Below are 55813 nucleotides of genomic sequence, written 5' to 3'. Positions count from 1 at the left end.
CGGACACGCTGAGCACGCCGATCATCGACGACTACAACGGCGAGTCCCAAGAAGGGTTGTCGCTGTTCCAGCAGAGCACCCGCGGTGGCGTGCGCTACAGCGCGGCCCGCGGCTACCTGACCGACCGGCCCCATCTGCCGCAACTGCATATCGAGACCGGAGTCCACGTCGCGCGCGTCGTGATCGACAAAGGCCGCGCGGTCGGCGTGGAAGTGCTGGACGGCAAGAGAACCCGACTCATCCGGGCCGACGCCGAGGTGGTGCTGTCCGCCGGTGTGATCGGTTCGGCGCAGCTGCTCATGCTGTCCGGAATCGGCCCGGCCGCGCACCTGCGTGAGCACGGCATCGACGTGATCGCCGATCTGCCGGTCGGCGACAACCTGCAGGACCATCTGTTCGTGCCGCTGACCTTCGTCATGAAGACCTCCCCGCATCGAGGCACGCTCGGCCACTTCCTGAATGGCCTCGCTGCCGAGACCCGGCGTCCGGGCTCGGGTTGGTTCGGCCGCACCTTCCTCGAAGGAGTCGGATTCGTGCGGACTTCCCGAGCCGACACGATCCCGGATCTACAGCTGCACACGCTGCCATGGAGCTACGTCGCGCCCAATCAGGACCGTGACGTCTTGCACCGGGTGGACTCCCGGCCTGCGTTCACCGTCATGCCGACCATGATCTATCCCCGCAGTCGGGGCACCGTACGACTCGCCTCCGCAGACCCTCTCGAAGCTCCCCTCATCGACCCCGCGTACCTGTCGCATCCTGCCGATACGGAAGTACTGCTGGAGGGAATCTCCATGGTCCGGGAAATCATGCGGCACCGGGAGTTCGAGCACGACTGCCTCGGTGAACTGCATCCCGGCTCCGATTTCGCCGATCCCGCGGCGATGCGCCGCGAGCTGCCCCACCGCATCCATTCGGTCTATCACCCGGTCGGCACCTGCCGTATGGGAGTCGACGAACGTGCCGTGGTCGACCCCCGGCTGCGGGTCCGCGGCATCGAGGGCCTACGGGTCGCCGACGCCTCGATCATGCCGAGCATCACCGGCGGCAATACCAACGCCCCGAGTCATCTCATCGGCGAAATGTGCGCGTCGTTCATGTAAGGGAATCCATTCGCACACCCGCATCACCGTCAGCCGATCGTCCGACCACGGGATACGTGTCATCTCGCGGCAGCGGTTCTGGTGCCGCGGCGGCGCGAGAGCCATACCAGGCTCGCCCATGAGCCGATCACGCACAGCGCCACCAGGATTCGCACCAGATCGAGGGCGTCGCGCGGGTAGAGGACGCCGGTGATGTAGTGATCGATGAAGCCGGTGGAGGGTAGGCCGGCGTCGCCAGCCCTATGCCTGGCCCAGTTCTCCAAATCGGTGAGCGGGCAGTCGAATCCGAACAGGATGGTACTGAATCCCCAGGCCACGGCGGCGAGATGCAGCCAGACGGTGCGCGGCCAGCGCCACGCTATGAACCCGCCGACCACCACGTAGGCGACGAACAGAAAGTGCACGACCGCGGTGACGTCGGCCAGCAGCCGATACAGCATGCCCCCAGCATAGGGCCGGTATCGGGGGAGGGGAGCGGGAGTTTGCCGCATATCAACACGTCGATATGCGCATCAACGCATGTGAGGTCGGGGGAGTCGTGTACCCCGGAAGGCGGTGGGGAAGTGACCTTTTCGGTCAAGGCCAAGAGGTCGGAGTGGGGTAAGCGGGCTGCCGTCTTCATTAAGGCCCAGGTCAGCACCTCCGGTCCATTTACATACCTATACGGCACTATGCGCATCTACGCATGTATTCACTCTCTTTATTCAGTTGCGGTAGTCGACAAGCCATAAGGAAAAAAGATCTGCCCATGAAAGAGGGGCCGAACTGGTCGGCCCCTCTTTCGATTTGGTGTCGGTTACCAGGCGGAGGACTCGTAGTCCTTGAGGAAGACGCCGTGTACATCGTCGCCGGCTTCGCCGCGGACGATGGGGTCGTAGACGCGGGCCGCGCCGTCGACCAGGTCGAGGGGAGCGTGGAAGCCCTCTTCGGCGAGGCGGATCTTGGTGTAGTGCGGGCGTTCGTCGGTGATCCAGCCGGTGTCGACGGCGGTCATGAGAATGCCGTCGGCTTCGAACATTTCGCGCGCGCTGGTGCGGGTGAGCATGTTCAGCGCGGCCTTGGCCATATTGGTGTGCGGGTGGCCCGCGCCCTTGTATGCCCGGCCGAAGACGCCTTCCATGGCGGAGACGTTCACGACGTACTTGCGGCGGGCGGCCGCGGCGGCCATGGCGGGGCGCAGGCGCGAGATGAGAATGAACGGCGCGGTCGAATTGCACAGCTGCACTTCGAGGAGTTCGGTCGCGTCGACTTCGCCGACGGTCTGCACCCAGCTGTTGGTGTGCGCGAGGTCGGGCACCAGACCGCCGGCGTCGATGGCGACGCCCTGCGAAATGCGTTCGGGCGTAGCCGAACCCGCGATGAGTGCGAGGTCGGTGATATCGGCCGCGGTGAGGCTGGGTGTCAGTGACGCGGTGAGCGCGGTCGGGTGCGCCTGCATGGTTTTGCCGAAGGTGACCACGTCGGGGAGTTCGCCCGCGGGCAGCGGTCCGGATTCGGCTTCGATGAGCGCGCTGTAAGAGCCGGGGGAGCGTCGCACGGTTTGGGCCGCATTGTTGATGAGGATGTCCAGGGGCCCTTGTGCGGCAACATCATCGGCGAGTGCGAGGACCTGGGCCGGATCGCGCAGATCGATGCCGACGATGCGCAGGCGGTGCAGCCAGTCGGCGCTGTCGGGCTGAGCGGCGAAGCGGCGGATGGCGTCGTTGGGGAACCGCGTGGTGACGGTGGTGTGCGCGCCGTCTCGGAGCAGGCGCAGCGCGATGTACATGCCGATTTTGGCGCGGCCGCCGGTGAGGAGTGCGCGTTTGCCGGTGAGGTCGGTGCGGGCATCGCGTTTGGCGTGGCTGCGCGCTGCGCATTCGGGGCAGAGCTGGTGGTAGAACGCGTCGACCTGCGTGTATTTCTGCTTGCAGATGTAGCAGGGGCGGGCGCGCAGCAGGGTGCCCGCGGTGGCGACGCCGGTGGTGCTGGAGCTGATGGGGATGCCCGCGGTTTCGTCGTCGATGCGATTGGGTGAGCCGGTGGCGGTGGCCGCGATGACGGCTTTATCGGCTTCGGAGATGGTGTCGCGGGCTTCGATGCGCCGGCGCTGCTTGAGTTTTTTGAACATGTGCCCGACCGCGTGCTGGACGGTCACCGAGTCGGGGTGGTCCTTGTCCAGCTGTGCTGCCTGTTCGAGGACCCGCAGGCAGATCGCGAGTTCGTCGGCGTCGATGGCCGTGGTCTCGGTGTCGTGCGCTGGTGCGGTGTTGGTGGCCATCGGTGGGAGTTGCTGCCTTCGTGCGGTGGGCGGGTGGGCGTCGTCCATTGTCGCATCGGTGGCGGGGTGGGTTCGCCACGGCCACGTGCGGATATGGCGCGCGGCACAGTGGGATACGCCGGTGCCCCGCCGCGGTGTCGCGGCGGGGCACGGGTGAGGTGTGGCTATTCGGTTGTGGCGCCGAGGGGTTCGAGTTCGGCGGCGTCGTGGTCGCGGCCGAGTTCGCGGGCACGTTCGGCGAGCTGGGTCAGGAGTCCGGTGGGGATTTCGGCGCGGACTTCGATGAGGGCGTGCCAGACGATCTCGGGTGTTTCGGCGGTGAGGGCGGCGAGGAATTCTTCGAGGTCGTCCATGCCGTCGATGATTTCCAGGATGCGGGCGCGGCCCTGCTGGTCTTGGGCGAGGGCGATATCGACGAGGGTGTGGATGTTGTCCCCGCGCGAGGCGGTGAGTACGGCGGCGAGGAGTTGTTCGCGGTCGAGGTCGCCGATGCAGGTGGCGAGGATGGGTTTGACGGTGTCGGGGAGTGCGTCGACCAGTGGCAGGGCCTGTGCCCAGAGGTCGTGTTCGGCGGTGCTGGTGATGACGGCGCGCAGGACGTCGGGTTCGGACATGACGGGCAGTGCTGCCATGCGGCGGCGGTTGTCGTCGGTCATGGCCAGGGCGATGGGGATGAGGGCGTCCCAGAGTCCGGCGGTGTCGGCTTCGCGGACGAGTTCGCCGAGGCGGGTGTCGGTTTCGGCGGCGACGCGGGCGGCGATGAATTCGATTTGGGCGCTGGGCAAATGGGCGGCGAGGGGGAGCAGGTTGAGCCATTGGCCGCCGTCGAGGGCGGTGTCCATGATGGCGGCGAGGATGGGTTCGGCGTGGACGGCGGGGCGTTCGGCGAACAGTCGCAGGCTGTCGTGGTTCATGGCGCTGGTGATGGGCAGCAGGGTGGTCCAGGCGTCGAGTTCGTAGACGGCGTTGATGAGGGCGTCGAGGACGTCGTCGCCGAGGCTGGCGGTGATGTTGCCGATCCAGGCGCGGTTGTGCGGTGCGATGGAGTCGAGCAGGTCGATGCCTTCGGCCCACATGGATTGTGCTGCGGCGGCGCGGATTACGCCGGGTACGCGGTCGGCGACGATGTGCAGGACGTTGTCGATGGCGGTTTTGTCTTCGAGTAGGAAGCCGATGCGCAGTAGGTCGGTGTCGCTCATGACGGGTGCGGCGGCGCGCAGTGCGGGTTCGGGGACGACGTGGACGAAGCGGCCCATGGTGATGTGGTCGCCGTGTGCGAGGAGTTCGCGGGCGACGTCGACGACGAGTTTGGCGGGGACGGCGGCGATGATGGCGGCGGTGCGGCGGGGGTCGAGTTGGACGGCGCAGTCGGCGAGGAAGGGTGCGGGCAGGGATTTGGCGATGTCGATGGCGCGGTGGGGTTCGACGGCGCTGGCGACGGCGGCGCAGAGGGTGGGTCCGAAGGCGCGTTCGGCGACTTTGGCGCTGATGGTGACGGGGACGAGTTTGGCTCCGGCGGCGACGCCTTTGAGGCGTTTGGTGTCGCGGTCGAAGAGCAGGTCGGTGGCGCGTTCGCGGAATTCGCGGATGGCGGCGGGTGGCAGGTCGACGAGGAAGTCGAGTTCGGTGGGGTCGGTGATGCCGAGCAGGCGCGCGAGTTTGGTGGTTTCGGCGACGGCGACGAGGTGTTCGCTCATAGTCCCAGTGCTTTCTTGACGGCGGGGCGCATGAGGCGCGGGACGAAGTCGAGCGAGCTGGCGATGGCGGCGTCGAGGTTGTCGCCGCGGCGGGTGAGGGCGGCGCGCAGGAGTCGGTCGAGTTCGGTGAGGTCGGTCTCGGGGAGCCGGTCGAAGTCCGCGGGCAGGGATGCGCGCAGGGTGTCGGCGAGTTGGCGTGCTGCGTGGGACATCGGGTGTCTTTCCGGGTCGATCGTACTGCCGGTACGGGATTCGATACTGGCAGTACGTTCTGGGTGAAAGCAATGCCGGTGGGCTGACCTGGGTTGTGGCTTCGATCACTTGACTACCCGGTAACAAGCGCGGTTAACGGCGCAGATTTCACCGCGAGCCATCGTACCGCCGGTACGTGTACACTGCCCGCGTGGCTCGAATCAGCGCCGGATCCGCCCCGCAGGTGACCCGTGACGACATCGTGGATGCGGCGGTGCGGGTGATCGATCGTGACGGTCCGCGACCCAGCATGGATGACATCGCCCGCGAGGCCGGGATCACCAAACCGCGGCTGTACCGCCAGTTCGCGGATAAGGGTGATCTGTTCACCGAGATCGCGGATCGCATGACGCGGCGCGCTTTTTCGGCCACGGGTTCGGATATGACGCTCATGCTCGCGCCCCCGCGTGCGGCGCTGCAGCGTGTGTTCACCGATTACGCGAATGGAATCCTGGAGCATCCCAACGTTTTTCGTTTCCTGGGCCAGTCGCCCGCGCAGCAGTCGGGTTCGGGTGTGCTGCAACTGGATCTGGGCCGCGAGGCGGCGGGCAAGCTGACCAAGATGGCGCGTTCGGTGGCCGAGGCGGTGCCGCTGGAAACCTCGGGGCTGGAATATCTTTCGCGCGCGCTGGTGGGTGCGGTGGTGGCGATCACCGATCTGTGGCTCTCGGATTCGGATCGCCCGTCCGCGCAGCAGACGGCCGAATTCGTCGATCAGGCGACGGAATTGGTGTGGGGTCTGATCGATGGTTTCCTGCGTCGCCAGGGCATCGCCGCTGATCCGGACACGCCGATTTTCGCGACTTTCGCCGAGGTCAATCAGGCGCGTTCGGCCGACTCCTGACACATTGTTGACACTTTGCCAATAGCCGTGCACCCTTGGTCTCGAGGCGCGCGTGAGTGCGCGCAGGACAAGCGAAGGAACGACGATGGCACGCCCCGCATGGAGCGACGACGAGGTCGAAGCGGTACGAGGACTGGCGAGCACCTTCTTCGAGAAGGAGGTGATCCCGCACGAGGAGAAGTTCATCGAACAGGGCCATCCCGACCGCGCCCTGTACAACCGGGCCGGTGAACTCGGCCTGCTGTGCGCGGCGATCCCGGCCGAATACGGTGGTGGCGGCGGCACATTCGCGCACGAGGCCGCCATCATCGAGGCGCAGGCGCACCTGGGTGATGGAGCCCTGGGCATGTCGGTGCACTCCTCGATCATCGCGCCCTACATCCACCAGTTCGGCTCGGAAGAGCTCAAGCGGCGGGTGCTGCCCAAGGCCGCCAGCGGTGAGATGCTGCTGTCCATCGGTATGACCGAACCCGGTACCGGCTCGGATCTGCAGAACATCAAGACCCGCGCGGTGCGCGAGGGTGATGAGTACATCATCACCGGGTCCAAGATCTTCATCTCCAACGGCTGGCTGTGCGACGGCATCATCCTGGCGGTGAAAACCGATCCCACCCAGGGCGCGGCGGGCGTCTCGCTGATCTTCGCCGAGGTCGGGGACGACACCCCGGGCTTCACCCGCGGTCGCATCCTGTCCAAGATCGGCGGTAAGGGGCAGGACACCGCCGAGCTGTTCTTCGATGGCCTGCGCGTGCCCGCCTCGAATCTGCTGGGCCAGGCCGAGGGCCAGGGCTTCTATCAGATGATGCAGATGCTGGCCCAGGAACGCCTGGTCACCGCGATTCTGGCGGTGGCGATGACGGAGAAGGCGGTCGAGCTGACCGTCGAATACACCAAGGGCCGTGAGGCTTTCGGCAAACCGCTGTTCGCCATGCAGAACACCAAATTCGAGCTCGCCGAATGCGCCACCATCGCCAGGGTGGGCCGGGTGTTCCTCGATGACTGCATCGCCAAACACCTGCGCGGGGAGTTGGACATTCCCACCGCTGCCATGTCGAAGTACTGGTTGACCGACCAACTCGGTAATGTGGTGGATCGCTGCCTGCAGTTCTTCGGCGGCTATGGCTACATGACCGAATATCCGATTGCCCAGCTGTACACCGGCGCCCGGATCCTGCGGATCCTCGCGGGCGCCAACGAGGTGATGAAGGACCTCATTGCCCGCTCACTCTAGTACCCCAGCACCGTCGAAGACCGGCGGTAACACCGACTCCAGGCCGGTACCCGCCGAGGACACCACGTCCCGGCGGCGCCGACTGGAGCCCGACGAGCGCCGCGCGCAGATCCTGTCCTGCGCCATCGACATGTTCGGCGAACGTCCGTACGCCGCTGTCTCCACCGCGGAGTTGGCGCAGCGCGCCGGGGTGGCGCGCGGGCTGATCAATCACTACTTCGGCAATAAGCGCGATCTGTATCTGGCGGTCGTGCGCCGCATGGTGACGCTGCCGCGCCCGGATTACATGGTCGCCCCCGAGGGGACCATTCGGGAGCGGGTGGAGGCGAGCGTGGCATGGCTGCTGGACACCATCGGTGAGCACGGCACCACGTGGGTCAAGGTCACCGGACTGGAAGGCATCGGCGACGATCCGGACGTACAGCGCATTCTGGACGAGGCCGATAACGCCGCGGCCGAACGCGTCGTACAGATGGTGGGCCTGAGCGATTCGCTGCACAGTGCCGAATTGCGTGCCCTGGTGCGCTGTTACGGCGGACTGGTCAAGGCCGCGGGCCGCGAGTGGATCGTGCGCGGCACCCTGGATCGCCCGCAGGTGCACGACCTGCTGGCCGATACCCTCACCACGCTGATTACCCAATCGTTCCCGAAGGTCAACGGCGAGATCTGATTTCGGTCTCGGTGAGCCGTCGGCATATCGACGGCGCACCGGGACCGATCGCCGGTCAGTCGGTGAGCACCGGCGGGAATCCGAATATCGGCACCAGTGCGGGATTTTCGAAGGCGATCACGCGGGCAACACCGGTGTCGGTCGCCGCGAGCACCACGATGCCGTTGGCGCGCAATTCACCGCCGGAGTGCCGACGGTAGACCGCGGCGGCGGGCCGGCCATTTGCGGTGGTGGGGAGCAGTCGCCACTGACCCGGTGCGCCGAATACGAACGCGGCGAGGAGTTGGATGCACAGGGTGCGCCCGGCCCGCCATTCGCGGAAGGGTGTCGCTTCCAGGGTGGCGTCGGCGCGCAGCACCTGTTCCAGCAGTGCGGCATCGGCGTGCTCGAAGGCCGCGATATAGCCGTCGAGGAGTGCGCGGGCACGCTCATCGGCAGGTTCGAGCAGGCCCGCGGGTTCGGGCGGGGATTCGTCGAGTTTCGCGCGGGCGCGTTGCAGACCGCTCTTTACCGCGGCGACGGTGGTATCGAGGATGTCGGCGGTATCGCTCGCGGAGAACGCCAGCACCTCGCGCAGTAGCAGGATCGCGCGCTGGCGTGCGGGCAGTCGCTGCAAACTCGCGATGAGCGCCAAACGCACCGACTCGCGCGCGATCACCACGGCCGCCGGATCATCGACATCCGGGGTGAGCCAGCGGTCCGGCAGCGGTTCCAGCCATGAAACCTCGCCGGATGCAACGGGAGTCGGTATCCGGTCCGGGTCCTCGCAGGGACCGCCCAGTCCCGAGGGCAGGACCCGTATCGGTCGCGGGCGTACCGCGCTCAGGCAGACATTGGTGGCGATCGTGTACAGCCAGGTGCGAATCGAGGCGCGACCGTCGAACCCGTCGTAATGCCGCCACGCCCGCAGATAGGTTTCCTGCACCAGATCCTCGGCATCGTGTGCCGAGCCGACCATGCGGTAGCAGTGCGCGAGCAGTTCGCGCCGAAACCGTGCGGTCTCGGCGGCGAACGCGTCTCGATCCGGTGCGGTGCGCACCCGCGAGGTCATAGCGTGAGCCTAGGCGCACCGGTTCGCACGGGAATGCCGATGTTCAGGGCAGTAGTGCGAGTTTGCCGATGGTGGCCCGGGTTTCCAACTCCGCGAGCGCTTTCGGCCCATCGGCCAGGTCGTAGGTGGTTGGTTCAGCGGGGACGAGCACGCCCGCGGCGATGAGGCCGAACAGTTCGGTCAGCACCGTGCCGAAGATATCGGGCGCGGTCTGCGCCAGCACCCCGATATTGAGGCCGATGAGGTGAATCTGGTGCCGATACACCAGATCCCAATTGGTGAGCGCGGCCGCACCGCCCGCCACCCCGTAGACCACGACCCGGCCGGTCACCCGTTTGGCGGCGGCCAGACTCGCGTCGAAACCGGCCCCGCCCGCGCATTCGAGCACCAGATCAGCGCCCAGGCCGTCGGTCAGGCGCAATACCTGCGCGGTGAGATCGCCGCCGAGCGAATCCAGTACAGCGTCTGCGCCCAGTGCCCGCACCGTGTCGTGTTTGCTCGCTGCGGCGGTGGCGATGACCGTGGCCCCATAGTGTTTGGCGATGCGCACCGCGGCTTGACCGGTCGCGCCCGCCGCCGCCGGAATCACCACGGTCTGCCCGGCGGTGAGCTCGCCCAGCGGTTTCAACGCGGCCAGCGCGGTCGGCCAGTTCACCATCACCCCCAATGCCTGCGCCGACGTCCACCCCGATGGCACCGGAATCATCGCGGCCGCACGCAGCACCGCGTACTCGGCGAACACGCCGTCCCCGATACCGGCCACCCGGGTTCCCGGCTGATGCCCGCTCACCTCCGCACCCACCGCGACGATCTCCCCGGCCGCCTCGAAACCCGCGATATACGGTGGCCGCGGACCATTTCCGAAGGTCCCGTGCGCCCGCGAGACATCGGCGAAATTGACCCCGGCCGCCTCCACCCGGATCAACACCTCGCCCGGACCTGGGGACGGAACCGGCGCATCGGTGATCAAGCGCATATCCTGCGGGCCGTCGCCGGAGGTCTGCTCCAGCGCGCGCATCGTCACGGGGATAGTCATCATCGGTCCCATTCCTGCTCGAGGTCATGATCGAGAACGGTTCGGTAACCGCTCCGCTCAGGTAGACCCGAGTCGCGGCGCAAAGGAATCGCGGACATCGGAGAACTCGTGCCGGAGAGTCGGCGGCCGCTAGGTCAGCGCGCCGGTGCCCCGGGTCGCCAGTTGCCGGAAGTCCGCGGCCAAACGCGCCGGGTCGGCCCGGAAATCGTCATCGATCCACCACGCCAGCACGCCGACCGTGGCCGCGGCATAGAACTGGGCGATCACCTCATTGGATGGCCCGTCACCGAATACGTTCGGCGGCAAGCGATCCCGCAATAGTTCCACGATCACCTGATGCAGGTGCCGGTGGACGAGGTTGCCGCCGGGACGCCCGCACATGGCCCGGTACACGCGCTGATTGCGATGCGCGTGTTCGAAGATCAGCGCCGCGGGCCGGTCCACCTCGATCGGCCGGTGCGCGGAACTCATCCGATCGAATTCGGTCTCCAGCTGTGCGCGCATATCGTCGAAAGTCGTTGTCAGCAGTGCTTCCTTATCGCGGTAGTGCGCGTAGAAGGTGGAGCGGCCGATATCGGCGCGATCGAGAATGTCTTGCACGGTGGTCTGCTCATACCCCTGTTCGAGCACCAGTGACAGGAACGCCTCGTGCAGTGTTCTGCGGGTGCGCCGCACTCGCCGGTCCTGGTCGCCCATAGCCGCCTCCTCGCTGTTTCCGGACAATTCGCGCGAGGTGTCCGGAACCGTACAGGTACCCGGATTTGGTTGTTGACCTGCACCGGAGCCCCTCGAGCATAATCGAACACAGAGTTCGGAAACAGATTCGCTGTTCGAAATATCTCGTAGGAAACGAGGGCGGCATGTACCCCTTCCCAACTGTCGTATGGCTGATCGTGATCGCCGGCGTTCTCGGCCTGGCGCTGCTGCTGTTCGAGGGCTTCCGGCGCGCCGGGAACTTGCGGCTCGGCATTGCCGCCGGATTCGGTTGGGCCGCATGGGCTCTGGTGAGCGCAATGCTCGCCAACGCGGGCGCGTACCGATTGACCCCGGACACTCCCAACCCGCTGATCGGCGTCGCCGCCCTGGCTGCCACCGCGATCGCGGTGGCCTGCACCAGAATTCCCGCGATCACCCGCATCCTCACCGATCCGGTCGCGCCGTGGCGACTGACCGCGCCGCATATTCTGCGCGTCACCGGCGGCACCGTTTTCCTGACCGCGTTCGCGCTGGGCTCGCTCCCGGCGATCTTCGCCCTCCCCGCCGGCATCGGTGATCTGGGCATCGGCCTCGAGGCGATCGTTCTGACGCGCATGCTGCGCCGCGGCACGGTCGGGCGGCGCGCACTGCTCTGGTTCAACATCCTGGGACTGATGGACCTGGTCATCGCGATGACGCTGGGTTTCCTGGCCGCTCCCGGTCCCACCCGCATCATCACCGTGACGCCGACGACCGCCGCCAACGGTCTGCTGCCGCTGGTACTGATCCCGACGGTCATCGTCCCGATCATGCTGACCCTGCACATCGTGTCGCTGGCGAAAATGCGTGCGGCCGTGCGGGATTCGCGTCCTGCAGCGGCCGCCGCCCTGGCCTAGGGCAGCAACACCAGCCGCCCGCGCACCCCGCCCTTCTCGAAGCGGGCGTGCGCGGCGGCAGCCTGTTCGAGCGGGAAGGTCTCGGCCACCCGCAGCGTCAGGGTTGCGGCGTCCACCAGGTCCGCGAGCGCCGCCAGCCGCGCACCGTCCGGAGCCTGCTGCACGGTGTGCACCGTGATACCGCGTTCGGAATCCGGTGCGCCGGTGGGCAAGAGCGCCACGAACCGGCCGCCATCGCGCAGCGCGCCGATCACTTCCGGTCCGCGGACCGCGGCATCGATGATCGCATCGGGGTCCAGTGCGCGCAGCGAATCGATCGTCGCTCGTTCGCGATCCACGAAATCCGTTGCGCCCAAAGAACGTACGAGTTCGGCATCGCCCGCACCGGCCACCGCGATCACGCGCGCACCACGTGCGGCCGCCAGCTGGGTCACATAACCGCCCACCCCACCGGCCGCACCGGTGACCAGGACGGCCTGCCCCGCCGACACATCGGCCGCCGCGACCGCCAGATCCGCGGTGATCCCGTTCAACGGCAATGTGGACGCCGCGATCGGATCGGCCGAACTCGGCGCGGCCGCCAGCGCATTCGCCGCGATCACCACGTATTCGGCTGCCGCGCCGACCGGATCGGTCAGCCACGGCAGCAACCCGATCACCGCCTGCCCCACCTCGAATCCGGTGACCCCCGCACCCAGCGCGGCCACCGCACCGGAGAACTCGATCCCCGGCACATACACCTCCCGCGCGGGCAGGATCGCGGCCAGATATCCGGCCCGCGATGCCGTATCGATCGGATTCACCGGGGCCGCAACAACTTTCACCAGCACCTGTCCCGCTCGGGGTTGCGGTTCGGGCAGGTCGAGAATGTTCACCACATCCGGCCCGCCGAATTCACGGAATGCCACAGCACGCATCGGAATGCTCCTGAGTATGAGAAGGGTTGGACTATCCACCGGTGGAACGCGATCCGCCGGATCCTGACCGGCGGGGCGTATCACCAACGTAGATCCGGCCCCATCCCGTGAGAAGAAGGCACCGGGAAGTGCCTAGCCCACCGAGGAGTTCCGATGCCCACCCGCACCGTCGCCCAGCAGCGCGAAGAACGCAAAACCGCGTACAACGCGTTCATCGCCGCCTGTCCCACCAATAAACTCCTGGACACCCTCAGCGATAAATGGACCGGGCTGCTGCTGGCGAGCCTGTCCGACGGACCCCGCCGCTACGGTGAGATCGCCGCGATCGTCGCGGGTATCAGCAATAAGATGCTCACCCAAACCCTGCGCACCCTCGAACGCGACGGCCTGCTGGACCGGCAGGTGACCCCGCAGGTGCCGGTGCGCGTGGACTATTCACTCACCCCGCTCGGGGTCAGTCTGCTGCCGATCCTGGCCATGCTCAAGGAATGGGCCGAAGCCAACATGGACGAGGTGTTCGCCGCCCGTGCCAGCTTCGACACCGTCAACTAGCCGCGTATCGGATTTACGGGATCAGTTCCGGACTGTAGATGCGGGCCACGCCCTGGCCATTATGGGTGATCTCGGCGTAGCTGACGTAGTGGTGACCCGCGACCACCGCCGCGGTGTTCGTCGCCAGCGGCGGGGAGGGATAGCTGCCGTTGAAACACGGCATATCCCTGCTGACCGCGACTTCCTCGTTCGACTGCGTGCGGTATGCGTCCTTGTCGATGATCTTCACGACCATCGTGCAATTATCGATCGTCGAACCGCCGGTTTTGGAGGTCAGGCTGCCGTACGCCTTGAGCACACCCTCGTACTGGTAGACGCAGGACTGCACCTCGGCCGCACCGTCGGTGGTCAGGTACACCCCCGAGCAACTCTTGGCGACCTCCCATTCGGGCGGATCGGCCTGCGCGGCCGGAGTGAACGCGATAAGTGCTGCGGCACCGGCGAAACCACAGATCAGAACACGCGACAAAGAACTGAAGGACATGTCGTACCCTCTCGATTGCCGAACTCGTGGAACTGCTGATATCGATCCCGGCTCACTCTAGGGACGCTTCCGTTCGGAAACATGACGGCAATAGTCGGGGCTGGGCCGGGGAATGCGATCCGAATCGAGGCTGTTGCCCGCAGGTATGGCGAATGATCAACTCGGGAAGTTCGGTGTGTGGCGGCCATATTCGATGGTGACCCCCGAAAAGGTGCGTGAGCTGGAGGAACTCGGGTACGGCGCGGTCTGGCTGGGCAGTTCGCCGCCCGCGGACTGGGACGGCTACGAGGCGTTGCTGGCCGGATCGGACACGATCACTATCGGAACCAGCATCGTGAACGTGTGGGCATCCCCGGCGGCACAGGCCGCCGAAACCTTCCACCGCCTCGACGCCCGGTTCCCGGGGCGATTCCTGCTCGGAATCGGGGCCGGACATCGCGAACACACCGGCGAATACACCAAACCCTATGACGCGCTGGTGCAGTACCTCGACGAACTCGATGCCGCCGGGGTACCCAAGGAGCGGCGTGCGCTCGCCGCGCTCGGCCCCAAGGTCGCCGAACTCGCGCGCGACCGCACCGCCGGAGCGCTGCCGTACCTGTCCACCCCCGCGCACACCGCATCCCTGCGTAAGCTGCTCGGCCCGGACACCCTCATCGCGCCCGAACACAAGGTCGTACTCGACACCGACATTGATCGGGCACGCGAACTCGGCCGCAACTCCACCAGCTTCTACCTGTCACTGAGCAATTACGTGAACAACCTGCGCCGCTCCGGTTTCCACGACGCCGACCTCACCCCGCCCGGCAGCGATCGCCTCGTCGACGCGCTGGTCCTGCACGGCACCGCCGAGCAGATCGCCGACGCCGCCACCGAACACCTGCGCGCGGGCGCGGATCACGTAGCGCTGCAAGTACTCGGCGACGATTACGTGCGCGACCTGCGCGCCCTCGCGCCGATACTGACCGCACGCGTCTGACCGCAACCGCCTCGGTATGCGCCGCACGGTGAGATGCCGTGCGGTGCTGTGAGGTTCGTATCGGCGATGGCGTGCTCAGCGTACGAGTGCGCCGGTGAGGAAGTCGACCATCTCACCGATCGCGCGCTCGGCCTCCGGGATCGGGAACAACGGCCACGCGTGCAGCATGCCCGGATATTCGTGCCACTCCAGTTCGACACCGAATTCGGCTGCGCGCGAACGGAATCGGTGCGCGTCGACATTGAGGATATCGCGGGTGCCGGTGAACAGCGCGATCGGCGGCACCCCGGTCAACTCCGCGAACAGTGGACTGATCAGCGGATCGGAGACCGCGCGCTCCCCGGCGTAGAGTCGCGCGAGCTCGGCGACCCCGTGCACCGGCAGAATCGGATCGCGGGGTTCGATCTCGGCCAGCCGCGGATCACTGAGCGTGGCATCCAGACACGGCGAGACCAGCACCAGCGCCGAGGGCACCGTCAATCCGTCGGCAATGGCCTGAATTGTCAGTGACAGCGCAAGATTCGCGCCCGCCGAATCACCCAGCAGCACCGGCGCGTCCCCTCCGGCGATATCGGCGTAGAACGGCAGCAGCCAGGCGAAAACCTCATCGGCGGTGCATTCGGGAGCCAGCGGATACATCGGCACCACGATCGGCCGATCCAGCCGCCGCACCAACGCCTCGATCAACTCCCAATGCGGATCCGCGATCGGCTCCACCCATCCACCCCCGTGCAGATAGATCGCGGCCGGACCCGAAACCGCCGTGCGCGGACTCAACACGAAGACCCTGCGCCCGCGAAAATCCATCTCTCGCACCGAGACCCGCCCCCGAGTCTTCGCCGACGGCACCGCCGGACCCTTCGCCCGATCCGCCGCGATTGTCGCCCGAATCCGTTGCGGTCCATCATATTTGCGCCGCACCCGCAGCGCGCGCACGACTACGGTCAACAGTTCGGCTCGAATGCTCGCCATGGGCGCTCCTGATATGTAAGTGCGACTTCGATGCGACCGATCGGCGCAGCAGCTGACGATCACCCACCGCGAATCGACCTCGAACCCATCGTGGGCCGCTGTGCTTACTGTCCTCTTGCGCCCGCTGGCACCCCACTTGCACGCGACCCCGACAGCGTCGTCACGCATCGACCCGTCACCGCGTGCGATTGCCGACATGTCGTGTCAGAGCCCGGATGGCGCTCCGGCCGCCCGATCACAGCGACCCGGTCCGACAATCGGCAATTCTGCGGCTGGAACAAATCCTCGCGGTACGGGGACGAGCCACGCGCCCGGCTAGAGGCGCGGATCGAAGACCAGCTGGAATCCGGACAGGCGGGTGGTGCCGTCGGGTTGTCGTTCGGCGTAGGCCCAGAATTCGCGGCCGGGCAGCTCATTGGCGGGCAGTCCGGCCTGGGTCGCTATCTCCTTGGCCGCCCACGACATCGGCGATCGCGCCGGATGCCAGGGTGTTTCGAGGTAGGCGACCGCGGAATCGGCGTCCCCGAACACCAAAACGCAGCGCACCTGGATCCGTTCGCTTCCCACCCTGCCATCATCACCCCTGCGGGCGGCCGCGCGCACCGATCATGCCGGGTCGTGCTCAACCCTCGCCCGGATCGTTCTCCTTACGTGCGCGCGAGGGTTGCACGCGCGGGGGTTCGTTCGGCATTTTCGGATATTGCGGCGGCCACGGGGCATCCAGCAATCCCGAGGCGAGGTCTTTGTCCGACATCTCCAGCAGGGGAGTCAGCGATTGTGGGATGCGGTTCGCCCACGCGTCACCGTGTTCGGCCACCCACGCCGGGACCGTCGCGATGGTCATCTGATCGTTGGTGACCGTGTCCAGTACGTCCCAGTCGATGGGGGTGGAGACCTGTGCGCCGACCTTGGGGCGTACGCACCATGCGCCGAAAACCGTTTTGTGCGGGGCGTTCTGGTTGAAGTCGACGAAGACGCGCGAGCCGCGTTCCTCTTTCCACCAGGCCGCGGTGATGGTGTCGGGGTGGCGGCGTTCGAGTTCGCGCGCCAATGCCACCGCCGCGGCCCGCACCTGATAGCCGTCCCACTTCGGCTCGAGCAGCGCGTACAGGTGCAGGCCGCGTGAGCCGGAGGTTTTCACGCGCACGTCGATACCGAGTTCGGTGCACAAATCCCTTGTGCGCCTTGCGGCTTCGCGCAGATCATCGAATCCGATACCGGGGGAGGGATCGAGGTCGATGCGCAGTTCGTCGGTGATGCCGGTCGGGGGCAGCAGATCCCCGTTGGCGTCCTCGACCTGCGGGGTGGCGGCCTCGAGTTCGGCCCCCGCGTGCGTGGGCCAGACGTGAAAACCCAAGCAGCCCAGGTTGACCGCCCACAGGATGTGCGCCATATCGGCGGCGACCAGGGCATCGCTGGTGGTGCCGTTGGGGGTGGTGACCACGGTGGTCTGCAACCAGTCCGGCACCGATTTGGGGACGCGTTTCTGGAACCAGGATTTGCCCGAGGCCCCATCGGGATAGCGTTCGAGCAGCACGGGGCGGTTGCCGATGGTGTTCATGATCGGCCCGGCCACCGACAGGTAGTAGTTGGCCAGATCGAGTTTGGTTTCCCCGCGCTTGTTGAAGTAGATCTTGTCCGGATTGGAGAGGGTGACGGTGCGCCCGTCGACCTCGAGTTCGACCGAATCGCTCACCGCGCGGTCCCTTTCGCCTCATCGAAAATGGCCGACAGTTCCGCGGGCGCGACCTCGTCCAGCTGCGCGTACGTGCACGATTCGGGGGTGCGGTCGGTGCGGAAACGCACCAGGCGACCGCCGTGGCGCAATCGTCCCGCCATCACATGCTCATAGCGGACCTCGGCCACCAATTCGGTGCGCAGCGGCTCCCACGACAGATCCTTACCGCCGGTCCAACGACTCACTCCGCCCGGCATTTTCCCGTCCGCGCGTGCCTGCGCGGCGGCATCTGCCCATTCGCGCCACGGATGATTCTCCAGCGCGTTCACCCGCAGCGGTGCGAGCTCCTCGACCAGTTCCTTGCGTCGTTTGGCGGTGAAACTGCTCGCCACCCCGACGTGATGCAGGTTGCCGTCGGCGTCGAACAAGCCCAGCAGAAGCGAGCCGACGCCTTCACCGTCCTTGTGCCAGCGGAATCCGGCGATCACACAGTCCGCGGTGCGCTCATGTTTGACCTTGAACATCACCCGCTTGTCCTGCAGATACGGCAGATCCGCGGCCTTGACCATCACCCCGTCGAAGCCCGCGCCCTCGAACCGGGTGAACCAGTCCTGCGCCACGTCGGGATCATCGCTGAGCGGGGTGAGGTGAATGCGGGTGACACCGCTGTCGGACGCGCCCCCGGTGTTCTTGTCCAGGATCGTTTCCAGCAGGCGGCGGCGTTCGGCGAACGGTTCCCCGGTCAGATCCTGATCTCCCAGGGCGAGCAGATCGAATCCGACGAAACTGGCCGGTGTCTCCACCGCGAGCTTGTTCACCCGCGAGGCCGCCGGATGTAGGCGCTGCTGCAGGGTGTCGAAGTCCAGGCCGTTCTCGGTGACGACCACGATCTCCCCGTCGATGACGCATTTCTCGGGCAGAGATTTGGCGAACAGCTCGACCAGTTCGGGGAAATACCGGGTGAGCGGGCGATCATTGCGGGATCCGAGTTCGATCTCGTCCCCATCGCGAAACACGATGCACCGGAACCCATCCCATTTGGGTTCATAGCGCAGCCCCGGCTCGCGGGGAAGTTCGGAGACCGATTTGGCCAGCATCGGTTTCACGGGCGGCATGACGGGCAGCTCCACACGACCTCCTCGGGTTGGTTCACCCAGGTAGACGACGTGACCGGTGAGAATTCACCGGTCCGCGTCCAGAGAAGATCGTAATGCCGTACTGGTCGGTTTTGCGGTACTGCTCAGTTTTCCAGCCAGCCATGCTGATCGGCGAACGCGGTCAGCCTGTCCCGGATGGTCAGTATTTCCCCGGCCGTGAGCGCCGGGCTCGCGTCCAGGAGCAGTTCGGTGATCAGGCGGCGATGTTCGCCCGCGCTCATTTGCCCGCCCGGCGCGCGATCCTTGGCCTTATGCGCGCGCACCGGTGGCGGCGCACCGGCGACCAGGGCCAGATTGATGGCCTTGGGCCCGCGATCCCCCTCGGTCACATCGAATTCGAACACCCGCCCCTGTCGCAGCTCATCCTCGTCCAGCCCGATGTCGTTGACATGGACGAACACGTCCGGCCCACCGTCTTCCGGACGGATGAAACCGAAACCCCGCGAGCTGTCGAACGACACCAATTTCCCGATGGACACCTAAACACCCGCTCCTCGTACGCCGCGTCCCTCTGCGGTAACTCTAGTCCGCGGCACGATCATTGTTGGAAGAAAGTGCCTTTTGCAACGAATTGAACACCGTCAATCCCTGTCCCACCATGCCATTGACGATCTCGCTCACACCCTCGGGACCGTTGAGCACCGTCAGATTGGCATTGGACAGGCCCGCGGCGGCCTGCTTCACGATCTCCGGAAGCTGTTCTATCAGAAGCTGATCCAGCGCGATGCGGTTATTGGACGCCGCGGCCTCGGCCTGGATGCGGGTGCGATCTGCCTCGGCCACGGCCAGGATGCGCACCCGTTCGGCCTCGGCGAGCGCGGGTTTGACCACCTCGGTCTGCAGCTGCTGTTCGCGCAACTCGGCCTGTTTGCGCGCCTGGATGGCCTGCGCGGTGAGCACCTCCTGCAGCGCGGTGGCCTGGGCGAGCGGACCCGCCTGTGCCGCTTCGGCATTGGCCTTGTCGATATCGCGCTGATACTGCGCGCGCAGCAGTGCGGTCTCGCGCTGGTATTCGGCCTGGCGGCGCTGGGATTCCTGTTCGGCCTGCGCGGCGAGCTGGGCGGCGCTGGCCTGGGCGATCTGCGCGTCGCGCTGGATGGCGGCATTGTGCGGGGCGGCCAGGGCGGTGATGTAGCCGAGGTTGCCGTCATCGATGGACTGGATCTGCAGCGAATCCACCCACAGTCCGATATTGCTCATCTCGACCTTCGAGGCGACTAAAACCTCATCGGCCAGTTTCTGGCGTTCGCGAATGATCTCCTCGACCGTCATCGAGCCCACGATCGAGCGCAGATGCCCGGAGAAGATGCGACCGGTCAGCACCGACATCTCACGCTCCTGTTCGGACAGGAACCGTTGTGCCGCATTGACTATCGAGGCGGTGTCATTGGCGACCTTGAACGCGATGACCGCGCGCACATCGAGCTGGATGGCCTGTTTGGTGACACAGCGTTCCTGGATCTCGGCCTCGTACATGGCCAGCGACAGATAGCTGACCTTGCGGAAGAACGGCATCACCCAGGCGCCGTGGCCGATGACCACGCGGAACGGCGCATTGTCCTTGGTGCCCCCGCCGCTGACCAGCATGGCCTCGTCCGGATCGGGCACATGGTATCCGAGCACTGTTGCCTCCCTTGATGTCTCAGACTTCTGATGTCTCAGATTTCCCCACGACGGTCGCCCGGGAGCGGTATCCACGGCACCACATCCACGATCCGGCCCGGATGCACCGCCACGATCAGCACGGGGGTGCCGGTGTCGAGTGCTTGGTCGGCGCGCGCGATATAGAGCTCGGTTCCCCCTCTGATGGCGACCAGAACCTCTCCGAGTTTGTGTGCGCCCCGGATCGGCGTGGTCAGCGTACCGGTCAGTCCCAGCACCGGGTCGGACATCTCGGGCAACTCCTCGCATTCGCGGTGAATTGCCAGGGTAGTTGCGTAATCCGGCAATAGTTGGACCGCACGGTCGGATTTCGCGACCAAATTGATAACTACATTTTTGCTACCCATCGGTATCATTTCCGATGCCGCAGCGCGGCCCGAGTTCGCGTCGGCCGCTTCCGCACTCGTGAAAGGTGCCGAGAATATGCCCGTGCGCGTCGAGGTGAGAAAATACTGGTTCCCGGGCCCCCGAGCTGGCAGGCTTAAGCGGTGACCACCCCTCCGGATATACCGGCCACGAATACGGCCGACGACAAACTGGACGCCGGCGTCCTCAAAATCGCCGGCGTCGTCGTGCTCGGCGCCATCATGTCGATCCTCGACGTGACAGTCGTGACCGTAGCCATCCCTACATTCCAGCAGACCTTCGACACCACCTACGCCATCGCGGCGTGGACGATGACCGGCTACACCCTGGCGCTGGCCACCGTCATCCCACTGACCGGTTGGGCCGCCGACCGATTCGGCACCAAACGCCTCTACATGGCGGCGCTGATCTTCTTCGTACTCGGCTCGATCCTGTGCAGTACGGCCTGGAATATCGAGTCGCTCATCGCCTTCCGCGTCATCCAGGGCTTGGGCGGCGGCATGCTCATGCCGCTGGGCATGACGATCATGACCCACGCCGCCGGACCGCAGCGGATCGGCCGCGTCATGGCCGTACTCGGCGTGCCGATGCTGCTGGGCCCCATCATGGGCCCGATCCTGGGCGGCTGGCTCATCGACAGCTTCTCCTGGCACTGGATCTTCCTGATCAATCTGCCCATCGGCATCATCGCGCTGGCGCTGGCGTTCATCGTGTTCCCCGCGGACCGGCCCGAACCGTCGGAGTCCTTCGACTTCATCGGAATGCTGCTGGCCTCACCGGGTTTGGCGCTGTTCCTGTTCGGTGTGTCCTCGATTCCCGGGGAGGGCACCGTCGCCTCGGCCAAGGTGCTGATCCCGGCGATCATCGGCGCGATCCTGCTGGTGGCGTTCGTGTACCGGGCGCTGCACACCGAACATCCGCTCATCGATCTGCGCCTGTTCAAGAACCCGTCGCTGCGCTACGCGGTGCTCACCATGACCCTGTTCGCCATGGCGTTCTTCGGTTCGGGTCTGCTGCTGCCGAGTTATCTGCAGCAGGTACGCGGTGAATCGACCCTGATGGCCGGTCTGCTCATCGCACCGCAGGGCCTGGGCGCGATGCTCACCATGCCGGTCGCGGGCCGCCTGGTCGACAAGATCGGCCCGGGCAAGATCGTGCTCACCGGTATCTCGATCATGGTGCTGGGCATGGCGTTCCTGACCCAGGTCAGCGCGGACACCTCCTACGTGGCACTGTGCGGGGCGCTGTTCGTGATGGGTCTGGGCATGGGCTGCACCATGATGCCGACCATGACCGCCGCCATCCAAACCCTCACCCACGCGCAGGTGGCGCGCGGCTCCACCTTGATGAACATCGTCAACCAGACCGCCGGATCCATCGGCACCGCAACCATTTCCGTGGTCCTGACGAACCTGCTCAATAACCGCCCCCTCGCCGGAGCCGCCATCGGCTCCCGCTCCAACCCGGAGATCGCCGAAAAGTTGCCCCCGGGCGCACTGTCCACCGGTTTCGACGAAGCGGCCACCGCCTTCGCCCACACCTTCGTGGTCGCCCTGGTCCTGCTGGCCGTCACCCTCATCCCGGCGTTCTTCCTACCCCGCACCAAACCCAAGAACCCGGAACTCGCCGAAACCCCGGTCGTCGTCGCGCACTGAGGTTTTCGCACCACACACAGCGCCCCCGCCGAACCATTCGGCGGGGGCGCTGTGCTGTTCAGGAACGTTCGTAGAAGCCGTCGATACGGGCACGACCCAGTGCGCGGGCGGCCGCGAGCACCGCGGGCGGGTTCGCTTTCGCCACCGGAGCCCCGTTCACGGCGGTGATCGGCTCGGCCAGCGCGAAGAGCTGGAAGGCGTACCGGTGCGGGCCGTGGCCCTTGATCGGGGACGGGCCCATATAGCCGCGCCCGAATCCCGAGCGCAGCACCTGTACGCCCGCAACCGTTTCCACGCCGTCGAGGACACCCTGCGCCAGCTCCGTGCGCGCGGGATCCAGGAGTGCGACCGCGTGCACGAACGGCTTGGACATCGGCGCATCGGGATCCTCGACCACCAGCAGCAACTGGGCGGTCCCGGCCGGGGGAGCCGACCATGCCAATGCGGGCGAGCGATCCTGTCCGCCCACGCGTTTCCCGGCGTGCGGCGTGGTCAGGAACGACTCGTGCTCGAAATCGGGGCTGGTGAGCTCGAATACGCCGTCCCCGGCCAGATTCGGCCGATGCCAGGCCAGCGTGCGCTCACCGGCCCTGCGATTCGCGAGCAATTTGCCGAGAATGGCCATGATGATCTCTCCTAACGTGCACCGCCGCCGCACGCTAGCAGGTGACCCGAGCCCCCGCACCCGTTCCGGTCACAGCGTGAAAGGGACTGCCGCCGAGCCGGATCGGCGGCAGCGGAGCACTCAGGAGGTCGCGGCCAGCCCGGCGGGGTCGGCGGTGATGCGGCCCGAATCGGTGTCGTAGTCGTACAACTCGCCGTAGCGGCCCCAGTCGATGGCCAGTTCGAGTTGGCGGCGGGCATCCTCGTCGGAGAAGCCGCGGCGCAGTAGATCGGCGAAGAAATCGGCGCGGGCGCTGCCGTCGCTGCTGCCGACCAAGGCACTGCAGATGGTGCGGACCAACGGGGCGCGGCGGCGGGCCTGGGTGGCGAAAACATGTTTGCTGGTTTGGATATCGGCGGTGGTGAAGTTCGCGCCGACATTGGTGAGGATGACATCGCCGGAATCGGCGATCAGGAAACCCAGCAGGGCCGCGGCATCGACCAGGGGCAGCAGATCATCGAGTTCGAAATTGAGTTCGTCGGCGATGACCGGCAGGTCCGCGCGGCCGTCCTGGGCGTAGACCAATTCCAGCAGACCGGCGATACCGCCGACCGAGGCATCGGGCAGGGGAGTGACGAAGGGGGTGCCGTTATCGGTTGCGGTGGCGGCGATTTCGGTATCGCGGCCGGTGAGCAGGCCGTAGATCTGATCGACCAGGGCGATGAAACCGGGGGCGCGGCGATTACGCGGGCGGGGCAGCTCCACGGTGACCTCGGCGATGATGTGACCCGGATTCGCGCCGAGCACCACCACGCGGTCGGCCAGCTGCACCGCCTCCTCGATATTGTGGGTGACGATGCAGACCGCGCGGGTGGGGAAATCGTCCGTGGCCCACAGGTTCACCAGTTCGGTGCGCAGATTCTCCGCCGTCAGCACATCCAGCGCCGAGAACGGTTCATCCATGAGCAGCAGATCCGGTTCGAGCACCAGGGCGCGCGCGAAACCCACGCGCTGGCGCATACCGCCGGACAGCTCCTTCGGATAGGCGGATTCGAAACCATCGAGACCGATCCGGTCGATGGCGTCCAGGGCGAGCTGGCGGCGGCGTTCGGGGGCGATACCGCGCGCGGCCAAACCGAGCTCCACATTGTCCTGCACGGTCAGCCACGGCATCAGCGCGAACGACTGGAACACCAGGGCCGCACCGGGATTCGCGCCCGTGAGCGGTTTACCGCGATAGCGGACCTGCCCGCTGGTGGGAGCCAGCAGACCCGCCACCGTGCGCAGCAGCGTCGATTTGCCCGAGCCCGAACGGCCCAGCAGCGCCACGATCTCCCCGTCGCGCACCTGCAGATTCACATGTTCGAGCACATTGAGGCGCTCCCCGGCGGCGCCGGTGAAGGACATGCCGACATCGTCGATGTCGATCAGGACCTCTCCGGTGGTTGCGGTCGTCATGAGAGTTCCTTTCGGTCAGAGCGAATAGCGGCGCTGGGCCAAGGCGTAGAGGCGACGCCAGAACAGGCGGTTGATGCCGACCACGTAGGCGCTCATCACGAGCACGCCCACCAGAATGCGGGGACTGTCACCGTCACGGGTGGCCTCGGCGATGTACGCGCCCAAACCGGTCGCCACCAGCGTGGTGTCCCCGTACGGGACGATCTCCGCGACGATCGAGGCATTCCACGCTCCGCCCGCCGCGGTGATCGCACCGGTGACATAGCTGGGGAAGATGGCGGGCAGAATCAGCTTGCGCCACCACAGCTTTCGCGGCAGTCGCAGGCTCGCCGCCGCCTCGCGCAGATCGTTCGGGACCGCCGCCGCGCCCGCGATCACATTGAACAGGATGTACCACTGCGCACCCAGGGCCATGAGCAGGATGCCCGCCCACTGCAGGCTCGCACCCGTGGCCACCAGGACCGCGGTCACCAGCGGGAACAGGAAGTTCGCCGGAAAACTCGCCAGCACCTGCACGATCGGCTGCGCGATCCGGGACACCTTGGGGTTCAACCCGATCCACACCCCGATCGGCACCCAGATCGCGGTTGCGAAGATCAGCAGCACGATGACCCGGCCCAGGGTGATCACGCCCAGATACCCCGCGTGCGCGACCTCACCGAAACCGACGGTGGTGTCGATATAGCGCAGCATGTAGAAACAGCCCACCGCGAGTGCGACCGCGACCACCGCGGTGAACAGCACATCGTTTGCGCGACGGCGCTTTTCGGGCACATACAGCTGATGTTCGGCCAGCCCGAACACCCGCATGATGCGGTCCATCGGATACACCAGCGGCCCGAACACCTTGCCAAGCAGCGGCGGAATATGCGAGCGGCGCAACAGATCCAGCACCAGACTGCGCGGCGCGTTCGCGGCCTCGGTCTCCTCATTGCGGAAACGCTCGGCCCACACCGTGATCGGACGCCAGAACGCGATATTCAACCCGATCACCATGACCACCATCGTCACGATCGCCAAAAGGATTCGGGGCGTATCGCTTTCGGCGGCGGCCGAGGCCACATAGGAGCCGATGCCCGGGAGCGCGTACTGGCGATTGTTCACGCTGATCGCCTCGGCCGCGGTCAGGAAGAACCAGCCGCCACCGAAACTCATCATCGCGTTCCACACCAGCGGGAACATGCCGCTGGGCACATCGAGTCGCCAGAACCGTTGCCAGCGTGACAATCTCAGATTCCGGGCGGCCTCATCGAGTTCGCGCGGCTGCGACACCAGCGAATGATGGAACGCGAACGCCATATTCCACGCCTGGGAGGTGAAGATCGCGAAAATCGAGGCCGCCTCCAACCCCAGCGACGAGCCCGGGAACAGGGCGATGAACCCGGTCACCGTCACCGACAGGAAACCCAGAATCGGCACCGACTGCAAGATATCGAGCAGCGGCAGCAACACCTTCTCCGCGCGCGGCAACCGCGCGGCCGCGGTGGCGAAGACGAAGGTGAACGCGATCGAGAGACCCAGCGCCAGGAACATGCGCAGCAGCGAACGTGCCGCGTAGTACGGCAGCTCGGCCGGATCGGTGGAAATGCTGGACGGTGCGCTGGCATCGTCAAACGGCACATCCATGCCCGCCGACACCCGCACCGCCAGCCAGATCAGCACCGCCGCGCCCGCGAACACCGCGATATCGGCCCAGCGCGAACGCGGACGATCCAGTGCACCCCGGCTGGGGTAGGTGGTGCTCACGCCTCCACCTCGGTCTGGGGCACCGTGCGCCAGCCCACGCTGGTCACCGACGGCTCGAGGCTCAACCGGCTCACCGCGGACTCCATCTGCCGATCATCGCGGCGGTCCCCGGTCAGCTCCGCGCGCACCTCGACCCGATTGGGTTCGATGTTGTGGCTCGAGATCGACACCAGCCGGAAATCGGTGCGGGCCAGTGACTGCACCAGCAGCGAACGCACAGCGGCCTCGTGATCGTCATCGGTGCGGGCGGTGAACGCGTACAGCGCCTCCACCACACCCTCGGCCGGGCGATCCACCGCGCGCGCCGCGGTCCGCAGCGCGGTATTGACCACCACCACCGCCACCGTGCCCGCCGCGGCGGTGCTGTACATCCCGGCACCGGCCAGTGCCCCGACCGCGGCCGCACACCACAGCGTGGCCGCGGTATTGAGTCCGCGGATATTGAACCCGTCGCGCAGGATGACACCCGCGCCCAGGAAGCCGATACCCGAAACAATCTGTGCCGCAACACGAGTCGGGTCAGCGTCCTTACCGCTGAACCCGTGCGCGGACAACAGCACGAACAGGGTGGCCCCGGCCGCGACGAGCGCGTTCGTACGCAGTCCGGCCATGCGTGCCCGGTACTGGCGCTCGAACCCGATCACCGCGCCGAGCCCGACACCCGCGCCGAGCCGCAGCAACATTTCCCACGTGGTCATGACGCCCTCCAACTAAGAGGTCGGCGCACTCGTCAAGGCACGCTACAGGCAGGAAACCAGCACGCAGCGGAGAAAAGAAGTGTCGCCTGGTGAACGATTGGCTAACGGAACTCTGTCCGATCCATCGGGCACGACGATCACCTCCACACCCACTACGCGAACGCGCCACCAGGGAGTGGATCCGGCACTGGACGGCCGGAAACGGTAACCACCCCTCGTAAGACCTTCAGCACTCCACGGCGTAACCCACATCGGGTGTGGGAGCCGGTCGGGATCACCCCTTAATCCGGGGAGACCTGTCCTGACCCGGGGCGTCTCTCGACGTTCGGGGTCGCCGGCCTATATCCGCAGAGGAGCCTCAGCTAACGACGGCACCTTGCGTCAGCGAGTAAACACCCCGGCGCGGGTCGCGGGCAACCCATGTGACGAGCGCAACTTCCTGCCCGCGCCGCGCGGCCCGGGCCGTTACCCACCTCGAGCGCATCCGGCGCGGCCGATGATTCGCCGGTCGGTCTTATCCGTGTCGCTGCCCGAATTATGGTTGCCAGCAAATAGCTTGAATGGATGGGTGCAGTCATCGGAGACCTATTGCCGCTCGGTGTCGGTGTAGCGATATCGCCGATTCCCATCGTGGCCGCCATCCTCATGATCCTGTCCAGAAACGCCTCCGGGGCGGGTAACGGCTTCCTCGCGGGCTGGGTGCTCGGCGTGGTGACGGCGACCGCACTCATCTGCGTGATCGCCGGGTCGGTGGGCATCACCGACGGTCGGGAACCCTCGACGACCGGATCCTGGATCAAGGTCGTACTCGGGCTCGGCCTGGTCGTCTTGGCCGCCAATCAATGGCATGAGCGCACCGACACCACCCCGCCGGACTGGATGAACGCCCTCGATCGGCTGACCCCGGTCCGAGCCGCCGGATTGGGCGTCCTGCTGTCGGCGGTGAATCCGAAGAACCTGCTGCTGTGCGTGTCCGCGGGCGTGGCGATCGGATCGAGCACGATCACCGCCGGCGGCAAGATCACCGCCCTGATCGTGTTCACCGTCCTGGCCTCGGCGAGCGTAGCGGCGGTGGTGCTCGGCTACGCGATCGCCGCCGACCGCGTGCGCCCCGGCCTCGACAACGCCCGAAAATGGTTGCAGGACAACAATCACGCGGTCATGGCGCTCGTCCTGCTGGTGATGGGCGCGGTCGTGCTCGGCAAAGGCATCGGCGGCCTCTGACCCGCACCGGCCCGGCGAATATGGATTACTGTGTCGCCGTGGGGATTACAGAGTTCGGGCCGGGAGACGTCATCTGGTTTCCCGACGGGCCGTTCTACGGCATCTGCGCGGTGGTGCGCGAGGTGTACGACCGGCGCGCGGAACTGCGAATCGAATTCGGGGAGGGGCTCACACATCGCGAAGGCGGCGTCCTGCGCGAGCGGAGGCACTCCCTGACCGTCCGGTTCGACGAAGTCGAACTGATGTAGCTACTTCGCCAGCACCGGGATCTCATCGGTCACCGGGACCTCGGTGCCGCGCAATGAAGCGCCGACGGTTTCACGCAGGAACATCAGCGCCACCAGGCCGACGGCGCACGCGCCTACCATGTAGAACGCCGGGAAATAGCTCCAACCGGTGGATTCGATGACCGCCTCGTTCACCAGCGGCGCAGTGCCGCCGAACAGGGCGGTGGACACGTTGTAGCCCAGGGCGAACCCGGCGTAGCGCACGTGCGTGGGGAAGATCGCCGGGAACGTGGCGGTGATGGTGGACAGCTGCGGCAGATACAGCAGGCCCAGCACGATGAAAGCCACTACGGCCCACACGATTCCGCGCGCCATCAACCAGTACATGGGCACCGCCAGGGCGGCCAGGGCCAGCAGCGAGAACCGCCACATGGGGCGGCGGCCGACCCGATCGGACAGGCGGCCGAAGAACGGCAGCGTCAGCATCATCACCAACTGGCCGATCAGCATCATCGCCGTGGTCGTGGATTCGGCGACACCGAGGGTGTGCTGCAGATAGGTGGGCTGATAGGTCAGCAGCGTGTAGTTGACGATATTGAGCGCCACCACCAGCCCGGCCAGCGTGAGCAGCTCGCGCCGGTATTCGGTGAGCAGTACGCGCAAACCACCCGCGGGCTGTTCCTCCTCCTGCATCTCGGTGAACACCGGCGATTCGTCCAGCCGCGAACGCAGATACCAGCCGATCAGACCCAGCGGGACCGCCAGCAGGAACGGGATCCGCCAACCCCATTCGTACATGGCGTCCGAACCCAGCAGCAGCTGACAGGCCAGCACCACCGCCGAACCGCCGACGAAACCGCCGAGCGTGCCGAACTCCAGGAAACTGCCCAGGAAGCCGCGCTTGCGATCACTGCAGGTTTCGGCGAGATAGGTTGCCGCACCGCCGTATTCGCCGCCGGTGGAGAAGCCCTGCACCACCCGCAGCAGGATCAGCAGGATCGGGGCCAGCACTCCGGCGGTGGCATGGCTGGGCAGCAGCCCGATCGCGCCGGTCGCGCCCGCCATCAGCAGAATGGTGGTCGCGAGCACCGCTTTGCGCCCGATGCGATCCCCGAGCGGACCCCACACCATGCCGCCGAGCGGGCGCAGCAGGAATGACACCGCGAAACCGAGCATGGTGCCCAGTGAACCGAGATGTCCGGGGAAGAACGCGGCGGTGATGTAGGTCGCGGCCGCGGCGTACACGCCGTAGTCGAACCACTCGGTGGCATTGCCCATGGCAGCGGCGGCCACCGACCGAGTCTGCTGTGCCGAGTGCGTGTCACCGCTCGTCATGCCGGTCCTCTCATCGCGTAAATGCGTCGCGCGGCCCGAAAGATCAGGACGCGCCCGCATTGCGGCTACCCGATGGTGTGGCCAGCAAACCTGAACGTCGACGGCGCGCCCCGATCGGCGGGGCGGCCATCAGCGAGTTCAAGGGGTTTGTGACATGGATCGCAGTGGCGTGTATGCGACGAGCAAACCAGCCGGGCGCGCTAGTCCATACCGCGCTTACCCGGCGTCCAGAACGGCTTGGTGCGAATCGCACGCCGCGGCCAATCACGCTCGTGCACAAGATGTTTGCTGATCATCTGAATGGTGCGGGCCTCACCGGCGAGATAGGCCACACCCGGGGTGGACGGCAATTCCAGCGCGCGCACCGCCTCCAGCAGAAGCTGCGACCGTGCGGCGGAGGCATCCCCGCGCACCGGAGTGGCCAGCGCCGCGGCCCGCGGCAACGGCAGCCGATCCTCGGGCGTGGCCGTTTCGACCGCGCCGTAGACCGGGATATGGTCCGGGACCGCGGCGAGCATCGCCCCGAACGCGACCGAGGCGGTCTCCTCACCCGCGAACAGGTGATACGGCGCGTCATCGTTCACGACGAACGAGCCTTCCGGTCCACGGAACATGACCTGTGCGCCCGGTTCGGCGGCGCGGCCCCAGCGTGAGCCCGGTCCGTCGCCGTGGTCCATGACGCACAGATCGAACTCGCCGCGCTCGGAGTCGAACCGCCACACCGTGTACGTGCGCAGATCACCGACCCGAGCCAGTAGCCCGCCCGCGGCATCACCGATGGCGATCCGTACATGCTGTCCGGGCAGGCATCGGGTGTTCCGCAGGGCGGGTGCGCTGATGCGCACCCGGATCATGCGGGCGGCGATCGGTTCGGTTTCCAGAATGTGGCCGGTGCTGAAGAACCGGTCCAGCAGCAGATCGCCGAGGTCCCGCGAGCGGCGAGGAGCGGGTGGTCGCGATTGTTCGTCAGTGTGGGATCGCGCCTGATTGTCACTGTGCGCCATGGCAATACCTTCGATTCGGAAAGGGTCAATCGATATGCCGGCCGCGCCGCCGGCGATGCTGCCGACGTTTCACGTCGGTCTTGAGATGCTGCAGTTCACGAGTGGTATCGGTGAGAATCGCGCGCACCTGATCGACCACGGCGGGATCACCGTGCGCGTGCACCACCACCGATACCGCCGCCTTGAACAGGCGCAGTACCGGTTTGATGATCTCGGCGGCGTCGGGATCACCGAACAGGCCCCATTCACCGCGCTCATCCGCGCGCGCCCAGATGCGCGCGATCGCCTCGCGATGCTGATCGACCTCGGTTCGCCCGGCCGGGCTGATATGGAAAACCTTTCGGCCACTGTCGATTTCGAGCGTGGCCAAACCCTCGTCATCGAGCTGCTGCAGGGTCGGATACACCGCGCCCGCACTGGGCCGGTACGCACCGCCGCAGCGCTTCTCCAATCGGGACATCAGCTCATATCCGTGACCCGGCTGTTCGGCGATCAATGCCAGCAGCGCCAACCGCAATTCACCGGTGCCGAAGAACCGGCCACTGCCGGGCCCGATACCGGCGAAGTCGGCCAAACGTCTCGGATCCACCCGCTGAAGATATATCTTAAGATAGTGCTGAAGCAACGGCTGCGGCGTAATTCCTCAGGTGTACAACGGTTTCCGTGTGGCTGGTTGTTACGCGGTGTCCTAGGTGCCGAGATGGCGCGCGAGCGCAGCGATCTGATCCCCGAAGCGGGTCAGGAATTCGGGCGAGCGCGGATCCTGCCCGCACACACCCTCGATGATGTGCGGCAGCGTGGTCGGGGCCATCGCCGCAGCCATCAGCATGACCAGCAGGTACGCCGGATCCAGATCCGCGGGCAGTTGCCCGGCCGCCTGCATGGCCCGCAGCTCCTCGACGCTCTCGGTGAGCATGCGGGCGCGCGGTTCATGATCGGGATCGTCGACGGGTGCGCTGTATTGCAGACCGGTCCAGGCCAGCAACCGTGCGCCGTCGGGATTGTGTAGGGCCTCGAGGGCATAGGTGCGCAACTGCTCGGGCAGTGGAGTGCCGGGCGGAACCAGTTCAGCCTGGCGTTGCTGCCATCGCTCTGAAACAGCCTGGTAGAGGCCCTCTTTGCCATCGAAATAGTACGAAATGAGCTGCACGTTCACCCCGGCGCGCGCGGAAATGGCGGCGATGCGCGCGCCCGCGTACCCGTGCGCGCCGAATTCCGCGGCGGCGGCGTCCAGGATCAGCGCGCGAGTGCGTTCGGGATCGCGCTGACGATCCTGCGGCTTGGGCGACCTGCGGGGCTTCGGTTCGGGCACGCTCGGATCATACATTCACCTGGCTGATTCAAACAGAACTATGTATTAATCAAACAAACACTTGACAGATTCGCTCGCCGGATCGGACCCTGGAACCACCTCGCCGGGTGGTCCGAACCCGGCCGAACAAGGACACACACATGTCGAAATCACCGAAAATCCTCATCGCGGGCGCGGGCATCGGCGGGCTCACCCTCGCCCAGGCGCTGCACCACGGCGGCCTGGAAGTGGCCGTCTACGAACAGGACCCGACACCTCGAATCCGCAATCAGGGCTTCCGCATCCACATCGACGCCGACGGCAATACCGCGCTGCGCACCTGCCTGCCACCGGCGGTGTTCGACCTGGTGCGCGCGAGCAGTGGAACCAATGACGACGTGCTCGGGATGTATACCGAGCAGCTCGATCCGACACTGCGGCAACAGTTTCCGGGCATCACCGACGAGCTGATCACCAACGTCGACCGCAATACCTTCCGGCGCGCACTGCTCACCGGCCTCGGCGATCGCGTCCACTTCGGGCATACCCTCACCGGCTACGAGATCACCGACTCCGGACGGGTGCGGGTCCGATTCGCCGAAGGCGCTGCCACCGAAGGCGATCTGCTGATCGGCGCGGATGGCGTCGGCTCGGCCGTACGCCGCGAACTCCTTCCGCACGCCACGGTCCGCGACCTCGGCGTGCGGTGCCTCTACGGCCGCATGACCCTCACCGACACCACCCGGGCTCTGCTGCCCGCCGAGCTCGAACACGGCTTCAACTGGGTATCGGACGGCACCGGCTGCGGCGCGGGTTTCGCACCCCTGCGCTTCCGCAACCTCCCCTCGGATGCCGCCGACTACCTGATGATCACCCTGCTCGCGACCCCCGAACACCTCGGCGTACCGCACGCCGAACTCCAGCGCCTCGCCCCGCACGAACTCTGGAAACTCGCGAATACCGCCACCGCCCACTGGCATCCGGCCCTCGGCGCGCTATTCGCCCACGCCGATCCCGAATCCTTCTTCCCGATCGCCCTGCGCGCCGGTGAACCGGTGCCGCCCTGGGAATCGGGCCCGGTGACCCTGCTCGGCGACGCCATCCACACCATGCCCCCGACCGGCGGTGTGGGTGCGAACACCGCACTACGCGATGCGGAAACCCTTGCCACCGAATTGCTGGCGGCCGCCGGTCACCACTCACTACGAGAAGCCGTCGCCGCCTACGAATCCGTCATGCTCCCCAGGGGTTTCGCGACGATCGACAGCTCCCTGGCCATGGCCGCACAGCTTTTCGGCGAAGCGGTATGAGCTACCGCGCCGCGGATTCGCGATCGTGCCGGGCGATGAATTCCATGGTGCGAGTGGCTATCCGCTCCGGAATCTGGAACAGAATGCCGTGCGCGGTATTCGGATAGGTCACGAGTTCCCCATGCGGAAGATGTTCGGCGATACGCGCGGACGTCGCCTCGAGATTCGCGACCAGCGAATCCTCCCCGAAGATGGTCAATGACGGGACGGTGAGACTTCGCAGTTCGGCATCGGTGAACACCCGCGCCCAGCCGATCTTCATGCGATATTCGATCGCCGGTCCGACCAGGGCCTGCTCCAGCGGATCGAGGGTGACCCCGGGGGAGAGCCACTCCATCATCCTGCGCAGGTTCTCCTCGCTCTTGCCACCCACGCCGAATCGGATCATCTGAAACAGGATCTTCCACGCCGGTTTGGTGAATACGCCGCCGGGTTCGATCAGGGTGATGCCGGCAATCCGGCTCGAATCGTGCAGTGCGATGGCGGCGGCATGCCACGCGCCATGCGAATAGCCGACCAGGTGCACCCGCTCCAGATCCAAGGCTTCGAGGACCTCGTACAGCCAGGTGGCGAAGTCGGATTCCTTTGTCAGCGGCGCGGTTTGGACGCTGCGACCGGCGGTCCCGACCGTGTCCAGGGCGTACACGACTCGATCGCGTGCGAAGGTCTCGATCACTCCGTGCCACATCAGGCCGTTGCCGCCGAAGTTGTGCAGCAGCACGATCGGTGTGCCCTCACCTGCACCGGAACGGCGAATATGCGTGGTGCCCAGGGAGGTCGCGATATCCATGGTGGTCGCGGGCAGCGGCCACAGTGCTTCCGCCTCGGCGTAGGCACGCAGGAAATTCTCGCGCGCGGCGTCGTTCTTGAATCGTCCGATCTTGGCCATGGCCTCCCCTTGTCACCGTTGATGGTAGAAACGTACCACATAAGTGATATGTCCGTACCATGATGATGACGTGCGGGAATGCCGTCGAAATCGGCGCGATTCAGCGATACATGGAGCGGTACGCCGCGATCGTCTGCACCAGGTGATCCACGATCTGATCGCGTGAAGCGCGCAGTGTCCCGTTCAACCAGGCCGAGAACATGCCCGCGTTACCGCTGGCCATGGTCACCGCCGCCAGCCGCCGTCGCACCGGATCGTCGATATGGGCGAACAGGTGATCCTGGATCAACCGGGTGAAGGCGGGCATGACCGCGATGGTGGTCTGGCCCAGCCCGGTCGAGGAATACGGCTCGACCAGGAACAGTCGCGATTTGCGGGGATCCTCGAGCACCTTGTCGACCAGCACCTCGGACAGCGCGCGATCGCGGTCCGGATCATCGGCCACCGCGAAGGCGGTCATCGGCTCGAGGAACTCCTCCGCGATCTGCCGGTACAGCACATCGAGCAATTCGTCTCGGCTGGTGAAGCTTTCGTAGAAATACCGGTCGGTGAGATTGGCCGTGCGGCATACCGCGCGCATGGTGACCGCGCCCGCACCGGATTCGCCGATCAGATCCAGGGCGGCGTCCAGCAGCGTGGCGCGCCGGGCCTCACGGCGTTCGGTGAGGGTGGTTCCGCCCCAGATACGAGGTTCGGCGTCGGAGGGTGGTTGGCCTGTCTGCACCGGGTCCAGGGTAGTGCCCGGCGCCGGGCGCGTGTGCGCACCCGGCGCCGGAGTGCCCCGGTACGCAGCGCGGACGCCGCCGAGCATCCGCGCAACCGATCAGCTGACCAGGCAGGCGCTGCCCAGGTTGATACCGGTGCCGACCTGCACCGTGGCCCACTGGGAACCGTTGTAGCTCCAAGCCTGCACGTAGTGGGTGCCGGTGGAGGTGGGAGTCCAGCTCGAGGTCGCGGTGCCGCCGCTGCCCAGGCTCACCTGCTGCGGGCTGAACGTCGAGGAGCTGCTGTCATACAGCCAGATGTACTCGTTCGGACTGCCGTTCACGGTGACGGTGTACGAGCAGTTGGTGCCGTACCCATTGCCCAGCGAACCCGACGAGATAGAGACGCTGGTGACGTACGCTGATGCATCGGGTGCGGCCAGCACCAGTGCCAGCGCCGAGGCGGCGACCGCGCTCGCGGCCAGAACTGGTTTTCGAGATCGGATCATATCGATCATCTCCCCTGAGGAAGGGTGAAATACTACGTGCGCCGCGATCCGGCGCATATATGAAGTGTCGGCATTCAGGGGTCGCGACACGCGCGTATCGGACTACTCGTTCTGAATTGCGTTGCGGCCCAATGGCCCGCGCGATCTCTTGCGAATCGGTCGCTATCCGAGCAGTTCGTCGATATAGCACCAGCGCCAGGATTCGCCAGGCTCCACACTGCGCATCACCGGATGTCCGGTGTTGTTGAAATGCTTGGTGGCGTGATTGCCCTGCGAGGAATCACAGCAGGCCACATGCCCGCAGGTCAGGCACATGCGCAAATGCACCCACACCAGACCCTCGTCCAGGCATTCGGCGCAGGCGTCGGGGGTGTCGGGGACCTTGGTGTGCGGGGCCTCGCGCAGATGTTCGCAACCGCCGGAAGCCGGTGCGATCATGAGCAATTCGCGGCCGTCGTCATCGGCCTCGGCGACCCGCTCGATGGTGGATTCCTCCAGGTCCAGGGTGGCCATCACCGCCTGCAGGATCTCGTGTTCGACCAGTCCCGCATCGCGCACGCGCAGCACGGTTTCGCGTTCGGCGGCCAGCATGGCAAGGCGCAGCCGCCGGTATTCGCCGCTGGGGGTGATGCGCTGGGATTCGGAGCGCCCCAGCAATTCCCACGCCGATTGGGATCGGGCCACGGCGAGCGAGCGCAGCTGATCGACGATATCGGGCGGGGTCTCCTCGCCGATATTGGCTTCCAAGGCTTCGAGCCCGGCGGCGGTGGCCTGCTGCAGCAGGTTCGCCTCCTGCAGCAGATCCTCGGCGTGGCTGGGTCCGCGCAGGCGCAGGGTGCGAACCAGCAGCGGCAGTGAGAGCCCTTGCAGCAGCAATGTTCCGGCCACCACCACGACCGCGAGCAGAATCAGCGTGGCGCGCTCCGGCGTGTCGGCAGGGAGCAGCAGCGCGGCGGCCAGCGTGACCACGCCGCGCATACCCGCCCAGGACAGCACCGCTGGCCCGGTCCAGGCCGGTTTGTCCTTGCCCTGGCGTCGACCCTCCACCGACCACGAGAAGTAGGTGGCCGGGAACATCCAGATCGGCCGCGCCACAATCACCGTCGCGAGGACCGCGACACAGGAGATCAACAGGGTCGAATGCGGCAGATCGCTGTTCCAGGCCGCCTCGACGATATGGCGCACCTGCAAACCGATGATCAGGAAGACCGAACTCTCCAGCAGGAACTGGATGGTGCTCCAATTGGTGTGCTCGGCGATGCGCGAGGCCGCGGACTGCCAGTGCGGCGCACCGTGACCCAGGATCAGCCCGCAGGTGACCACCGCGATCACCCCGGAGGCGTGCAGCGATTCCGCGGGCAGATACGCGATCCACGGCGCGAGCAGCGACACACTGGTGTCCAGCACCGGATCGTTGATGCGGCGGCGCAGGAATGCCAGCACCAGCGCGGCGAGCACACCGAAGAGCGCACCGCCGCCGGCCGCGCCCAGGAAATCCGCGCCCGCCTCCCACATGGTGATCGCGCCCGCCATGGCCGCGATCGCGGTGCGCAGGGTCACCAGCGCGGTCGCGTCATTGAACAGCGATTCACCCTCGAGCAGGGTCACCAGCCGTCGCGGCATACCCACCCGGCGCGCGACCGCGGTCGCGGCGACCGCATCGGGTGGGGCCACCACCGCGCCGATGGCGATCGCCGCCGAGAACGGCACCGGCAGCAGCCAATACACGACCCCGCCCACCGCGAACGCGGTGAACAGCACCAATCCGACCGAGAGCATGGTGATCGAGACCTTCTTGGGCCGGAAGTCCACCAGCGAGGTCCGGATCGCGGTCGTATAGAGCAGCGGCGGCAGCAGACCCAGCAACACGAGTTCGGGTTCGATATCGAACTCGGGCACGAAGGGCAGATAGGAGGCCGCCACCCCGGCGATGGTGAGCACGAACGGCTCACCCATACCCATGCGACGGGCCAGCGCCGCCAACGCGACCGCTACCGCCACCAGCACGACGAGCCCGAACGCCAACTCCACGAGGCTTATCGTGCCAGGGCGAGTGTCCGATTCGCGCATCGGCGGGGTGTGTCCGACCGCGCTGATCGATTGACCAGGCACTTGCGGGCGCGGCCGATCATCGGATGCCGGTCAGGTCTGGGCGCGCGGTGCGGACTCCATGGGTTTACCGCTATCGCGCCAGGCCGCGATTCCGCCCGCGAGGCTGAAGGCTTCATAGCCCGCGCGACGGGCCAGGGCCGCGAACCGCAGGGACAATTCACCGACGGGACAGACGAATACCACCGGGCGCGAGCGCGGGAACGGCACACCCTGCACGAGCATGTCGTCGAGTTGGTCATCGCGAATATTGATCGCACCCGGCACATGGGCGATGCGATAGGCCATCGCGCCGCGAGTGTCGACAATGGTGGGACGTGCGTCGCGGTCGAGGGTTTCCAATGCCTCGGGGGAAAGAGTCGGTGTGGCAGCCAGTTCGGCGGCATCGGGTGCGGCGGGCCGACTGCTGCGCCCGAACAGTTCGGGTCGGCGTTTGCGAATGTAGGACAGATACGGCTCGATGCGATCGCAGACGATGAACACCGCCGTATACGGCTGATCGGCCGAAAGTGGCAGTGCGCGCAAATGTTCCAGCGCCGCCGCGTAGGTGGCCCCGCTGGTGGGACCGGCGAGAACGCCGTGCCGGGTGGCCAGTTCGACCGTTGCATCGACTGCCATTCCGGCTTCCACCGCGATGATGCGATCGTAGAAGTCGGGCTGGAACAGGCCCACATCCCACATCTCGGTTTCCGAGCGAATGCCGGGAATGAAATCGCTGCGCTCGGAGACCACCGCGATGGCCTTCAACTCCGGATTGTGTTTGCGCAGAAACGTTGCCGCGCCGCGGGTGGAGCCGGTGGTGCCCAAACCGCCGATGAGATAGTCGACGCGGGTGATCCCGTCACGTGACAGGTCCTCGTGGATTTCCCGGCCGGTGCCCTCGTAGTGGGCCTCGATATTCTTCTCACTCGTGTACTGCGACGGGTGATGCCACGCCCCCGGGGTTTTCGCCATGGTCGATTCGATGACCGAGTACACGTCATTGGGCGCGGTCGGGTCCGGGCATTCGGACAAGCCGGGGAGTTCCTCGATATCGGTGCCGAAAAGCTGGAGCAGATCGCGGACTTCGTTCACCCGGATGCGATTGGTGACCGCGCGCAACCCGATTCCGTGCATGGCGCCCAGAATGCGCAGTGCCTTGGCGGTATTGCCGCTCGAGGCTTCGATGAGGGTCTGTCCGCCCGCGATGATCGCATCGAGTTCATCGCGGATCATGCCCCAGGCGACGCGGTCCTTCACCGAGCCGAAGGGGTTGTAGAACTCCAGTTTCGCGTACAGCTCGACATTGCCGAGTCCGTGCACGGCCGGATCCAGGCGCAGCAGCGGAGTATTGCCGATGAGTTCGGTGATGTGGTCGTAGCGCATTACCGCACCCCGTGCCATTCCGGACTCGACGGCCGCGGCACCGCAAGGTTTTCGGGCTCGTATTCCGCATCGTGGCAGATCTCGAAACCGCCGGGACCGGCGGATTTCCCCGGCCGGTGCACCACAGCGAGTTTGGGTGGCAGGGTATGCATCGACGCACGCGCTGCCGATAAATCCATATGGTAGGCAGCGGTATTGGGGAAGGCGACGATATCGCCGGATTGCGGGCGCTGGGCGAACCACACCTTGTGATTGGTGATCAGATCGCGTTCCAGGCATAACCGCCCGGCCAGGAACACTCCCGTCGCACCGGAATTCGCGTGCGGGTTCTCCGGCAGCAGCAGCGGATCCACCATCACCTCCTGATCGGCGGGCGTGACGGTATCGCGGCTGATATCGAGATTGACCAGGACGCTGCCGTCGGCCGTCTCCTTGACGAACTCGACACGGGCGAGAGTGATTCCCGCATGATCGACCAGCGCCTTACCCGGTTCGAGCCAGACCTCGAGCAGATTCTCCGCGGCGAGCTGCGCGAAACTGCGCCCACCGTGCGCGTCGAGTCCGGCATCGAGCAGATCGGCGAGCATGCGATCGGCAGGCACGGTATTGGCGTACTTGTGGAACACCGGTGTGCCGTGCACCGCGCCACCGTCGAGATGGAAGCCGAAGGTATTGCCGCCCCACGCCATCGGCTCGCCGCGCCCGAGCAGTGATTCGCGCAGGGCCAGCACATAGGCGTCGAAGGCGTCGGCGTCATCGGTGAACACCTGCCGGAAACCGCCGCCGATATCGATCACCGTCGGGGCCAGGCCGTGCGCGTAAGCGCGTTCGGTCAGTTCCAGGCACGCCTCCACCGCGCGCAGGCGTTCACCCGGCTCACCGGAGTCGATATGGAAGGCGAAGCCGCGGAACGCGATCCGGTCGCGCCGGGCGGTGAGCACCTCGAACACCTCGTCGACCTGGCGCAGCGGGATACCGAATCGGCTCACCGGGGTGCCCGCGAAACCCGAGAGCCGCACCAGCACCGGCACTCGCGCACCGGCCTCCGCGAGGTCGGCGATTCGCGTCAGCTCCCAGATATTGTCGGCATTGACGGTCACCCCGGTGCCGATGAGATCGCGCAGGAAACCCTCACCCTTGGGCCCGGTCACCTCGACACGTGACGGATCGAAGCCCGCCCCGAGCGCCCCGGCCAGTTCGGCGCGCGAGGCCACATCGATCGCGATCCCGGCCCGCTCGGCGGTGCGCGCGAACGCCCGCGAGTGATTCACCTTGTGCGCGTAACAGATCCGATAGGGCATTCCGCGGTCGAGCACCGCCCGCAGCCGCCCCAAATTCTCGGCGAACACCTGCGGGAACACCAGATGCGCGGGAGAGGAGTACGTGTCCAGGGCGGCCTGGGCCGCGCCGGGGGCAGCCAGGAAGGCGCGCACCAGCGGATCGATCTTCGCCGGCAAGCGCGGCGGAGTCCGAGCGGTCATACCGCGGTTTCGGTGGCGGATACGGGTTCCGCGGTCGCGGGGCGAGCGGTGGAGGGGTTGTAGCCGCTGTCGCGCAGCGCGTCGAACGCGCGCTGGCGATTGCGCGGACTGCGGAATTCCGCGCGCACCCGCTTGGAGATCAGGTCGATATCGTGCACCCCGATATCCATCGACTCCAGCACCCCGGTAATGGTGCGCACACAGTGCTTGCAGGTCATATCGGGGACGTAGAAGATCTGCTCCTCGGCGGCGAGTTCGGCGCTGTCCGACGCGGTTTCGACGGGTACTTCGGCAACGGTGAGCCGATCGGCCAGCGCGGTGAACACCTCGGTGAACCGATCCACCACCAGCGGCAGCAGACTGTAGTGCGCGCCGTCGAGCTGATGCGGCATGGCGGCCAGACAGGCGGGGCGGGTGCCGGGCGGCAGCAGCGCGTACTGACGCGAGATCAGATCCAGTTCATCGTGGTACTTGGCGATGGCCTCGCCGACGCTCAATCCCTCGGTGTGGGTGGCGCGCCGCATGACCCGGTGCGCGTCCTCGATGGTCATATCCTTCATCGCGCGCAGGGTCGCCACCGATTCGGCCGAATAGCGCACCGTGCCATCGGGCTGGGTGGTCAGGGTGACCGCGATCATGCCGCGCCGATAGCTCGAGGCTTGCAGCTCCCAGAACCAGCGGGTCGCGACCGCGCTGTAGATGCCGGAATCGCGCATGCCGAGCGCGAATTCGACCGGGGTGCGGTACGGGGTCCAGCGTGCGAGCAGGGCGTGCTGTGCCAGCGCGCGCCCGCAGGCCTCGATGCCGACCCGGAAGATATCGAGGGGTTCGTGATCGGTGGTGGTGCCCTCGAGCACATCGCGCTCGCGCTCGGTGAGGTCGGAAATGCGGTGCGCCAGCGCGGTATCGGCATTGAGCGCGTGCCACAGCGTCAGCACCGTCTCGCGCATGGCGATCGGCACGATCGGTCCCAGTCCGCCGGAGTGGAAGTGCCCGGTATTGGGGATGCCGTCGCTATCGGTCCAGGCGATGCGGTGGGTGGCGCTGGTGACCTGATCGGCCCGGCACGGGCGCATGAAGCGTTCCAGATACAACCGCTGCGACAGCGTCAAATGCGATCCCGGCTCCGGACGCAGTGGCGCGCAGGTGTATTCGATGCGCCCGCCCGCCGGGGTGGTGACCCCCGCCAACAGGCCCGGCCGGGCCAGCACGGCCAGTACACGCGAAGCCGCGCGCCGGTCGTAGCGTGGTTCGTGACCATTGGTCGTCATGAGGAGACCTCCTCGGCAATCGTGGCGACACTGTGGGTGAAGCGGTCGATCTCGTCGAGGGTGTTGTAGATGTGGGTGCTGACCCGCACCGAATCCTCTTCTCCCGGTGCGTTGTTCGCGGGCACGCAGTGTGCGCCCGAGCGCACCAGGAAACCGAGTTCACCCAGGACGAAGCCGAGGTCATTGACGCTGATCCCGGCGAGCGTGAAAGACACTATGCCGTAACCGGTTTCGCACGGGGCATAGGCGGGGCCGGGCGCGAACTCCAGGCCCGGGACGGGGCGCAGGCCCGCGATGAGCCGCTGGGTGAGCGCCCAGTTATGGGTGTGGATGGTGTCCAGGCCGATATTGTCCAGCACGTCCAGGGCCGCGCCGAGCGCCAGGATGCCCGGAATATTGGGGGTGCCGCCCTCCATGCGCTGCGGCATCGGGCCCGCGCGCAGGCCCGAATCATCCAGGGTGACACCGGAATTGCCGCCCGGCAGGAACGGGGACAGCTCGGCGTGGCGACGGCGGCGGCAGTACAGCACCCCGGTGCCGGGCGCACCGAACATCTTGTGCCCGGCGAAGACCGCGAAATCGGCGTCGAGGTCACCGACCCGCACCGGCAGATGCCCGCCGGACTGGCTGCAGTCGAAACACAGTGCGATGGACGGATCGATGCGCCCGCGCAATTCCTCGAGCGTGCTGAGCGACCCGAACACGTGATGCAGATGTCCGACGGTGATCATCCGGGTGCGTGGGCCGATCTTCGCGGCAATGTCCTCGATATCGGCTTCGCCGAGTCCGTTCACCCGATACGGCACCAAAGTGATGGTGCGACCGAATCCGGCCAGGAGTTGGCGCAACTGCACCCACGGATACACGTTCGAGGCGTGATCGCGTGGGCTGTACAGGATTTCATCGCCCTCGCGCAGGTTGGTCAGCCCCCACGACAGTGCGATCGCGTTCAGTCCCGCGGTGGATCCGCCGGTGAACACCACCTCGTCGGTGTGCGCGCCGATGAAGCCCGCCATGCGCTCGCGCACGCCTTCGATCTCGCGCGTCAGACTGGTCGACCACGCGTACGCGCCACGCCCGGCATTGGCGGTGCGCGCGCTGTGATATTCGCTGATCGCCGCGATCACCGATTCCGGTTTCTGCGTGGTGGACGCCGAATCCAGATACACCTCACCGCTTTCGCGCAGCGCGGGGAACATGCGGCGCGACAGCGCCGGTTCCCGGGCGGGGGGCCCGGCGGTGGACGAATGCGCACAGGACCGCACCGTGCCGCTCCCTCCGAGGAGTTGGCGCTGGACGCCACCAACGATACGCAATTTTTCAGATCGGCTCGAAGGTTCTCGCGGGCAAGCGGTTTCGCGGAATATTCTCGTTACCGCCGCGAAGGAGGCGTCAGCGTTCGGGTCCGCCGGGATTGCACATGGCGTTCACCGTGGCCTGATAGCCGACGGCGGGCCGCCACGGCTCCAGATTCCAGCTCGGCTTATCGGGTGCGACCAGGCGCGCCCACTCCCAGTGGCAGATGAATTGATCACGCATACCGGGTGTGTCGGCATCGGGGGAGTCGGTGAGCACTTCCTGCCAGGCGCGCTCGCCCGCGGTCGGGAAGGTGTCCTTGCGTCCGGCGTCGGTGGGGTACACCAGTAGTCGGCGGCCGTCGACCGCGTCGGTCCATTCGGTGCGGTCGATGAGATTCCGGTCGGCGTACGCGTCGACGGCGGGCAGTTGGGACACCGTGGGATCGGCGATGGGGCGTCCGGTGGCGGCGGCCGGCGGCGGTGCGGCCGCCGGGATGGGCACGGTGGTGCTGAGCGATCCGACGATCACGGGGGAGGATTCCTCGGCCGCTCCGCAACCACTCAGCGAGACCGCCAGCGCGAGCAGGCCACCGGTGAGCTTCCAGCGCTGCCGCATCGGCCACGCCCCTTTCCCTTACTCGCGATCGTATCGGACCACGTCAGCGCCCATTATCGAACGCTCACGCCCACCGCGTCGGCACTCCGGGGACATCGTCTCGGATTTGCCAGCGCTGGTGTATTGGCCCAGACGGACCCTACGATGTCACGGCCGGGCGGTTCTCGAAAGTGGGGGCCGCCCTGCACATGGGAACCGGATGTGGCTGAGGCTGGGACGACTGTAGGGGCACGATGAACACACCGACGGTGAAATGTCTTGTGTGGGAGGTGGACAACTCCCTGTGGGACGGCGTGGTCTGCGATTCCACCGATGGCGCACTGCGCGCCGAAGCGGTGCGCGCCCTGCGCATCCTGCGTGAACGCGGCGTCATGCACGCCGTCGCGAGCCGCGGCGAACTCTCCTGGACGGTCGCGCAGCTACGCAAACACGGCCTGCACGACCGCTTCGCCGCCGTGGAAGTCGGCTGGGGCAAGAAATCCGCCGCCATCACCCGCATCGCCCAAACCCTCGGCGTGAACCTCGACCAGGTCGGCTACATCGACGCCGAACCCCTCGAACGCACCGAAGTGGGCTACGCCCTCCCACAGGTCCGCTGCTACGCGGCCCGCCACATAGACGTCCTGCCCGCCCTCCAGGAATTCCGCGCCCCCGCAGGCGACGTCCCACCCCCAACCTCCCCGATGGGCATAGCCCACATCCACGCCCGCTGACCGATCATCCGATGATGGTCGCGCCCATCGCGATCAGCACGACGGTCAGCAGCAGGGGGTACCCGATCGCATGCGCGTGATCGGGAATCTTGACGAGCGACCGCTTGGTCGCCGCGATGGTCGGCAGTGACCCCGCCAGCAGTGCGACCGCCGCCACGACATCGACGTGCCCGACCAACCCGGTGCGCGAAGTCGCGGGTGCGGCAAGGGAATACATGACGGTGGCCACGACGGCCACGGGCACGCTGAGCGGATTCGCCAGTGCGGTCGCCTCGGCCATCGCCAGCCCGCGCCGCCGCAACAGCGGCACCGTCAAAACGCTGCCACCCACCCCGAGGAACGCCGCGACCGCCCCGATTCCGATACCACCGAATATCGACATCGCATTGCCGACGGGCATGGGCGGGATATCGGCAGGCGCCGTCCGGGCGAGAAATCCCCGGCGCAGACAGATGTCCGCGATAGCGACCACCAGATACGCCACGAACAGCAGCCGCAGCACCTGATCGGACACGAGATTCGCGGCCAGTACCCCGAGGACCGCGCCGATCGCGATGAATCCCGCCAGCGGACAGAGGTATTCGCGGCGCAGCAGTCCCGAACGGGTGTGCGCGAGGGTCGCGATAACGGCGTTCACGATCATGACGGCCGTCGAAGTCGCGACCGCCACGTGCATGGCCTCTGCGGTGCCGGTGGTGGCCGAGACCGCGTAAACGACCGGGACGGTGACGAACCCACCGCCGAATCCGAACAGCACGGTGGTGGCCCCGATGACACACCCGGCCAGCAGCAAGATCAAGATCGTCGACACTTTGGCACCGTATGGCCGGAGCACGGTGACGTGCATTCGAGGAATCGCCACCATCTTTAGAGAATCCGACACCGGCTAGGGTGGCGAGCGTGCGGAATGTGCCGGTGGCCGAGGTCGATTCGATCGAGCGCGCCATTCTGGCCATCGGCACCGACTACCCGGCGCGGCGTCTGCTGCCCGCGCATCGGCATCGACGCGCGCAGGTGCTGTACGCCGCGACCGGCATCATGCGGGTCGATACCGCGCACGGCACCTGGACCGTGCCGACCCGGCGCGCGGTGCTGATTCCGCCCGGCGTCGATCATGAGGTGCTGATGGAGGGTGTCAGCACTCGCAGCCTGTATCTGGAACCCGCCGCGGTGCCGTGGTTTCCGGCGCGCTGTCAGGTGGTCGAGGTGTCGGCGATGCTGCGCGAATTGATCTTCGCGGCGGTGGATATGGTGCCCGAGTACAACATTCGCGGCCGGGACGGCACGCTGAGCGATCTCATTCTCTACGAGTTGCGGACGCTGACACCCGTGCCGTTCGAGATTCCACTGCCGGTATCGGCCGAGTTGCGGGAATTGTGTGCGGGGTTCCAGCATGCCCCGACGATCAGGTCCACACCCGATGACTGGGCGGGGCGGATGCGGGTCAGCACACGGACATTCAATCGGCGGTTCCGGGCCGAGACCGGGCTGACCTTCCAGCAGTGGCGGCAGCGGGCGTGTGTCGCACATGCCATGCACGCGCTGATGGGCGGAGCCACGGTGACTTCGGTCGCCATGGACCTCGGCTACGACACTCCGGCCGCGTTCTCGGTCATGTTCCAGCGCGAGACGGGAACCGCGCCGAGCGCGTTTCGCACCGCGTGAGATCGCGATCGGTGCGCGGGCGATCCGGGTACCGCGCTACCGGAGGACCGCGCTGTCAGGCGATGCGGCGCAGGCCGGCGAGGAGGCGTTTTACCTCGGCGGCGGAGACGTTGTAGTCGTCGCTGTCCTCGGCTATGCCTTCGTCGACCCAGGCGCGGATGAGGGCGGTGAGGTCGGTGCCGCGTTTGCGGGCGATTTCCTCGGCGCGGCGGCGCTGGCGGACGGTGAGGCGGACCGTGGTGACCACGAGGGTGTCCTCGGCGCTGTCGGGGACTTTGGCGGGCGGGGGGAGTACGTCGTCGGCGTCCACGCTCGCGCCGTAGATCAATTCGCCGGCGGCCGCGGCCGCGGCGAGATCCTCTGCTTCGGCCAGGTCGCGGAACTCATTGTTGCGCTTGCTCATTGGTTCGCCTCCCATTCCTCGAAAGCGGTCACCTGGTGGGGTGTCATCGGTGCGGCGAAGACGATCTGATGATCGAAACCGCCGAGTGGGCGCAACACCACCAGGATGGGCTTCCCGGTGGCGGTACGAGTCCACACGGACAGGCCGGGGGCGCCGGTTTTGGTGAAGACCGATTGCACCCAGCGGTGTTCCGCGTCGGCTAGTGCCCGGAGCACCTCATCGGTGGTGAGACCGCCGCTGAGGTTCATCGCTGCCGAGAGCAGCCACTCGTAACCCACACTTCGAGAATACAGGGAGCATCTCCGCAGATAGAAGCCCCGATACCGAGATGGGATCGGGGCTTGGCGGAAAGCGGGCGGAAATCAGGCCGATTCGGAGGAACCGGTGCGGATCTCGACGATGGGCAGCACCAGCGCGGCCGGAGCCGAGGCCGGGACCACGGGCTGCTTCGGGGTCACCGGTGCGATGCGCTGATAGCCGGTGCCGGGCTCGGGACGGGTATCGACCTCACCCTTGTTCGGCCACATGGCCGCCGCCCGCTCGGCCTGCGCGGTGATGGTCAGCGACGGGTTCACACCCAGGTTCGCCGAGACCGCCGCACCGTCGACCACGCTCAAAGTCGGGTAGCCGTAGACGCGGTGGTACGGGTCGATGACACCGCTGCTGGCATCCGCGCCGATCACCGCACCGCCGAGGAAATGCGCGGTCAGCGGGATATTGAAGACCTCACCCCAGGAGCCGCCCGCGACGCCGCCGATCTTGTCGGCCACCGCGCGGGTGACCTCGTTGCCCGCCGGAATCCAGGTCGGATTCGGTTCGCCGTGGCCCTGTTTGGAGCTCAGCGTGCGCCCGAACAGTCCGCGCTTGGTGAACGTGGTGATCGAATTGTCGAGGTTCTGCATCACCAGCGAGATGACGGTGCGCTCACTCCAGTCCTTGACGGACATGAACTGCAACAGCGTCAGCGGATGCAGGATCACCGTCCACAGGAACCGCAGCCAGCGCGGCATCCGCCCGCCGCCGTCGACCATGAGGGTCTGCAGCAGGCCCATCGCATTGGAACCCTTGCCATAGCGAACCGGTTCGATATGGGTGTCCGGCGTGGGGTGGATCGAGGAGGTGATGGCGACACCGCGGGTGAAATCGCGATCCGGATTCACCTTGCGAGTGGCCGCGCCGACGATCGATTCGGAATTGGTGCGGGTCAGCACACCCAAGCGCTCGGACAGATTCGGCAGAGTTCCCTTGTCGCGCATGGCGAACAGCAGCTTCTGCGTGCCGCGTGTTCCGGCGGCCAGCACCACGTGTGCGGCGGTGTAGGTCTTGGGCTGTTTACGGAACCAACTGCCGGTGCGCACGGTGTCCACATCCCAGGTGCCATCCGGCAGCGGGCGCAACGCCGAGACGGTGGTCATCGGAACCACCTGTGCCCCCGCCTTTTCCGCGAGATATAGGTAGTTCTTGACCAGCGTGTTCTTGGCATTGTGGCGACAGCCGGTCATGCACTCACCGCATTCGATGCAGCCGGTGCGCTCGGGCCCCGCGCCGCCGAAATACGGATCGGCCACCTTCTTGCCCGGTTCACCGAAAAACACACCGACGGGAGTTTGCACGAAGGTGTCGCCCACGCCCATATCCTCGGCGACCTGTTTGAACACCTCATCGGCCGGAGTCATATGCGGGTTCTGCACCACCCCGAGCATCTTCTTGGCCTGCTCGTAGTACGGCAGCAGTTCCGCGCGCCAGTCGGTGATATCGCGCCACTGCGCGTCCTCGAAGAACGGCGTCGGCGGCACATACAGGGTGTTCGCGTAATTCAACGACCCACCGCCGACGCCCGCGCCCGCGAGAATCAGCACATCGCGCAGCGGATGAATGCGCTGGATGCCGTAGCAGCCGAGTTTAGGCGCCCACAGGAATTTGCGCAGATCCCAGCTGGTATCGGGCAGCTCGTCATCGGCATAACGCTGACCGGCTTCCAGTACCCCGACGCGGTAACCCTTTTCGGTCAGGCGCAGCGCGGTGACGCTGCCACCGAATCCGGATCCGACGATGAGTACATCGAAATCGGTCTCGCGTCGGTTCATCGCAAACTCCCTTGTCGTCGTCGACAGTGTGGCGGCGGTTACGCTAACGCGGACAGTTTCCACTGTCAACGTAGGCGGGTTGCGGACTCTATGCTGATCGCGTGGATCGATACAGCCGCTCCCAGCTCGCCGAACTCAGCGGGGTGCCCGCACGCACCATCCGCTACTACCACTCGCTCGGTGTGCTGCCCAAGCCCGGCCGGGCGGGTAAGGAAGCGGTCTACGGGGACGATCATCTGGAACGGTTGCAGGCGATCGCGGCCATGCAGGCGCGCGGTCTGCGCCTGGACGCGATTCGCGAGGTACTCGATGCCGAGGTGCCCGCGGACGGGGATTGGCGTGAACTGTTCGACCCGCGCAATCCCGATACCGAACCCGGTTCGGTCATCGATGACGATCAACTCAGCGAAGTGCTCGGCGATCGCCGCCCGGAAATTCTCGAGGAACTGGTGAGCGCGGGTTATGTGCAACCGCACGGGCAGCGCTGGCGAATTCCCGAGCCCGCCATGCTCACCGGCGCGCTGGTCCTCTATGACGTGGGCACCGATATTTCGCTCTCGGGCACCCTGCGCACCCTGATCCGCACCCGTATCGCCGATCTGGCCGATGAGATGGTGCGCGCGTTCCGTGACGCGGTCGGCACCAGTTACGGCGGAGAAGGCGTGCGCCCGGACCTGATTCGCTTCCAGGAGCGCTACCGGGCCGCCGCGCGCGAGGTGGGCGGGGCGACCCTGGCAGCCGAGATCGAGCGCGCGGTGCGCGAACTCGAGGACTGACCTACGGAACCGTGACCGGATCATCGCAACTGGCGGGCGGATCGACCAGCCCGCACTCCGAGGGCAGTCGCACCGGAACATAGGTGGAGGGCACCCCGTTGGCGGCGACGATGCGGCGATAGGAGTCCACCGCGTCGGTCGGCGTGCGCTTCAGATTCGGATCGGATTTCGCATCCACCGTGAAGAGCCCGAAACGCGGTGTGTACGAACTCCATTCGTAATTGTCGGTCAGGCTCCAGTAGTTGTAGCCGACCACGTTCATGCCGTCGGCCTTGGCGCGCTGCAACCAGTACACGGTGTCGCGCAGATGATCGGAGCGGGTGTAGCCGTCCGCGCGCGGTTTGCCGTCCTCGGTGGGCATACCGTTCTCCACCACCCACAGCGGCTTACCCGGGAACTTCTCCGAATAGTGTTGCAGCGCATAGTAGATGCCCTCGGGCCGCACCGGCAGCTCCCACATGCCCTTGGGCGCTGCGGCCGAACCGTCGGGCTGGGACACCGAGTTCGACGGCGGCTCGTACCCGAAGTAGTAGTCGACGCCGATGAAATCGAGTTTGGCGCCGATGCGCTCCATGAGCGGGCCGTTGACCTTGTTCTCCGCGCCCGCGACATAGCCGACATTGCTGGTCACCAGCGCCCCGCGCTGCACCTGATGGATGTAGTCGTAGATCTCGTTATGCGCCTGGGCGACCTCGTCGAGCATGTGATCGGCGACGGTGTCGTTCTGCCGCACCTCGTGCATGATGTACGCCACGGGCTCATTGACGGTGACCCACACCGGATTTCGCGACGCGTACCGGTCCACCACCTTGCGCATATTGGTGAGCCAGTCCTGCACCATGCCCGGGTTGTTCCAGCCGCCACGATCGAGCGCCCATCCCGGATACACCCAGTGATCCAGGGTCAGCATGGGTTGCATGCCGTTCTCGAGAATGGTGTCGATGACCGAGTCGTAGAAGGCGAAGCCGTTCTCGTCCCAGGTGTCCGGGGTGGGTTGCAGGCGTGCCCATTCGATGCCGATGCGGAAGACCTTCACACCCAGTCCGGCCGCGAGGGCGATGTCATTGGGATACCGGGAGCGGAAGTCGATGGAGTTGCGGTACCGGTCCCAATCGGGGTTGTTCTGGATGTACCGTTCCCAATTGCTGTCCGGCGCATGACCTTCGGACTGGAAGCCCGACGCGGCCACGCCCCACATGAAGTTCTCCCCGAGCGATCCGTGCGCGGTGGCCGTCGGTGCGGGCGGTGTCGCGGATCCCACCGCGGCGACCGGCAGCAGTGTCGAGGCCGTGGCGATCCCCGCCAGGACGAGACGGTGCAGCCGTGTGCGCATCGAAGCTCCTCCTCCGGGACCCGTGGTCGGAATGTCCCGATTCGGAGCCTAACCGGCGGATAGCTGAAAATTCGCTCACGACTTGCGTGTCGCATGATGCGGATGTGACGTGTGTTACGACGGTGCGGACCGGGCGCGCGGCTTGAATGCGGACCAGGAGCCGTGCCGGGCGGGAATCAGCGCGGCAGTGTCACCGGATCCGCGCAGCTGTCGAGTGCGTCGACCAGCGAGCAGGCCGCAGGCGCGCGCGTCGGCAGATAGGTGGACGCGACCCCGCCGTCGCGGGTGATCAGCCGGTAGGCGTCCACGGCATCGGTGGGACGGCGGGTCAGGCTGGGATCGGTCAGCACATCCACCGTGTAGATCCCGAAACGGGGTGTGTAGGAACTCCATTCGTAATTGTCGGTCAGGCTCCAGTAGTTGTAGCCGATGATGTTCATACCGTCGGCCTTGGCGCGCTGCAGCCAATACATGGTGTCGCGCAGATCATCCGCGCGCGTGTAGCCATCCGATCGCGGCAGCCCGTTCTCGGTGGGCATACCGTTCTCGATGATGTAGAGCGGTTTGCCCGGGAACAGCCGCGCGAAATGCCGAAGAGTGTAGTAGATGCCGTCGGCCTGCAAGGGCAGGCTCCACAGCGCCGATTGCGCGTACGCGGTGAACTGCGCCGCCACCTCGGGAGACATGCCGTAGTAGTAGTCGATGCCCACGAAATCGAGCTTGGCCCCGATCTTGTCGAGCATCGCCCCGTTCACCGCCGGATCGACCGCGGGAATGTAGGCGACATTGCTGGTCACCATCGCACCCGGCTGCACCGCATGGATGTGGTCGTAGATGCTGTTGTGCGCCAGGGCGAGTCGATCCTGCATGACAGGAATGTCGGTGACCGGCAATCCGCCATTGCGGACCTCGTTCATCATGTAGGCGGCGGGTTCGTTGATGGTCACCCACAGCGGATCGGCGCTCGCGTACCGATCCACCACCTTGCGCATATTGGTGAGCCAGTCATCGACCATGCCCGGGTTGGCCCAGCCGCCGCGATCGGCCTCCCAGCCGGGATACACCCAGTGGTCCAGGGTGAGCATCGGCCGCATTCCGGCCGCGCGGATGGCCGCGATCACGCTGTCGTAGAAGGCGAATCCGGCGTCATCCCACACCCCGGGCTGAGGCTGCACCCGTGCCCATTCGACGCTGATCCGGTACACATTCACCCCAAGGCTCTTGGCCAGCGCGATATCGGAGGCGTAGCGCGTGTAGAAATCGACGCTGTCCCCGTATCGGTCATAGTCGGCATGGGAGTTGGCGTAGCGCAGCCAATTACTGTCCGGCGCATGCCCTTCGGATTGGAATCCGGCCGAGGCCACACCCCAGTAGAACCCGTCGCCCATACCCGGCACGCCCGCCGGGCTCGCCTGCGCCGGTGCGCCGGTCGCCATCAGTGCGGTCGCGACGGCGGCCAGGGTGGCGAGTGCGTGACGGCGGGTGTGCTGGCGCATGGATCTCCTCAGGCGAGAGCAATCGAACTGAGCGGGCGTCCAGCATTATTGCGGACCCGTGCCCGAATCACACGGGGTTCGCCCGAATGCCCCGGCTCGATCGGGCGATCGAGATAGCGGCAGGCTAATGCCGTCGCACCGAGATCCTCCAGCACCTCGAACCCCGTGTCGCACAGCAGTTGGGCGACGGGCGGACGGCCTCCGGGCAGGTAGTCGAGGACAATCTCCGACCCGGTCGCAAAGGTGCCGAGAGAAGCTGCGCTGCGAGCGAGTGAACCGAAATCGCAGGGCGCGAAGTCTCCGGATCGGGACCGAGCTCCCAACCCGACTATGAAAACCGGTGCTCGAAGATCGAAATCCGTTGCCGGGAGCGTGAATTCGAGGTCCGGCAGGGTGAGAGCGCCGGGCGGGTTGAAAACTGTTGTCCGCGTGGAGAGATCGGATCTCACCTCGAAGACGCGGAGTCCGGGATAGGGATTGTGGCGGGCGAAGGTATCAAGGGCGGGCCCGAGCAGGATCAGCTGGCCGACGCCCGCGCTCACGGCGTCCGCGAGGCGATCCTCGGCGAATCGGCAGCGGGCCGCGGCCAGGAGTCGGCGGTGGTTCGCCGTGCGCGGGACCGGGTCGGCGGTGTCCATCATGGGATTCGGCGGCGGGGCGATCAGGGGCCGGGGTGCTGATGTGTCGGCGGGGTGGGCGGCCAGCCCGGAATGTGCGGCATCGGCGGCACTTTCGGCATTTCTGGCATGGGCGGCATATCGGGCATCTTCGGGAAGTGGGGTGCGGGCGGCGCGGGCGGTATCGGCATACCGCCGGTGCCGAAGCGCTGGAAGGCGGCCTGGCGCGAGGTGCCGAAGACCTCGCCGACCTCGGCCCAGGTGCGGCCTTCATCGCGGGCCTGCTGCACCAGTGAGCGCAGGACATCGTCCACGACACTGTCGAGGGAGCGGGCCGCGCGCAGGGCGGCCATGACCGAGGGGGTGGGCGCACCTTCGGCGGGGTGCAGGACCTCGGCCAGGAAGGCGGCATTGGTGGACAGGAGTTTCGCGAGGACCGCGCGTTCGTCGGCGGGGTCTCGGTGCTGCGGATCGTTCATATGTAAATGCTGCCTTTACACGAATAGCCTTGTCAAGGAAAGCTTTACATCACGAAACGGCCCGAAGTTTGCCGTGTGACAGGCACTTCGGTTGCCGCACCGACCTCGATCAGGCAGCCGGGTACCAGCGTTCACCCGCCCGCAATGGGATCGGCCACCGATGTGCGGATGAGATTCATCGGCGGTTATCCGCCGGGGCTAGCGTGACCCCCGAGAGGGAAGGAGTCGTCGCCATGGAGCTGCGACATCTGGTGTCGTTCATCGCGCTGGCCGAGGAATTGCATTTCGGCCGGGCCGCGCTGCGCCTGCACATCACCCAGCCCAGTCTCAGCGCGCAATTGCGCAAACTGGAGAAATCGGTGGGAGCGCAACTGGTAGCCCGCAATTCGCACGAGGTTCGCCTCACCGCCGCCGGGCGCGAATTCGAGATCCAGGCCCGGCAGATCGTGGCCCAGGTGGAACGGGCCGCCCGCGCCGCGCGCGCCACCGCCGAGGGTCGCTCCGGAACGGTGAACGTCGGCTACAACGTGCCCGCCAGCCGCCATGTGCTTCCCGATGCGCTGGTGCGCATGACCGAACGGCATCCCGATATCGCGGTATCGCTGTGGGAGAAGCGCACCGGGCCGCAATTGGACGGACTGTCCGACGGCACCCTCGATGTCGCGCTGGTGTACGGCCATCCCAGCACCGCCGAATTCCGGTATCGCCGTATGCTGCACCGGGTTCCGCTGGTGGCGGTGGTGGGTCGCGGGCATCGCTGGGCCGAGCGCGCCGGGGTGCCGTTCGCGGAATTGGCGGGGCAGGAGTGCGTGCTGTTCGCGCGCGAGCAGTGCCCCGCCATGTACGACGTGATCTTCCGCGCGGCCGCCCAGACCCGGATCAGTCTGACCGTCGGGCATTACGCCGACGATCCGGGTGCGACCGCGCATATGGTGTCGGTGCGGCCGATGGTCGGGTTCGCCTCACTGCCGCGCGCGATCTCCATGGGTATGGGTACGCCCGGCAGTAGCTCGATCGCGGTGAAACTGGTGGACCCGGTGCCGACCCTGGATCTGTACGCGGTGTGGCGGGCCGAGGAGGACAATCCGGCGGTCTCGCTATTCCTGGATTGTCTGGAAGCCCCCGAGCCCGCCCGTATTCCGGCCTGACTCACTTCAATCCCGATCGCACGAACCCGTCCACGATCTGACGCTGCAACACCAGATACAGCAGCAGCACCGGCAGACACGCCGCACCGGCCACCGCCATGAGCGGACCCCACTGTTCGCCCTCGGTGCCCATGAAACTCCGAAGCCCCAGCTGCACAACCGCATTGGAGCGCCGCAGCACGATCGCGGGCCAGAAGTACTCGTTCCAGGCATTGATGAACAGCAGAATGCCCAGCGCCGCGAGCGCGGGCCGCAGATTGGGCACCACCACCGTCCATAGAATGGACCAGGACGAGCGGCCGTCCACTCGGGCGGCCGCGACCAGTTCCTTGGGGAACGCGGCCATATGCTGGCGCAGCAGCAGGATCGCCAGTGCCGAGCACAGCGTCGGCAGCACCGTCCCGACCAGCGTGTCCAATAGCCCCAACCTGCTGAGCAGCAGGTAGTTCGGCAGCATCGACACCTGGAACGGCACCAGCCAGGTGCCCACGAACGCCAGGTACAGCAGCCGCTGGAACGGGAAGGTGTACATGGCGAACGCGTACGAGGCCAGCAACGCGATGAGCAACTGCCCGGCCGCCGAACCCGCCGCCATCAGGAACGTATTCCACAGCAGCCGAGGCAGATCCACCTTGTCCACCGCATCGGCGTAACTGGCCGTGGACAGCGGCCACGGCAGCGGAGCCAGCGAGGACACGTCCTGCGGGCGGCGCAGGCTGGTGGCGAACAACCAGTAGATCGGGAACGCGCACACCAGCGCCGTCGCACCCAGCAGCAGATGCCCGCCGACCCGCTGGATTCGGTCAATCATCATGGAAGGTCACCTTTTCCGAGAGCCACACCAGTACCCCGGCGACGGCGGCGAAGCCGACGAACAGCAGCACACCCGCCGCGGCGCTGAGCCCGGCGTCGAAGCTGTGGAACGCGTACTCCCACAACAGGTAGTAGATATTCGTGGTGGACTGCGCGGGCCCGCCCTGGGTCATGGAATCGATGAGCGGGAAGGTGAGCGTGGGACTCAACAGCACCGTGGTCAGCACCAGGAAGACCAGCGTGGGTGAGAGCAGCGGCAATGTGATCCAGCGCCGGATCTGACCGCTGCTCGCGCCGTCGACGCGCGCGGCCTCCTCGTAATCGCCGCTGATCGCGGCCACGCCCGCCGATACCACCAACTGTGCGAACCCGAGCAGCTGCCATCCTGTGATCCCGATGATCACCAAATGCGCTGTGGCCGAGTCATATACCCAGTTCCGGTCCGACCCCAGCATCCGGTCGACGAATCCGCTGCCCGGATGCAGCAGCCAGCGCCATACCGCCGCCGCGGCCACCGGGGCGACCAGGAACGGCGCGAACACCATGGCCTGATACACCGCCCGCGAGCGCCTGCCGATGCGCCGGCCCGCGAAGGTCAGCAGCACCGGCAGCACGACCGTGAACGGCAGCAGCCCGAGAATCATCACCCCGGTGCGCCCGACCGAATCCCAGAAGGCCGGAAGTTCCACCAGGCGTTCGTAATTCGCGGTGCCGACCGGCTTCATCGGCGCGGTCGGCAGCAGGTTCCACGAATAGGTGGACAGCTGCACCGCCTGCACCAGCGGCCGATAGGTCCACACCACGAGCAGGATCAGCGCCGGGGCGAGGTAGAGGTACGGCACCACCGTGCGGCCGAGGCGCCGCCGGATTCGCTGCCGCCACGGTGGCGGGGGGGGGGGGCCGCGGCCCCCCCCCCCCCCCCCCCGGCGCGGGGGCACCCGCCGCGGGGACTGAGGGGTAGGGGGGGCGGGGTGGGAGGGCCCCCC

General features: G+C 66.3%; 58 protein-coding genes and 1 riboswitch (1 of these 59 only partly in view). Of the genes, 15 read left to right on the top strand and 43 right to left on the bottom strand.

Annotation, left to right across the window (positions count from 1 at the left end; genetic code table 11):
* Window positions 1–1103, top strand: partial view of a GMC family oxidoreductase gene (locus tag ACFC0O_RS00650; protein ID WP_375952385.1) — the 3' portion only. The gene continues 505 nt to the left of window position 1, outside the view; the window shows 1103 of its 1608 coding nt (coding positions 506–1608); the start codon falls outside the window, past its left edge; the stop codon is at window positions 1101–1103.
* 59 nt (window positions 1104–1162) lie between these two features.
* On the opposite strand, the gene ACFC0O_RS00645 is transcribed toward ACFC0O_RS00650, so the two are convergent.
* From ACFC0O_RS00645 to ACFC0O_RS00630, 4 genes are all read right to left on the bottom strand, one after another.
* Complete coding sequence (locus tag ACFC0O_RS00645) at window positions 1163–1543, bottom strand: DUF2784 domain-containing protein (RefSeq protein ID WP_375952382.1); 381 nt, start codon at window positions 1541–1543, stop codon at window positions 1163–1165.
* Window positions 1544–1899: 356 nt separating this feature from the next.
* Complete coding sequence (locus ACFC0O_RS00640) at window positions 1900–3363, bottom strand: SDR family NAD(P)-dependent oxidoreductase (RefSeq protein WP_375955850.1); 1464 nt, start codon at window positions 3361–3363, stop codon at window positions 1900–1902.
* A 164-nt stretch (window positions 3364–3527) separates the two neighbouring features.
* Window positions 3528–5060 carry a hypothetical protein gene (locus tag ACFC0O_RS00635; protein ID WP_375952379.1) on the bottom strand — a complete coding sequence of 511 codons (1533 nt, stop codon included), beginning with the start codon at window positions 5058–5060 and terminating at the stop codon, window positions 3528–3530.
* Window positions 5057–5272 (bottom strand): hypothetical protein, encoded by a 216-nt coding sequence (locus tag ACFC0O_RS00630; RefSeq protein ID WP_375952376.1) that lies wholly within the window; start codon window positions 5270–5272, stop codon window positions 5057–5059. The genes ACFC0O_RS00635 and ACFC0O_RS00630 overlap by 4 nt, the downstream gene beginning before the upstream one ends.
* A 191-nt stretch (window positions 5273–5463) precedes the next feature.
* Here ACFC0O_RS00630 and ACFC0O_RS00625 point away from each other — a divergent pair, with 191 nt between their 5' ends.
* From ACFC0O_RS00625 to ACFC0O_RS00615, 3 genes are all read left to right on the top strand, one after another.
* Window positions 5464–6156, top strand: a complete 693-nt coding sequence (locus ACFC0O_RS00625; RefSeq protein ID WP_375952373.1) for a TetR/AcrR family transcriptional regulator — start codon at window positions 5464–5466, stop codon at window positions 6154–6156.
* Window positions 6157–6241: 85 nt separating this feature from the next.
* On the top strand, window positions 6242–7387 hold the full coding sequence (locus tag ACFC0O_RS00620) for an acyl-CoA dehydrogenase family protein (protein WP_364634895.1): 1146 nt from the start codon (window positions 6242–6244) through the stop codon (window positions 7385–7387).
* Between the two features lie 82 nt (window positions 7388–7469).
* Complete coding sequence (locus ACFC0O_RS00615) at window positions 7470–8057, top strand: TetR/AcrR family transcriptional regulator (protein WP_364636055.1); 588 nt, start codon at window positions 7470–7472, stop codon at window positions 8055–8057.
* 55 nt (window positions 8058–8112) lie between these two features.
* Here the strand turns inward: ACFC0O_RS00615 and ACFC0O_RS00610 are convergent, their stop codons facing one another.
* The 3 genes from ACFC0O_RS00610 to ACFC0O_RS00600 all read right to left on the bottom strand — a co-directional run bounded on the left by ACFC0O_RS00610 (window position 8113) and on the right by ACFC0O_RS00600 (window position 10840).
* The gene (locus tag ACFC0O_RS00610; RefSeq protein WP_375952370.1) at window positions 8113–9108 is read right to left on the bottom strand and encodes an RNA polymerase subunit sigma-70; all 996 of its coding nucleotides are present in this window, start codon (window positions 9106–9108) and stop codon (window positions 8113–8115) included.
* 43 nt (window positions 9109–9151) lie between these two features.
* Window positions 9152–10147: a zinc-binding dehydrogenase gene (locus ACFC0O_RS00605; protein WP_375952368.1), complete on the bottom strand. Its 996-nt coding sequence runs from the start codon at window positions 10145–10147 to the stop codon at window positions 9152–9154.
* A gap of 126 nt (window positions 10148–10273) precedes the next feature.
* Complete coding sequence (locus ACFC0O_RS00600) at window positions 10274–10840, bottom strand: TetR/AcrR family transcriptional regulator (RefSeq protein ID WP_375952365.1); 567 nt, start codon at window positions 10838–10840, stop codon at window positions 10274–10276.
* A 164-nt stretch (window positions 10841–11004) separates the two neighbouring features.
* Here ACFC0O_RS00600 and ACFC0O_RS00595 point away from each other — a divergent pair, with 164 nt between their 5' ends.
* Complete coding sequence (locus ACFC0O_RS00595) at window positions 11005–11736, top strand: hypothetical protein (protein WP_375952362.1); 732 nt, start codon at window positions 11005–11007, stop codon at window positions 11734–11736.
* On the opposite strand, the gene ACFC0O_RS00590 is transcribed toward ACFC0O_RS00595, so the two are convergent.
* Window positions 11733–12653 (bottom strand): NADP-dependent oxidoreductase, encoded by a 921-nt coding sequence (locus ACFC0O_RS00590; RefSeq protein WP_375952360.1) that lies wholly within the window; start codon window positions 12651–12653, stop codon window positions 11733–11735. The genes ACFC0O_RS00595 and ACFC0O_RS00590 overlap by 4 nt on opposite strands.
* A gap of 153 nt (window positions 12654–12806) precedes the next feature.
* Between ACFC0O_RS00590 and ACFC0O_RS00585 the strand changes: the two genes are divergently transcribed.
* The gene (locus tag ACFC0O_RS00585; RefSeq protein ID WP_375952357.1) at window positions 12807–13205 is read left to right on the top strand and encodes a winged helix-turn-helix transcriptional regulator; all 399 of its coding nucleotides are present in this window, start codon (window positions 12807–12809) and stop codon (window positions 13203–13205) included.
* Between the two features lie 13 nt (window positions 13206–13218).
* On the opposite strand, the gene ACFC0O_RS00580 is transcribed toward ACFC0O_RS00585, so the two are convergent.
* The gene (locus tag ACFC0O_RS00580; RefSeq protein WP_375952354.1) at window positions 13219–13689 is read right to left on the bottom strand and encodes a hypothetical protein; all 471 of its coding nucleotides are present in this window, start codon (window positions 13687–13689) and stop codon (window positions 13219–13221) included.
* Window positions 13690–13834: 145 nt separating this feature from the next.
* Between ACFC0O_RS00580 and ACFC0O_RS00575 the strand changes: the two genes are divergently transcribed.
* Window positions 13835–14668 (top strand): LLM class F420-dependent oxidoreductase, encoded by an 834-nt coding sequence (locus ACFC0O_RS00575; protein ID WP_375952351.1) that lies wholly within the window; start codon window positions 13835–13837, stop codon window positions 14666–14668.
* Window positions 14669–14743: 75 nt separating this feature from the next.
* Here ACFC0O_RS00575 and ACFC0O_RS00570 read toward each other — a convergent pair whose 3' ends face one another.
* From ACFC0O_RS00570 to ACFC0O_RS00540, 7 genes are all read right to left on the bottom strand, one after another.
* Complete coding sequence (locus ACFC0O_RS00570; RefSeq protein WP_375952348.1) at window positions 14744–15640, bottom strand: alpha/beta hydrolase fold domain-containing protein; 897 nt, start codon at window positions 15638–15640, stop codon at window positions 14744–14746.
* A 315-nt stretch (window positions 15641–15955) separates the two neighbouring features.
* Window positions 15956–16207, bottom strand: coding sequence for a hypothetical protein (locus tag ACFC0O_RS00565; protein WP_375952345.1), 252 nt, complete (start codon window positions 16205–16207; stop codon window positions 15956–15958).
* Between the two features lie 55 nt (window positions 16208–16262).
* The gene (locus tag ACFC0O_RS00560) at window positions 16263–17336 is read right to left on the bottom strand and encodes a DNA polymerase domain-containing protein (protein WP_375952341.1); all 1074 of its coding nucleotides are present in this window, start codon (window positions 17334–17336) and stop codon (window positions 16263–16265) included.
* Window positions 17333–18448 (bottom strand): ATP-dependent DNA ligase, encoded by a 1116-nt coding sequence (locus ACFC0O_RS00555; RefSeq protein WP_375952339.1) that lies wholly within the window; start codon window positions 18446–18448, stop codon window positions 17333–17335. Before ACFC0O_RS00555 ends, ACFC0O_RS00560 begins: the two co-directional genes overlap by 4 nt.
* A 110-nt stretch (window positions 18449–18558) precedes the next feature.
* The gene (locus tag ACFC0O_RS00550) at window positions 18559–18954 is read right to left on the bottom strand and encodes a cold shock domain-containing protein (RefSeq protein WP_364634860.1); all 396 of its coding nucleotides are present in this window, start codon (window positions 18952–18954) and stop codon (window positions 18559–18561) included.
* Between the two features lie 43 nt (window positions 18955–18997).
* Entirely contained in the window at window positions 18998–20098 is a 1101-nt protein-coding gene (locus ACFC0O_RS00545; RefSeq protein ID WP_364634857.1) for an SPFH domain-containing protein, read from the bottom strand.
* A 35-nt stretch (window positions 20099–20133) separates the two neighbouring features.
* Window positions 20134–20367, bottom strand: coding sequence for a hypothetical protein (locus ACFC0O_RS00540; RefSeq protein ID WP_375952334.1), 234 nt, complete (start codon window positions 20365–20367; stop codon window positions 20134–20136).
* A gap of 258 nt (window positions 20368–20625) precedes the next feature.
* On the opposite strand from ACFC0O_RS00540, the gene ACFC0O_RS00535 reads away from it, so the two are divergent.
* Window positions 20626–22158 (top strand): DHA2 family efflux MFS transporter permease subunit, encoded by a 1533-nt coding sequence (locus ACFC0O_RS00535; RefSeq protein WP_375952331.1) that lies wholly within the window; start codon window positions 20626–20628, stop codon window positions 22156–22158.
* A 58-nt stretch (window positions 22159–22216) separates the two neighbouring features.
* On the opposite strand, the gene ACFC0O_RS00530 is transcribed toward ACFC0O_RS00535, so the two are convergent.
* From ACFC0O_RS00530 to ACFC0O_RS00515, 4 genes are all read right to left on the bottom strand, one after another.
* A complete protein-coding gene (locus ACFC0O_RS00530) occupies window positions 22217–22783 on the bottom strand; it encodes a YbhB/YbcL family Raf kinase inhibitor-like protein (RefSeq protein ID WP_375952328.1) in 567 nt (188 codons plus the stop codon).
* 120 nt (window positions 22784–22903) lie between these two features.
* Window positions 22904–24220, bottom strand: coding sequence for a nitrate/sulfonate/bicarbonate ABC transporter ATP-binding protein (locus ACFC0O_RS00525; protein WP_375952325.1), 1317 nt, complete (start codon window positions 24218–24220; stop codon window positions 22904–22906).
* Between the two features lie 15 nt (window positions 24221–24235).
* A complete protein-coding gene (locus ACFC0O_RS00520; protein WP_375952322.1) occupies window positions 24236–25966 on the bottom strand; it encodes an ABC transporter permease in 1731 nt (576 codons plus the stop codon).
* The gene (locus ACFC0O_RS00515; protein WP_364634842.1) at window positions 25963–26664 is read right to left on the bottom strand and encodes an MgtC/SapB family protein; all 702 of its coding nucleotides are present in this window, start codon (window positions 26662–26664) and stop codon (window positions 25963–25965) included. Before ACFC0O_RS00515 ends, ACFC0O_RS00520 begins: the two co-directional genes overlap by 4 nt.
* Window positions 26665–26867: 203 nt before the next feature.
* A riboswitch (M-box (ykoK) riboswitch) is annotated at window positions 26868–27041 on the bottom strand.
* Window positions 27042–27228: 187 nt separating this feature from the next.
* Here ACFC0O_RS00515 and ACFC0O_RS00510 point away from each other — a divergent pair.
* Window positions 27229–27888 carry a GAP family protein gene (locus tag ACFC0O_RS00510; RefSeq protein WP_375952318.1) on the top strand — a complete coding sequence of 220 codons (660 nt, stop codon included), beginning with the start codon at window positions 27229–27231 and terminating at the stop codon, window positions 27886–27888.
* 38 nt (window positions 27889–27926) lie between these two features.
* Window positions 27927–28136, top strand: coding sequence for a hypothetical protein (locus ACFC0O_RS00505; protein WP_375952316.1), 210 nt, complete (start codon window positions 27927–27929; stop codon window positions 28134–28136).
* On the opposite strand, the gene ACFC0O_RS00500 is transcribed toward ACFC0O_RS00505, so the two are convergent.
* The 4 genes from ACFC0O_RS00500 to ACFC0O_RS00485 all read right to left on the bottom strand — a co-directional run bounded on the left by ACFC0O_RS00500 (window position 28137) and on the right by ACFC0O_RS00485 (window position 31766).
* Window positions 28137–29450: an MFS transporter gene (locus ACFC0O_RS00500; protein ID WP_375952313.1), complete on the bottom strand. Its 1314-nt coding sequence runs from the start codon at window positions 29448–29450 to the stop codon at window positions 28137–28139.
* Between the two features lie 200 nt (window positions 29451–29650).
* A complete protein-coding gene (locus ACFC0O_RS00495) occupies window positions 29651–30454 on the bottom strand; it encodes a siderophore-interacting protein (RefSeq protein WP_375952310.1) in 804 nt (267 codons plus the stop codon).
* Window positions 30455–30479: 25 nt separating this feature from the next.
* Window positions 30480–31043: a PadR family transcriptional regulator gene (locus tag ACFC0O_RS00490; RefSeq protein ID WP_364634828.1), complete on the bottom strand. Its 564-nt coding sequence runs from the start codon at window positions 31041–31043 to the stop codon at window positions 30480–30482.
* Between the two features lie 99 nt (window positions 31044–31142).
* Window positions 31143–31766, bottom strand: a complete 624-nt coding sequence (locus ACFC0O_RS00485; RefSeq protein ID WP_375952307.1) for a TetR/AcrR family transcriptional regulator — start codon at window positions 31764–31766, stop codon at window positions 31143–31145.
* A 140-nt stretch (window positions 31767–31906) separates the two neighbouring features.
* Here ACFC0O_RS00485 and ACFC0O_RS00480 point away from each other — a divergent pair, with 140 nt between their 5' ends.
* A complete protein-coding gene (locus ACFC0O_RS00480) occupies window positions 31907–33055 on the top strand; it encodes an FAD-dependent oxidoreductase (protein WP_375952304.1) in 1149 nt (382 codons plus the stop codon).
* 1 nt (window position 33056) lies between these two features.
* Here ACFC0O_RS00480 and ACFC0O_RS00475 read toward each other — a convergent pair whose 3' ends face one another.
* The 9 genes from ACFC0O_RS00475 to ACFC0O_RS00435 form a co-directional block, all read right to left on the bottom strand.
* Complete coding sequence (locus tag ACFC0O_RS00475; RefSeq protein WP_375952301.1) at window positions 33057–33944, bottom strand: alpha/beta fold hydrolase; 888 nt, start codon at window positions 33942–33944, stop codon at window positions 33057–33059.
* A gap of 100 nt (window positions 33945–34044) precedes the next feature.
* Window positions 34045–34668 (bottom strand): TetR/AcrR family transcriptional regulator, encoded by a 624-nt coding sequence (locus ACFC0O_RS00470; RefSeq protein WP_375952298.1) that lies wholly within the window; start codon window positions 34666–34668, stop codon window positions 34045–34047.
* A 99-nt stretch (window positions 34669–34767) separates the two neighbouring features.
* Complete coding sequence (locus ACFC0O_RS00465; RefSeq protein WP_364634815.1) at window positions 34768–35157, bottom strand: hypothetical protein; 390 nt, start codon at window positions 35155–35157, stop codon at window positions 34768–34770.
* Window positions 35158–35319: 162 nt separating this feature from the next.
* Window positions 35320–37188 carry a Na+/H+ antiporter gene (locus tag ACFC0O_RS00460; RefSeq protein ID WP_375952294.1) on the bottom strand — a complete coding sequence of 623 codons (1869 nt, stop codon included), beginning with the start codon at window positions 37186–37188 and terminating at the stop codon, window positions 35320–35322.
* A gap of 111 nt (window positions 37189–37299) precedes the next feature.
* A complete protein-coding gene (locus ACFC0O_RS00455; RefSeq protein ID WP_375952292.1) occupies window positions 37300–38631 on the bottom strand; it encodes a pyridoxal-phosphate dependent enzyme in 1332 nt (443 codons plus the stop codon).
* On the bottom strand, window positions 38631–40112 hold the full coding sequence (locus ACFC0O_RS00450; RefSeq protein WP_375952289.1) for a decarboxylase: 1482 nt from the start codon (window positions 40110–40112) through the stop codon (window positions 38631–38633). The genes ACFC0O_RS00455 and ACFC0O_RS00450 overlap by 1 nt, the downstream gene beginning before the upstream one ends.
* On the bottom strand, window positions 40109–41383 hold the full coding sequence (locus ACFC0O_RS00445; RefSeq protein WP_375952286.1) for a heavy-metal-associated domain-containing protein: 1275 nt from the start codon (window positions 41381–41383) through the stop codon (window positions 40109–40111). The genes ACFC0O_RS00450 and ACFC0O_RS00445 overlap by 4 nt, the downstream gene beginning before the upstream one ends.
* Window positions 41380–42648 carry an aminotransferase class V-fold PLP-dependent enzyme gene (locus ACFC0O_RS00440; protein WP_375952283.1) on the bottom strand — a complete coding sequence of 423 codons (1269 nt, stop codon included), beginning with the start codon at window positions 42646–42648 and terminating at the stop codon, window positions 41380–41382. Before ACFC0O_RS00440 ends, ACFC0O_RS00445 begins: the two co-directional genes overlap by 4 nt.
* A gap of 127 nt (window positions 42649–42775) precedes the next feature.
* Window positions 42776–43297: a DUF2599 domain-containing protein gene (locus ACFC0O_RS00435; RefSeq protein ID WP_375952281.1), complete on the bottom strand. Its 522-nt coding sequence runs from the start codon at window positions 43295–43297 to the stop codon at window positions 42776–42778.
* A 233-nt stretch (window positions 43298–43530) separates the two neighbouring features.
* Here ACFC0O_RS00435 and ACFC0O_RS00430 point away from each other — a divergent pair, with 233 nt between their 5' ends.
* The gene (locus ACFC0O_RS00430) at window positions 43531–44010 is read left to right on the top strand and encodes a hypothetical protein (protein ID WP_375952278.1); all 480 of its coding nucleotides are present in this window, start codon (window positions 43531–43533) and stop codon (window positions 44008–44010) included.
* Window positions 44011–44014: 4 nt separating this feature from the next.
* Here ACFC0O_RS00430 and ACFC0O_RS00425 read toward each other — a convergent pair whose 3' ends face one another.
* Window positions 44015–44821 carry a sulfite exporter TauE/SafE family protein gene (locus ACFC0O_RS00425; protein ID WP_375952275.1) on the bottom strand — a complete coding sequence of 269 codons (807 nt, stop codon included), beginning with the start codon at window positions 44819–44821 and terminating at the stop codon, window positions 44015–44017.
* Between the two features lie 89 nt (window positions 44822–44910).
* On the opposite strand from ACFC0O_RS00425, the gene ACFC0O_RS00420 reads away from it, so the two are divergent.
* The gene (locus ACFC0O_RS00420) at window positions 44911–45675 is read left to right on the top strand and encodes a helix-turn-helix domain-containing protein (protein WP_375952272.1); all 765 of its coding nucleotides are present in this window, start codon (window positions 44911–44913) and stop codon (window positions 45673–45675) included.
* 55 nt (window positions 45676–45730) lie between these two features.
* Here ACFC0O_RS00420 and ACFC0O_RS00415 read toward each other — a convergent pair whose 3' ends face one another.
* The 3 genes from ACFC0O_RS00415 to ACFC0O_RS00405 form a co-directional block, all read right to left on the bottom strand.
* Window positions 45731–46078 carry a regulator gene (locus ACFC0O_RS00415; protein WP_375952269.1) on the bottom strand — a complete coding sequence of 116 codons (348 nt, stop codon included), beginning with the start codon at window positions 46076–46078 and terminating at the stop codon, window positions 45731–45733.
* Window positions 46075–46356 (bottom strand): hypothetical protein, encoded by a 282-nt coding sequence (locus ACFC0O_RS00410; RefSeq protein WP_364634790.1) that lies wholly within the window; start codon window positions 46354–46356, stop codon window positions 46075–46077. The genes ACFC0O_RS00415 and ACFC0O_RS00410 overlap by 4 nt, the downstream gene beginning before the upstream one ends.
* 84 nt (window positions 46357–46440) lie before the next feature.
* Window positions 46441–48165, bottom strand: coding sequence for a GMC oxidoreductase (locus ACFC0O_RS00405; protein ID WP_375952266.1), 1725 nt, complete (start codon window positions 48163–48165; stop codon window positions 46441–46443).
* A 101-nt stretch (window positions 48166–48266) separates the two neighbouring features.
* On the opposite strand from ACFC0O_RS00405, the gene ACFC0O_RS00400 reads away from it, so the two are divergent.
* Window positions 48267–48941 carry a MerR family transcriptional regulator gene (locus ACFC0O_RS00400; RefSeq protein WP_375952263.1) on the top strand — a complete coding sequence of 225 codons (675 nt, stop codon included), beginning with the start codon at window positions 48267–48269 and terminating at the stop codon, window positions 48939–48941.
* A 1-nt stretch (window position 48942) separates the two neighbouring features.
* Here the strand turns inward: ACFC0O_RS00400 and ACFC0O_RS00395 are convergent, their stop codons facing one another.
* The 4 genes from ACFC0O_RS00395 to ACFC0O_RS00380 all read right to left on the bottom strand — a co-directional run bounded on the left by ACFC0O_RS00395 (window position 48943) and on the right by ACFC0O_RS00380 (window position 52866).
* Window positions 48943–50274 (bottom strand): family 1 glycosylhydrolase, encoded by a 1332-nt coding sequence (locus tag ACFC0O_RS00395; protein WP_375952260.1) that lies wholly within the window; start codon window positions 50272–50274, stop codon window positions 48943–48945.
* A gap of 176 nt (window positions 50275–50450) precedes the next feature.
* Complete coding sequence (locus ACFC0O_RS00390) at window positions 50451–51770, bottom strand: family 1 glycosylhydrolase (protein ID WP_375952259.1); 1320 nt, start codon at window positions 51768–51770, stop codon at window positions 50451–50453.
* 8 nt (window positions 51771–51778) lie between these two features.
* On the bottom strand, window positions 51779–52408 hold the full coding sequence (locus ACFC0O_RS00385; RefSeq protein WP_375952256.1) for a class I SAM-dependent methyltransferase: 630 nt from the start codon (window positions 52406–52408) through the stop codon (window positions 51779–51781).
* Between the two features lie 23 nt (window positions 52409–52431).
* Window positions 52432–52866: a hypothetical protein gene (locus ACFC0O_RS00380; protein ID WP_364634772.1), complete on the bottom strand. Its 435-nt coding sequence runs from the start codon at window positions 52864–52866 to the stop codon at window positions 52432–52434.
* A gap of 233 nt (window positions 52867–53099) precedes the next feature.
* On the opposite strand from ACFC0O_RS00380, the gene ACFC0O_RS00375 reads away from it, so the two are divergent.
* On the top strand, window positions 53100–54014 hold the full coding sequence (locus ACFC0O_RS00375; RefSeq protein ID WP_375952253.1) for a LysR family transcriptional regulator: 915 nt from the start codon (window positions 53100–53102) through the stop codon (window positions 54012–54014).
* A 1-nt stretch (window position 54015) separates the two neighbouring features.
* Here the strand turns inward: ACFC0O_RS00375 and ACFC0O_RS00370 are convergent, their stop codons facing one another.
* Window positions 54016–54828, bottom strand: coding sequence for a carbohydrate ABC transporter permease (locus tag ACFC0O_RS00370; RefSeq protein ID WP_375952251.1), 813 nt, complete (start codon window positions 54826–54828; stop codon window positions 54016–54018).
* Window positions 54818–55696, bottom strand: coding sequence for a carbohydrate ABC transporter permease (locus ACFC0O_RS00365; protein ID WP_375955846.1), 879 nt, complete (start codon window positions 55694–55696; stop codon window positions 54818–54820). The genes ACFC0O_RS00370 and ACFC0O_RS00365 overlap by 11 nt, the downstream gene beginning before the upstream one ends.
* Window positions 55697–55813 lie beyond the last annotated feature (117 nt).

Source organism: Nocardia sp. NPDC056100 (assembly GCF_042266325.1).
Classification (GTDB): Bacteria; Actinomycetota; Actinomycetes; order Mycobacteriales; family Mycobacteriaceae; genus Nocardia.
Note: the sequence above shows the minus strand (reverse complement) of the source record. Positions and strands in the feature narration are given on the sequence as shown.

What these genes read in the sequence shown, in the direction of transcription:
- ACFC0O_RS00510 (WP_375952318.1), top strand. Translation starts at nt 27,229, where the DNA reads ATGGGTGCAGTCATCGGAGACCTATTGCCGCTCGGTGTCGGTGTAGCG.
- ACFC0O_RS00585 (WP_375952357.1), top strand. Translation starts at nt 12,807, where the DNA reads ATGCCCACCCGCACCGTCGCCCAGCAGCGCGAAGAACGCAAAACCGCG.
- ACFC0O_RS00635 (WP_375952379.1), bottom strand. Translation starts at nt 5,060, where the DNA reads ATGAGCGAACACCTCGTCGCCGTCGCCGAAACCACCAAACTCGCGCGC.
- ACFC0O_RS00500 (WP_375952313.1), bottom strand. Translation starts at nt 29,450, where the DNA reads ATGACGAGCGGTGACACGCACTCGGCACAGCAGACTCGGTCGGTGGCC.
- ACFC0O_RS00530 (WP_375952328.1), bottom strand. Translation starts at nt 22,783, where the DNA reads ATGGCCATTCTCGGCAAATTGCTCGCGAATCGCAGGGCCGGTGAGCGC.
- ACFC0O_RS00540 (WP_375952334.1), bottom strand. Translation starts at nt 20,367, where the DNA reads ATGTCCGACCCGGTGCTGGGACTGACCGGTACGCTGACCACGCCGATC.
- ACFC0O_RS00465 (WP_364634815.1), bottom strand. Translation starts at nt 35,157, where the DNA reads ATGATCCGATCTCGAAAACCAGTTCTGGCCGCGAGCGCGGTCGCCGCC.
- ACFC0O_RS00455 (WP_375952292.1), bottom strand. Translation starts at nt 38,631, where the DNA reads ATGCGCTACGACCACATCACCGAACTCATCGGCAATACTCCGCTGCTG.
- ACFC0O_RS00415 (WP_375952269.1), bottom strand. Translation starts at nt 46,078, where the DNA reads ATGAGCAAGCGCAACAATGAGTTCCGCGACCTGGCCGAAGCAGAGGAT.
- ACFC0O_RS00620 (WP_364634895.1), top strand. Translation starts at nt 6,242, where the DNA reads ATGGCACGCCCCGCATGGAGCGACGACGAGGTCGAAGCGGTACGAGGA.
- ACFC0O_RS00495 (WP_375952310.1), bottom strand. Translation starts at nt 30,454, where the DNA reads ATGGCGCACAGTGACAATCAGGCGCGATCCCACACTGACGAACAATCG.
- ACFC0O_RS00595 (WP_375952362.1), top strand. Translation starts at nt 11,005, where the DNA reads ATGTACCCCTTCCCAACTGTCGTATGGCTGATCGTGATCGCCGGCGTT.
- ACFC0O_RS00430 (WP_375952278.1), top strand. Translation starts at nt 43,531, where the DNA reads ATGAACACACCGACGGTGAAATGTCTTGTGTGGGAGGTGGACAACTCC.
- ACFC0O_RS00370 (WP_375952251.1), bottom strand. Translation starts at nt 54,828, where the DNA reads ATGATGATTGACCGAATCCAGCGGGTCGGCGGGCATCTGCTGCTGGGT.
- ACFC0O_RS00395 (WP_375952260.1), bottom strand. Translation starts at nt 50,274, where the DNA reads ATGCGCACACGGCTGCACCGTCTCGTCCTGGCGGGGATCGCCACGGCC.
- ACFC0O_RS00475 (WP_375952301.1), bottom strand. Translation starts at nt 33,944, where the DNA reads ATGGCCAAGATCGGACGATTCAAGAACGACGCCGCGCGCGAGAATTTC.
- ACFC0O_RS00375 (WP_375952253.1), top strand. Translation starts at nt 53,100, where the DNA reads ATGGAGCTGCGACATCTGGTGTCGTTCATCGCGCTGGCCGAGGAATTG.
- ACFC0O_RS00380 (WP_364634772.1), bottom strand. Translation starts at nt 52,866, where the DNA reads ATGAACGATCCGCAGCACCGAGACCCCGCCGACGAACGCGCGGTCCTC.
- ACFC0O_RS00630 (WP_375952376.1), bottom strand. Translation starts at nt 5,272, where the DNA reads ATGTCCCACGCAGCACGCCAACTCGCCGACACCCTGCGCGCATCCCTG.
- ACFC0O_RS00605 (WP_375952368.1), bottom strand. Translation starts at nt 10,147, where the DNA reads ATGATGACTATCCCCGTGACGATGCGCGCGCTGGAGCAGACCTCCGGC.
- ACFC0O_RS00645 (WP_375952382.1), bottom strand. Translation starts at nt 1,543, where the DNA reads ATGCTGTATCGGCTGCTGGCCGACGTCACCGCGGTCGTGCACTTTCTG.
- ACFC0O_RS00480 (WP_375952304.1), top strand. Translation starts at nt 31,907, where the DNA reads ATGTCGAAATCACCGAAAATCCTCATCGCGGGCGCGGGCATCGGCGGG.
- ACFC0O_RS00450 (WP_375952289.1), bottom strand. Translation starts at nt 40,112, where the DNA reads ATGACCGCTCGGACTCCGCCGCGCTTGCCGGCGAAGATCGATCCGCTG.
- ACFC0O_RS00575 (WP_375952351.1), top strand. Translation starts at nt 13,835, where the DNA reads ATGGCGAATGATCAACTCGGGAAGTTCGGTGTGTGGCGGCCATATTCG.
- ACFC0O_RS00570 (WP_375952348.1), bottom strand. Translation starts at nt 15,640, where the DNA reads ATGGCGAGCATTCGAGCCGAACTGTTGACCGTAGTCGTGCGCGCGCTG.
- ACFC0O_RS00610 (WP_375952370.1), bottom strand. Translation starts at nt 9,108, where the DNA reads ATGACCTCGCGGGTGCGCACCGCACCGGATCGAGACGCGTTCGCCGCC.
- ACFC0O_RS00590 (WP_375952360.1), bottom strand. Translation starts at nt 12,653, where the DNA reads ATGCGTGCTGTGGCATTCCGTGAATTCGGCGGGCCGGATGTGGTGAAC.
- ACFC0O_RS00525 (WP_375952325.1), bottom strand. Translation starts at nt 24,220, where the DNA reads ATGACGACCGCAACCACCGGAGAGGTCCTGATCGACATCGACGATGTC.
- ACFC0O_RS00390 (WP_375952259.1), bottom strand. Translation starts at nt 51,770, where the DNA reads ATGCGCCAGCACACCCGCCGTCACGCACTCGCCACCCTGGCCGCCGTC.
- ACFC0O_RS00600 (WP_375952365.1), bottom strand. Translation starts at nt 10,840, where the DNA reads ATGGGCGACCAGGACCGGCGAGTGCGGCGCACCCGCAGAACACTGCAC.
- ACFC0O_RS00405 (WP_375952266.1), bottom strand. Translation starts at nt 48,165, where the DNA reads ATGAACCGACGCGAGACCGATTTCGATGTACTCATCGTCGGATCCGGA.
- ACFC0O_RS00385 (WP_375952256.1), bottom strand. Translation starts at nt 52,408, where the DNA reads ATGGACACCGCCGACCCGGTCCCGCGCACGGCGAACCACCGCCGACTC.
- ACFC0O_RS00445 (WP_375952286.1), bottom strand. Translation starts at nt 41,383, where the DNA reads ATGACGACCAATGGTCACGAACCACGCTACGACCGGCGCGCGGCTTCG.
- ACFC0O_RS00580 (WP_375952354.1), bottom strand. Translation starts at nt 13,689, where the DNA reads ATGTCCTTCAGTTCTTTGTCGCGTGTTCTGATCTGTGGTTTCGCCGGT.
- ACFC0O_RS00640 (WP_375955850.1), bottom strand. Translation starts at nt 3,363, where the DNA reads ATGGCCACCAACACCGCACCAGCGCACGACACCGAGACCACGGCCATC.
- ACFC0O_RS00515 (WP_364634842.1), bottom strand. Translation starts at nt 26,664, where the DNA reads ATGACCACGTGGGAAATGTTGCTGCGGCTCGGCGCGGGTGTCGGGCTC.
- ACFC0O_RS00435 (WP_375952281.1), bottom strand. Translation starts at nt 43,297, where the DNA reads ATGCGGCAGCGCTGGAAGCTCACCGGTGGCCTGCTCGCGCTGGCGGTC.